Below are 57,671 nucleotides of genomic sequence, written 5' to 3' on the forward strand. Positions count from 1 at the left end.
CCTTATGATGGACTTAGAGAAGATCTTAAAACTTGTTCAGGCCGGCGATCTGGACATCGACGAAGCCAAGAAGCAAATCATCAAGGAAGGCGGCTCAGGTCCCGCCAACCTTGATCTAGGATTTGCGCAGCTCGACATCGATCGCGAGAAACGTACAGGCTTCCCTGAGGTTATTTTCGGGGAAGGCAAGACGCCCGAGCAGATCGAGGCCATATTCCGGCGGCTGATGGAGCACACCGACCGCGTGCTTGCCACGCGCGTCGACGCGGCCAAAGCCGCCTATGTCGTAGCCAACGTGGAAGGTGTCACCTACCACGAAACAGCACGGGCGCTCACTTGGTTCAAGCGCCCGCTGCTCAAAGTCCACGACGGCTATATCGCCGTCGTGTGTGCAGGCACCTCCGACCTCCCCGTGGCGGAGGAGGCAGCCCTTACGGCAGAATGCCTGGGAAGCCACGTTGAACGCGTGTTCGACGTGGGTGTCGCTGGCATTCATCGGCTTTTCCGCCGGCTTGAGCTCATTCGCGGTGCGAATGCGATTGTGGTTGTAGCCGGCATGGAGGGTGCACTCGCCAGTGTCATGGGCGGGCTTGTGTCTAAACCTATCGTCGCGGTGCCGACGAGTATTGGATACGGAGCGCACCTTGCCGGGATCGCCCCTTTGCTGTCCATGCTGAATAGCTGCTCGCCTGGTATCTCCGTCGTTAACATCGACAATGGCTTTGGCGCTGGTTATTATGCGGGACTTATTAACAAAAATATGTCGAAACGAGCGTGAATAACGACTATGCGCATTTTATATTTGGACTGCTTCTCTGGCATTAGCGGCGATATGACCCTTGGCGCTTTGGTGGATGCGGGAGCAGATCGTGCTTACATCGAGAATGAGCTTTCCAAAATCAAACTAGAGCCTTACACCCTGGAATGGAAGCGTGTTGTGAAACGGGGCATTTCTGCTCTTAAACTGGATGTCATACTCGATCCGGAACATCCTCCGAAGAAACACAGACATTATTCACAAATCGTCGATGCCATTCAAAAAGCAGCATTCAATGAACGTGTTACAGCGCTGAGTTTAGCTATTTTCGAGAAAATCGCGATTGCAGAAGCTAAGATTCACGGAACACCTATTGAAAAAGTACATTTTCATGAAGTTGGTGCCATTGATTCCATCGTCGACATCGTAGGTGTTGCCTTAGCCATCGATTCCTTGCAAATCGAGCGTATTTTCTCCTCTCCAGTACCTCTAGGATCAGGAACCATACATATCGATCATGGTATATATCCAGTTCCCGCTCCTGCCACATTGGAGATGATGAAAGGCATACCTATCGCTTCAACTCCTTATAGTTTAGAAATGACAACACCAACTGGGGCCGGTATTATTTCCGGTATTGTGGATGAGTTCTCCAAAAGCTTCCCTCCGATGGTCGTTAACCAAATCGGTTATGGTGCAGGCACAAGAGACTTACCTAAACAGCCTAATGTTCTACGTGTTGTCGTTGGCAAAATTGATCCGCTAATTGGGAAGTGGCAAGTTAGCCACGAACACCTAGCACATGATCATAGTCATGAACATACGCATACGCATGATGATCATCATCACCACCATGACCACAATCACGATCATTCACATAGCCATAATCATGACCATGACCATCACCACGATCACTCGCACAGCCATGATCACGCTCATACTCATCATGGCGCCGCACCTAGCTCACCTCAATAGTCGCTTACATGACAAACGCCCTTCCATCATTTTGGAAGAGCGTTTTTTTCTCTTTTCTGCTGCAGAAATAACATCCTTACTTCCTCATAAACCATCTTCAAAGGAACGTCATGTATCCGCGCAACTTGTTCACATTCCTTAAACTCAGGAGCAAATTGCACCAACTTCCCCTCATGGTAACCAACTTTTACCGTTAGAGGTCCCCAAGGTGTTTCCACATGCTCAAATTCTCTTGCCAATCGATGACATGATGCATGGAGATAGCGAATGCCCAGCGTTGTTGTTTCACTAAAAATAATCTCTTCAATTAATGACAGCCGCCCTTCATCCACTAATACATTCAGCATCACACCTGGGCGCCCTCGTTTCATAATAATGGGTACCATATAGACATCATTGGCTCCTGCGTCAAACAGCTTATCCATCACATACGTCATCCACTCCGGATTCATATCATCCAAATTAGCTTGTACTAACAACATATGATCGTCAACATGCTCTTCTCTATGGTTAAAAGACATTCATCTCACCTCTTACTGGCATCATAGCAAATATCTCGGGGCAACGAAAGATCGAAGGATAAACAACAAGACATCCGTACATCCTAAGAACTAACATTTCAGGAAGGATGATAGAGATGCAAAGCAGAGCATTTTGGTCAAAGGTTCTCGTCCTTAGCCTCCTCCTATCAACAAGTGCAATACCACATTTTTCAAATATTGACGGAACACTAGCTATGGCTCATAACCAAATTACACCAAGCCCAAGCGCCCAACCGACCAAACCTTCACAAGCGGAGCGCAAAGAGCTATTTGAGAAAATAAGCTTACTCTCTGGCATTCCTTGGACGTACCTAGCAGCTGTGGACCAATATGAGAAAACCATCAACATTGCAAAAAAAAGAACTGTTCAACAGAGCTTGACGAATATTTATTTCTCAGAACTTGTATGGGCGGGCGTATTGAATCCAGATCCACAAGACACCAATTTGAAAAGTGTTTCCTTTTTCCATGGCTTAGGCCGTGATGGCTCAGGGGACGGCATTGCTGACCGAAACAACGATTTAGATGTACTCGCGGCTATGGCAGCGATCTTAAGCAACAATGGAACCAAAGTTGATAACTTACAAACGAACCTTTGGAACTATTACCACAATGCACGCAGCGTAGAACGTATTCGTCAATTCACTGCGATCTATGAGTCCTTGGGCACATTAGAGGCAAATGCTCATGCATTCCCATTACCTGTTTCATCCAACTACTCTTACCGCAGCACATGGGGAGATAGTCGCGGCTGGGGTGGTCATCGTACCCATGAAGGTACTGATCTTTTCGCTGGCTACGGCGTTCCAGTTAGAAGCACTTGCTATGGTATCGTTGAAATCAAAGGATGGAACCCCTACGGTGGCTGGCGAATTGGTATTCGTGACCTCAATAACATTTATCACTACTACGCCCACCTTTCTGGCTTTCAAAAATCTATCAAGATAAACGACATCGTCAAACCCGGACAAACTCTCGGCTGGGTTGGCAGCTCCGGGTATGGAAAACCAGGTACATCCGGCAAATTCCCGCCGCATCTTCATTTCGGACTATATCGCGATAACGGCACTACAGAGTGGAGTTACGATCCCTATCCATCCTTACGAAGATGGGAGCGCGAAGAACGAGGCCAAAAGAAATAAACCCGCCATCTTATGGTGGGTTTATTTCTTTAATACTTTTTATTTAGTTGTACCTTCCTTAGGTGTAGCATTAGTTGCCCCTGTGTGCGGAATAGTAGGTAGTGTTATGCTCGGTGGACTGCCCTCCTTCGAACTTCCCACCGGATTCCCTTTATTGTCATAATAATAAGTAGGAACATCCCCCACTACAAGCGAATAAGAAATAGGAATTTCTGTTTCTACAATTTCTGTTTCTGAATCGAAAGGAATAATAACAGAAACCTCTGCAACAATGTGCACATAGACTTCAAACATCACCATATTAATACCAACATTTTGAGTTCGTGTATTTAAATCCACCTTCACACTTCCAACAGGCAGCAATCTAATCGGGATATCTGGTCCAAAAGAGGCAAGAATCGCACTATCCATAGCCTGCCCCAGGGGAATATGGTCTGCAATACTTTCCAGATTGTTCAACTCACCTTGGACCGTTTTAATAGCTTCCGAAGTAATCCTCATATGCTCATTATAATTCAACATAAAGCCTGTAATCTTATTGTTTTTATCCATTTTCCAATCAATTAATTGCTCCGCATTCGTTCCACCTGCCACATGATCAGCAATTGCACTATTTATCGCTTGAGTTGCAATCTGCTTAACCCTAACCTTCGCTAGGTTCATCAAAGGCGGTCTTAAATTTCGTTCTATAAAAATAAAAAACTGAATACAAAACAAGACTAAGATGAGCAAACCAATCCACAGTACCTTTTTACGGCTTGTTTTCACAGTTGGCCTGCTTTTCCATCGTCGCCTCTGCAGCATGCTTCTCCCCCTTCCTCTGTGACCATAACCGACTTATTCGCCATAATTCATTAGTACTACCTTATGCGGACATGTTTTGAAAAAGACGATCCAATCCTATACCATCCCTCATTTCATTAAAACTAACCAATGCCCCCAATTGCGCTTCTCTCTATCACACCCGGGTACCCTTCTCCAGTACACTACTTTCTATCTCACTCGATCCCTTCACCAACTGTACTATTTCCTATTAACCCGTTCCCCCTCGCCAACGCACTACCCACTTTCACACACACCCTCTACCAGCTTTTCAGTTTTTCGCCCCCCCAGTACTTTCTTCCCCCAAACTTTATCTCTACTATCCCCTTCACTCAGAAAAAAGAGTACACAAATTTATCCAAATTATTGAAAATAGATCATATGTTTGGTACAATAAAAAAAGGGAACAAACGTTCCAATTGTTTTTAGGGGAGAACTTTTATGGATATTTCAAATTTGTCATATGAGCAGTTTCATAATTATTTTTCCTCTGAAGATACCTGCATTGACTTTCTCTTTCAAATAAAATGGCCCAATGGCTTTCAATGCCCACATTGTGAGAATCGTCATGCCTATGTAACTGCAACTCGACGTTTACCCTTGTATGAGTGTTCTCGTTGTCGTTTCCAAGTCTCCTTACTTTCAGGAACGATTATGGAAGGCACCAGAACTGAACTTCACAAGTGGTTATTGGCAATCTTGCTAATTTCGCGTACTCATGTTGGAACTACTGCCATGGAGCTTTCAAAACTTATTAGCGTCACTCCACCGTCCATAAACATCCTCAAGAACATCTCCTGCTCGTAGGTTCCTCGCTTAATGAATTAGGTGAGCCTAATCATATCAAAATTAAACATGTTATCCCTTCACATCCTAGAAATAAGCATATTACTAAAAGCGATATTTCATCCTTCCATGAACAACATATCGAAGCAACTGTAAAGGGAATTCAAACGACAACTGGTTTTTATACCCCTAAACGGCAGCGTCCCTTACTTGAAGTTGCAAAACAAGCAAGCACTTGGATGAATACTACCTTCCACGGCATAGGCGCTCGCCATCTTCAAATCTATTTAGCCGAGTTCTGCTACCGAATTAATCTAACTTCATTGAACATACCTATCTTCGAAAACTTAATTAAACGCTGCATATTTCATTTCGCTGCATCTCCACCAACACCAACTACTACATCTTAAACAAATCACTTAAAGACGTAATGGTCTGTTAAGTTTTTACTAGTTAAATTTATTCATTCATTGTTGCCTTTTTGGACTTATTCGGTTGTCGGGTTTGTTTACTCCTTCTTACTCCTTTGACTTGATAGTTCATGATTTGATTGTCTAATTCGGTCTAGTTCAAAGTGTTATTCTTTTCCTGAGCCAAGGGGATAGTGCACATAGGTAGCTGTAAAAGATACAGTGCGCTAGAAAAGAGCTGCTGAGCTTTTAGTCTATGTTCTATGGTTTGTAGTTGCGTGTGATCGGGGAGTGCTCGCGGGTACCTGGTGTATAGTTTTTCGTAATGGTTAGCGGGTAGATAGAACAAGAGCTGTGCCGCCAAGTCCGCTTGGGGTGCTGCTTGTTTTGGTTAGTGCGATTTTGTCGACATTAGCGCCATCTTCTCTTACTTTGATGTAAAGTGTGTCTGTGCCTGTTGAGAGTGAGATTGAGCTGCTAGGCTTTTTCCACGCCCAGTGGTTTAGTAGCATGGAACATTGATTTCGTCATCTCCATTCGTTAATTAGTAACGATCCATAATTAATTGTGTCTTTAAGGAATCTTGGGCCAAGAACCAACCTTTGCCTTGTAGATAGGTAATTAACTCATCATGTTTGGTAGATGCTGTCGTCTGGCTTGTTGTTTTGAAAGATGCTTCCCCTACGCTTCGCGTGTGTTGGGGACGTAGCGGCCATATGCTCGGCTCCATCTGGCTCTTGATTGAGATGGATGGCAAACGACTTTTCTACTCCGGAGATTATAGCTACAAAATTCATCAAGGACTCCCCGACGTCCGTCGGATGATCCGGTCTATGCGCAGCAACTTCAAGCTGCTCGTCCATGCCCCCAAACGGGATACGGATGCCCTGCTCCAACAGCTCACCAAAGAGGGAGAGCAAGATCTGCTCTCCCTTCAACCAGGTGCTCGCATCGTTTTGTAACGATGCGAGCATCTTTACTTTTTTAACCCTTCATAAGCTCGTCCAGCTCATCCCAAGATGAAATCCGCGGCAAGGTCAGATGTCGATTATACGATCTGTCCTTCACACAAATGCGCACAGGCAGATGGGCAAGTGTCTCCAGCACAGTCGGTTTATCGTCAAAGTAATAATCGAGCCCTAGCGCCTCTATGATATGTACTTTCTCCGAATCACTCATCCCACAGTAGAAATGCCCCTCTGCAACAGGGAATCCATGGTCGAGCAACCATTGTCGCGTGCGCTCCGTATGCTCTTTGTCTCGAGCTGTAATATAGTACACCTCATGACCTTGCTCAACCAGTTTGTTCAGTACCTCACGCGCATGGGGGAATATCGCACAGTCCGAATAATAAATCTCATCGCGCAAGCTAAACCACAACTTCCCGCCCTCTTCTTTGCTCAATCCAAAAGCACTGTGAATTTCCATAGATGGCAAGGCGTGAAACACATCCAGCCCAATGTTCTGCCCTAGCTTCTGATTATAAATATGAAACGCATGCTCTCTTAAATTAATGAGGGTATCATCAATATCAAATCCTAGTTTCACCGTCTAACCCTCCTTTTCAACTTGCCGCTATTCCTTTAATCTGATCCCAAAAAGACTGACAAATACCGACGCCTGTTCTCTAGAAATAATGCATCCACGCAAATCCTCAATACTCACACCTAAGCTGGTAAACTCACACGTACTGAGGTCTATCCCTTCTAGTTTCGTGCCTGTAAATTGCGCTTGCTCCAATTGACAACCCTCAAATTGTAGCTTTTGCAAAGTTGCTTCATAAAAATCAGAGCTGTTTAAAGAACACGTCTGAAATGCGATTTGTTTAAGGTTTGCCATGCGGAATGTCACGAAATCCCCTAAGCAATCTTGAAAAAGGATGTTTCTCAAAGTGGATTCAGTCAGATCCATACCGATAATTTTGCAATTCCGGAATTCCGTTCTATGTATGGTTGCTTCGGTAAAGTCGACATTCGATAAGTCACATCGATCAAAAATAACATCCGTTAGCTCAATTTCTTTCATCGCAATGCGTGTAAACGTCACGTTACGAAAAATAACTTTATCAAACGCAACTTTATAGGCAGACTGATTATCAATTGTGCAATCACTTATAAGACCAGTATGAAAGCTATCTTCAGGCTCAAATTTCCCTTCCTGTAAGGTAATAACTGGTAATTCTTTAGGTATTTTGGGTGCATCTAGTTTAAGAATACTCATGAGAAGCTCCTTATCATAAGGTAATGGGCAAAAAAATAAGCCTTACGGCTTACCTTATAGAATAATCATTGTGGATAAGCTATGCAGCATGAAGAATAAGGATCCCCATTTTCTTTTGATATAATTCCGGCCACGGAAAAGCCTAGTCTTAATCGTAGAAACAGGTAGATTCACTTCACGGCTAATGTCTTCTAACGACATATCCAAATAATATTTGTAAACAATGAGGTCTTTATATTTATCGGGCAGATCTTGAATCATTTGTTCCACCTGGCTATATGTTTCCTGTTCAATCAGCTGCAGCTCGGGTGTCTTCTCATGACTCACCAACTTCTCAATGAGGGGGCGTTCATCTCGGGAAGGAAACCCACTTGTATCCATGGAGAGTTCCTTTTTCTTCTTCCTCATCAGATCAATCGTGACATTCTTGCCAATGCTAAAGATCCAGCTGGAGAAGTTCTTGGTAGCATCAAATCGATGTGAATTCAAATGTGCACGCAAAAAAGTCTCCTGAACAACATCTTCGGAATCTGACTTATTTCGAAGCATACGAAAAGCTAATCGATAAATTCTGTCCTTGTACAGCTCCAGAAGTCGATTAAACGCTTTCGCATCTCCTTGACTCCACATTGTTGCAAGTTGACTATCGCTTAATTGCAGCATGTTAAATCTCCTTCACCTAGTAAACTACCTATCTTCTATTCTACCAAATCAAAGCAAAAAAAAGAAACCTTTTCAGGCTTCAAAGATGACTATTTATCGATAAAATTGGACACATATTCCGCTTTCTCTGCACTTGCTATGACGATTAACGTGACAATAATGCCGAATAGGATAATTCCGCCTACGATCATACCGCGCACCCTCTTTGCTGATTGATACGAGTGATCATCTCTTAACAAAGATATGATGCGCAGTACTGATTATTCACCGATATTCATAATAACATATTGTTCAATATGGCTTGCCAGTAAGCCGAAGGTCGGTTTCTGGACCTCGACATGTTTGCCGAGGAGCGATTTCACAGCTAAATACGGGAAGTTAATACCCGATAAACAAGTGACGTGTAAACCGCCTGACATCCGAGGATTGATCTCTAACAGCTTCGGTACATCCTGATTGTATTTAACTTGAATATTATAATTAAAAGGAATGCGGTAGGTAGCCGCTACGCGATTAGCAAGTTCAATCAGCTCTGGTACTTCCTCCAACAACCTCAGTCGTCCATCCGCTTTTCGACGCGGGACGGCCGCTAAAAGCTCGCCGGATGCGGACGCTAAACAATCGATACTGTATTCATGACCACCCAGTACTTCCATGACCATGACATCTTCAAAACGTTCTACGGTTGAGAAGTTCTGATACGCTTGCTCTTTCGTAAGGTACGGCAAGACGGGGCCAAACATATCATTCAGCGCATTCCGCTTGTTGCTGATAATCCGAAAGCCATTGCCGCCCTCACCATTCGTTGGCTTCATGCATACGCCATGACCAGCCGCTGTAAGCGCATCGTGAGCTTTAAGAAACTGCTCAGCCGTATTTACCACATGATAATCAGGAATCGCTACGATTCCCTTAGGCCGAATGGATTCGTAGAATTTCTGCTTTTCCATGAGATTTTCTAAGAGCTCCAAATCACGACAAACCGTTACACGCGTACCGATTTTCTCAAACTCATCAATATGCTTAGCGATCGCGTACATATGCAGCCTAGGAATAAACACATCAATCCCATGCTCTCTACAAAAGCTTAGTGCATATTCCACGTAGTCGTCGTCGCCAAGAACAGGCTCTGTATCAGCAAAGTCCGCTGCTTGCAGCGCCATGTGAGTACGATCGGGATGTGTCGCATACATCTTAAATTGAACGCCATCCTCATTGTTGCGAATGCTGTTCATGTAATGATAAGCAACAGAAAACCAGCGGTTAAACCATACTTTTTTCATGATGGCTCCTTTATGAGCAACTTGCGATGCTCGCTATGTGTGGAATGGACAAAGGACGTAATATCGTCTGCAGCAAAAATACCAGATTCCTCCGTGAATCTATATATCCCTGACGGTGTCAACTGCTCTTGGCGGAATAACTCTCCGTGCCCTGGAGCAATGGCGTAATCAGCGATATCCAGCAAGCTCTGATCCAGCAGGGAATCACCGGAAGCAATGACTTTCCGGCCATCCAGTAATTGCTTCAGATGTGTAACCGCAGCTCCCTTGCTCACAGCTTCTGGGACGATATAGACCTTCCTGCCTTGAACAGAAGTTCGCCAGCCCATCCCCTTCAGCTGTTTGCTCAAATCGGCTATTTCCTGCACAGGCATGCGGTCGCGCTCGACAATATGAGAGTAAAAGAGATCATCACACCAACTTGAGCTGATCACCCAGTCCTGATTGAATACGGCGTTCGTGACTTGGCGAATATCTTCGACTGGCGCGCTTGAATCACGAACGCGCATTCTCACAAGATCTTGCCATTCCGTATCCACTTTGCCATTAATCAGCATATTCCCCCCGTTGCTTGTGACGGCGTATTGGGGTTTCAAAATTTGACTGATAAGATGAATTCGCTCATATTGGGCAATTGTCCGCGTTGTCACAGGGATGAAAATAAGCTCATTCATCAACGCTTGTAGACGTTGATATGTACTAGAAGACATATAAGATCTCACTTTGCCATCGATGAGCTCGGCAACCATGATACGCTCTCCCAGAAGCTCCGCTCGCTCTGCAGGTTGCGAATAAATTAAGGTCTGATCTAAATCACTAGCGTAGATCATTCGGCATCCCCTTTCACAGATTGAATCAAACCGCAGCATGAATAGGTAAGGCCTGGATACACCTCAACAGGTGCACCACGTGCCTCAGCTAGCAGCAAAATATGCCGAATATGCGGATTATCCATGCGATCTACTAAGATCCGCCACGGCACTCGCCTAAGGAGGACACGCGTCGTTTCTCCCACGCCAGGCTTGATCAGATTGATATCAGCCATGGAATAAACCGTCTGAATCGCTTGAATATCCCGTAAGCCATGCCATGATATGGCGGGTGGATGCAGCAACATTTTCTGGGCAATCCTCTGGGCCGCCTCTGTCACCCCGCTGAAATTAGGCACGATCGCTTCAATAAAATGGGTAGACTGATCGTGTTCGAGCCATTCCTTGTAATATTTGGAGCCATGGAAATCATTCGGTCCAATCAAATCGTCGCGCAGCACTGTACGACTCATTAAACCGGAGACCGTGGAGTTCAGGCATGCGCTCGGAATAAGGAAGTCCTCGCGGGTTCCGAACATATCGGTGCAATGCCCAGGATCGGCGAGAACTGCTAGATCATCATCTAGGATGATCCCGTGATCCCTTGCCATTTTGCCACAAGCTTGGGTAAGTACCTTACGAATGGCCCCCTTGCCTGTCCATCCATCAATGAATTGCAGCCTTGTTCCTGGATGTTTCTGCAACATATATAAGAGAGCGTTCTCATCAATTCCCTTACCACGAATAATCGAAATACTGTAATGGGGCAGATCGAGTCCATGAATGTCCCTAAGGTATCGCTTGATCAAAATACCCACAGGTGTACCCGCTCTAGCCAAGGAAACGAGGACCGTGTTCGGCCCCTTCTTGGTTCGTATAAGCTCCGCTACTACACCTACCGATAAGGCTACTTTCTCCGCAGACAGCTCGAGGGTTTCTTGATATAAGTTCAAATAATCAGAGGAAGGCAGATGCTCTTGCGGGAGCATTTCGGAGTAGTGTGTACCGGATTGGATAGCACGCTCTCTGGCATCTAAAGCGACTTCCAACCTAATATTGCTAATATCCTTCAGTAGAAATGTCACATCACCAGAGGGATAACTCCCCATTGGTTGAGGATCATCTATGCGTCTGGAACGCCAAGCTTCCATACCGTAGCCTCCTTCCAATCAACCGTTTGAGGTGAGAAGTAGACGATATGCAGGGTGTGCAGACCTTTCGCTTGGAGAATTCGCAGAATCGGGTCCATCGATGAAGGGGACGCTTCTCTTTCCAAAAAAAGAAAGAGCTCCTGATACTTGCCGTACGGGATATTGTAGAAGAAATGGACAACTTGTTCATCCTCTGGGGAAGGGAAAGCATGGCCATATTTTACCGCATAGTCGTCGTGTTCAATGACATGGATCGGGCTGCGTGTCGTCGATTGATAAGACACCCCATCTCCCATCTCGGCCGCAATCCGCATCGGGATATACATAAATTCCCCTGTACCCACACATAGCGTGTGTTTCCCCGTACGTTTGCGCTTGAGCAACTCAGCCGTTTGTGTGATGGAACGATCCAACTGTTCCGTATTGGCGGGGGTAAGTCCGAATCTTCCGCTATGCTGCAAATAAGGGCGGTTGCCCGCATAAGAAGCATGCGAGAATAGTTGATTGGCATAACCTATTTGCAGTTCTGTGTGCTCCTCAATCAAAGGCTTAGGCGCTTGCACAGGCAAGCTTTCGCTAGATCCAACTACTCTCGTGTTCCCACGAATCAAAGAGATGACTACAATCGTAATCTGTAGTTCTTGCTCCAATTGGTCAAACTGAAGGATATCTTCCTCTGTACGCCAATCCAGCAGTGCTAACACATAGTAAATCTTCTTCGGAAATTTCTCTTGCAAATCGCGAATAATATTAAGGGACGTTCGCCCTGTTGTAATTTCATCATCGACAAGAACAAGAATGTCAGGCAGCGTCAGAATTGCCGGATCATCCGAATACCCATAATGAGCCGTAGCATGCGAATGCTCTTCTTCAAACTGAAGAATGGTTGGTGATTCCTCGATCACCTCACGAGTTGTATGCAGGTAATGGCTTCCTCGCCCAAAAGCTTCGTATACCGCATGACCAATGGCTGTAGCCGTCTCCGCAAATCCAATAAAAGCAATAGGCTGCTTTAGGGGTAACCGTTCTGACATGATTGCATGATAGGCAGTTTCTGCTTTCTCAGGGCATACAAGCCCCTCAATAGCCCTTTGAACTTTCTCGTCTGATTGGTTTCCTTGTAAAGCTTGCTGCAGTAATAGCGCTAATGTAGTTCCGCTTAATAGGGACGTATACGGATTCACAGGGATATGCTTGCCTAGCACCTTACTTACAAACAAAAAAGATCGCTTCTTATTAATTCTTGCCGCCATGGAGAATAAAGCGTCCAGCGGTATGTTGTAGGGATTCGAAGTCACGGTGACGTGCAGCTCCAAATCACCTGCTATTTTATACGTACGCTCGGTTAGGTCCCGTGAGTAATCCATCAAAGGTTTGTTGTTCATGCAGCACCCCATATACTTGTGATCGTAGAAGAATACGTTTCGCCCAATTATAATGGGGTTTGAATTCATTCATTTTATTACCGTATGCACTCTTCATAACGCCAAGGTCGCCATGATTGTTCTTCAGAATACTTATAGCATCTGTATATTCCTCATGGGTGATCGCATAGCGGGTTTGGACTGGCTTAATGTGTGTAGGATGAATGATCGTTTTGCCGACTAAACCATTTTCTTTATCCAGCATCACTTCCTGTAAGAGACCTTTCACGCCGAAGTATTCATACACAGGTCCAGAAATGACGTTGGTGGCCTCCATCCGACCAAAAAGGTTAATAATATCAGCAACACAATCCCGTATCGGGGCAATGTCATAAATCGTTCTGTCCGGACTTCTTCTCAGCCCAAATAAGCTTGAAAAGTCAGTAGCACCAATCCGAATATTCAAAACTAAATCTTTAAAATTCGTTATGATTTCATTAATCGCCAGTAACGTATAAGTGCGGCTTTCTTTATAAATAATCGAGGCCGATTCCAGAATCGGTAGTCCATAAAGAATAGGTGCTGATGCCGATTTCTCATCATTATAATTTTCCAGAACTTGGAAATAATCCTCGCCATTTTCCACAGTGAATTTCGGGAACACAATACCAGTTAGAAGAGCTACATTCTCTTCCAATCTCTCAAGCACATAGTTCAATTGATTCACACTTCTTACACGGATGAATATCAGCGGCAGGTTATCCCCGCTTACGATACCAACTTCCATCCAATGCGCGATCTGATTCATTTGCCCAATAAGCGATTCTTCAGCAGCATGCACTTCGTTATCACCTACAGCATCCTCGAGATCAAGGACTACGGATACTAAGCCTTCAATTTTACCAAAAGCAATATCTTCTGCGAACGTACGCCGGGTCGCTGGCATATAGAGCGCAGCACCGACTGAATGAGCTAAAATGTCTTTGTGCGAATGATTATGGAAGGAATTCGGCGGTATGTAAAATAAAGCTTTCTCTTCATCCGCGGTTAAATAATTAAAATATCGCATGCCGATTCCTCCCTCTTTAGTTCAAAACAATCCCTCCTTAACGGAGGGATTGCCCATGATTACACCTATGATGTGATTTAAGATCCTTTGACAGATCCAGATTTTCTCTTACGAAGTGAGCTCAAAATAATAGTTCCTCCGAACAAAGCAATAATGACGGAGAAGAAGATAACATGTGAAATGTGGAAACCGAAAGCTCCAGCAATCATTTTGAGACCGATGACGATAATCAAAATAAATGCTGTTTTCTCCAATTCTGGAATCTTGTCAATGAGCTTCAAGAACACTTGCGCCACGCCTCTCATCATGAGGACGCCCAAGATTCCACCTAAGAACAATACCCACACCTTGTCGCTCACACCAAATGCGGCAAGAACACTATCGACACTGAATGCAATATCCATGATTTCTACTGCAAGAACGGTACGCCAGAAGGAAAGACCTTTATTCTTAACTTCCCCTCCATCATCGCCATGCTTCTTCATGAAGAGGTTACTATAAGCAATCCACAGGAGATACAATCCACCGGCTACCTTAATCCAGGTAATCTGCACTAAGAACGTACCCACACCAATGGCGATAAATCTAAATATGTAAGCTCCTAATAAACCATAGAATAAAGCTCGCTTCTGCTGTTCCTTCGGTAAATGCTTAACCATGACAGCAAGCACGAGCGCATTGTCTGCCGAAAGCAAGCCTTCGAGAAGAACAAGTGTACCGATAATCCCCCAGTTTACGGGATCCGTTAATGTTGCTGAGAGCACGTCCCAACTAAAGAAATTCATGAAATTGTCTACAAAACTACTGAAAAAGTCTGACATGTAGATGGACCCCCTGTTTAAATACGATTCTTCTTTGTGCGATCTATCCTCATCTATCTCATTCACCGATTACACGATTCGTCTACTCGGATCATTGAATTCCAATCCATAACGCAACAAAGCTGGTCAAGTGAACACCATTTCATGAGTTGAATTGATTAAGTAGAGTAGGAAGGGTGATGCACCTGAATGCATCCAGAAAGCATCACCCTATTATGCTAGACTTCCATCTTAGGAAGTTTGTAAACCATAATCACGTGCCAAACCTGCTAGTCCGTCTCTATAACCACTGCCAATCGCACTGAATTTCCACTCACCGTTATTGCGGTAAAGTTCACCGATCACAACACCTGTTTCAATGGAGAAATCCTCGCCAAGATCAAAACGAATTAATTCTGCGCCAGATCCTTCATTTATTACACGTACATAAGCATTGGAAACTTGTCCAAAGTTTTGCGCTCTTGCTTCCGCATCATGAATGGTAATGCAGAATGCGATTTTCTCTGTTTCTGCTGGAACTGCACTTAGATCAATGGAGATAACTTCATCGTCGCCATCGCCTGCACCTGTACGGTTGTCACCTTTGTGCTCGATAGAACCATTTGCATTTTTGGTGTTGTTGTAGAAAATAAAATCGGATTCGTTGCCCACTTTACCAGCTGCATTTGCTGCGAAAATGGACGCATCCAAATCGAAATCCTTACCGCCATCGTACTTGTTCGTGTCCCATCCTAGGCCAACAAGAACTTTCGTCAAACCTGGGTTTGTTTTCGTTAAATCGACTTTCTGACCTTTAGATAATGAAATAGACATGGTAAATACCTCTCTCTTATATAGGATTTGGCTGTGCCATTATTGATATCTTTTGACCAATTGTCCAATCGTTGTATCTGTACTTCCTTCACCAATTGCGCTGAATTTCCATTCGCTGCCGTGTCGGTAAATTTCACCAACAATAAGCGATGATTTGCCTGAATAGTCATCCGTTAAGTTAAACTTAACCAACTCTTGTTGATTAGAACCATTCAATACACGGATATAAGCGGATTGAATGAGACCGAAATCTTGCTTTCTATTCACACAGTCATAAATGTTCACGACGAATGCGATTTTACTCACATCAGCGGGAACTTGTCCTAAATTAATAGAAATCGTCTCATCGTCACCATCGCCATCTCCGGTACGGTTGTCACCAGAGTGAACGACTGAACCATCAGGGCTTTGCAGATTAGCAAAGTAGATCACATGTTTCTGATTCGTTACTTTTCCTCTTTCATCCAAAAGAATGACGGAAGCGTCACAATCAATCTCAACTGCTGATTTCTTGGAGCCGAAGAACCCCTTCTTCTCAACAACAGCAGGATCCCAACCCAATCCAACCACAACTTTAGATAGACCTGCGTTACCTTTGGTTAAATCAATCTTCTGACCTTTGACTAAATTGATTGTCAACGAGGCCACCTCCCTTCGCTTACCTGTTTTAGTGAACTCCCTTATCTGATACGCATAAAATTCAAACACGTTTCACTTTCCTGGGTAAATTATTTGTGAATTCGACTTTAGTAGTCAAAATCCCCGGAATTCCAAAGAAAAACAGCCACAGGACGATCCTAGGCTGCGTTTCATCTTATTATAACATCTTATAAGTAGTCGTATTCAAAAAATTTCCAATGGGGCATTTCTTTCATCCAATGATGAGCTTTTCTTCTGGATATCGGATTAGAGGCTTCTTCTTCCCGTTCCCGTTCGTAAATAAGGAGTAGAACAGAAATAAACCGATTCTTCCGATAAACATGAGCAAGATAAGCGAGATTTTGCTAACGGTACCCAAGTCTGCGGTGATTCCCGTGGATAAACCACATGTTCCGAAGGCTGACGCCACCTCGAATAGGATAGCGGACACTCCCCAACGATCGGGCTCAGCGAGTAACAGAACGAAGACCCCTCCGAGTAGCAGGGCAATACCCGTTAAGAAAAACACAAAGCTCTTGAGCGAGTCCTCTTGGCTGATCGTACGGCCGAAAACTTTCGGTTCTTTCTCCCCGCGCGAATACGCGATAAGGGCCAGCACAATAACGGCTACGGTCGTCGTTCGAACCCCGCCCCCCATGCTGGATGGACTTGCCCCAATAAACATTAGAATAGAAACAAGCAGCAAGCTTGCCTCTGTAATCGTAGATATATCAATGGTTGTAAGTCCCGCGCTGCGCGATGTGACGGATGTGAAGAGTGAGGCAAGTATTTTCCCATGCCAGCTCATTCCTGCCAAAGCATGCGTTCGCTCCATCAGCCAAAAGCCGATGGCTCCAAACAATAACAATACAGATGTTGTAACGAGTGTCAGCTTGGTATAAAGGGAGAACCGGAAATTCTTATGCCCGCCCCACCAATACTCTCGCAACTCCGCTAGAACAGGGAAGCCAATCCCGCCTAAGATGATTAAAAACATGGTAAGTGCTTGTACGAAATAGTCATTTGAATAATTAAGCAATGAGTTGCCGAAAAGATCAAAACCGGCGTTCGTAAACGCCGATATGGTGTGAAACATCCCGTGGTATAGGGCACTCCAAATCGACCCATACTCTCCTCTGAAGTAGAAATACAACCCAAATGCCAATGTACTCATTGCCTCTAGCATCAGTGTAAAGGCCAATACGAGCTGCATTAACTGAACCAAACCAGATAAATTGTTGCGATTCTGGTCAATCATAATCATTTTACGCTGCAGCAAGCCGATTTCCTGACCGAACAACAGCCAATAGAAGCTCCCCAATGTCATGACGCCGATCCCGCCGAATTGAAAAGCAACGATGAGCACGCCAATGCCGAAATTGCTAAGCGTATCCGTGATACTAACCGTTGTCAGCCCTGTTACACTGACAGCACTAGCAGATGTAAAGAGGGCGTCCACAAAGGAAATTGTGGCGCCCGCTTTTAAACTGATCGGTAATTTAAGAAGAATGGCGATAAGAAAGATGCCAATGAAATAAGCAATAACGATAAGTCTTGATGCTGGCATTTTCTGAAGTTTATTGAGCATGGATTATACCTTTAACTAAGAGTAATAGGGTTAGATACTCTTATAGTGTCCTTTGAAATGTTTTCCCATCCAAAGGCATACATCCCATAAATCTGCAACAGGCTGGTTCGTGAACGGCAACGTGTGCAAATACCCTGGAGGTCCGAACTCTGGTGTATAAGTGATAGTCGTTACGCCTGCCTCTTGCTTCGCTTGGACGATGCTGTCCCACCAGCTCATGTGCCTCTGCAGTTCGTTTGCATACTCTGGCGCTCTTGGATCTGGCACTTGTGGTCCTTGTGCATAGCCTACTCGGCCATGAATATGCTGAACACGTGAGAACGATTTGCGCAGGTTGTCTTCTTGACTCTCTAGGGTCGTTTCGGTAACACAACACCAATGGCTGTAATCAGCTGTTAACTTGATTACAGGAACAGCATCTAGCAGCTTGCCCGTTTCCCATGGATTAAACAAGGCTCTACCGCGGTGTGTTTCATGGCCGATGGCAATCCCGTATTTCCCCTCAATTTCAACCGCCTCACGGAAGAATTCAATTTGCTCTTCAAAAGGCATCGAATCCTTCGCACTATGTGACGTAATGCTTACTGGTCGGAATGAAACCGCACGTGCCACTTGCTCAGCAAAAGAAGCTATATGATCAGGACCTTGCGTAAATACCATCGGAATATAGTCCAGTTGGTGCGTTTCCAACAGCTTCCGGAAGAGATCTTCTTCCTCAAGTGCAGGCATAGGGGATTCAACTCCGACATATCCCGCTCCAGCAATACGCTCAAATTGGGACTCGAGTGAACCTTCCATGCCCCACAATGCTTTAAATAGTTTAATTTCCAAAACAAAAGCCCTCCTCATCACATTACACCATAACAATGAGTCAAGCTTAAATCATCCTAGATTATTTGACTAGTACAAATTTCGGACCTAATCCACCTTTACTTCAGCTGATTCGACTGACTCTGCCGACTCATAAACCACAACGTCAACCAGATGAGTATAAATCCGAACAACTGCCCTAGCGTTAATGTTTGACCAAATACAAGCCAATTCACACAGACGCCTACCGCAGGGAAGGCAAGTTCAGCTAGCGTTGCAAAGAGTGCTTTGGTGGAGGACAAACCTTTATAATATAGCAGCATGCTAATTAGACCTGGGAAAAAGGCTTGGAACAGCAAATTAATCGCGATAATCGCCAGTTCAGTGCTTGAACCGTTCAATCGCCAATTGTCGCCGCTTGCCAATAATACGATCGTTAATAGTGGAAGTGCCAACAAGAACCGAAGTGAGGTCACGACAGGGAATTCCAACTTTTTCTGAAGCAAGTATTTCCCCATCACGGTGGAACCACCCCATAGAACAGCTGCCAATATGGAAAATAAACAGCTAATCGTTCCCAAATCCTTCATGCCCATGCCCGGCCAACCAAAGCCAAAGGTCAATAGGTACGTACCTAACAGCGCTATCCCGATATAGTTGAAAAACTTCGACGGCAATGTCTCTTTAAGCAACACACGAGCTAAAATGATAGCGAATAATGGCTGTAATTTCTGTAGAAGCAAGATGGCATTGGCATTCCCATGAGAGAAAGCCGCGGTGAACAGAATCGTTGCAATGGCCGATCCGCCCCAGGAGATGAAGAGCAGCGCACCAATGACGCCAAGTGTTAGCTTACCTATTAATGTTCGGCGATACTTCAACAACACTGGCACAGCATAAATAGCCAGAAGCACATGTTCAATAAATACGATTTGAGCCGAGGTAAAACTTTTCAATAACAAGATGCGAAACAGCGGATCCAGTCCCCACAGGGTTGCGCCAAGCGCGACATACCAGATCCCACTCATCCCTTTCGTACGAGAGCTTAAGCCCTGAGACGCCGCTCCCTTACTACTAAACTTCACTACATTTTCCAATTCAAAAACCTCCTAGAGAACGTTCTGAATTGAACCTTCTCGAAGAACAATGCCCCCGTTCAAGTGAATGACGGGGGCATTGACAAACAGACCTATGGAATTGTCGCAATTCAACAGGCTGTTCTTCACCTTCTCTCATCCGGACTATACCGTCGGCCTTGGAATCACACCAAGTCAGTCCCAACCATTGCTGGCCGGGAGTCGCGGGCTTAGATACACACGGGTATCCTCACCGCCGGTAGGGAATTGCACCCTGCCCCGAAGGTTCATATTCGATTAAGTGTATACTAACAGGTTACAGTTTAATTGGCAACCTTTTTATAACTTATTGAATCTGCCCTAATCTCACAATTCGCATATCAACATGTACATCATACGTTGCAGTTTTATACATCTCATGCCATGCATCGCTCGTTAGGTTCGAGTGGTACACGCGACTGCGAAATATTTCTCCAAATCCGATCGGGTCCGAACCCAAATCAGTTAATTTTTGGAGCAAAGATTGAATGTGATCTTCCGATTCTTTATTCACTTGCACTTGCAGAGCTTGAATAACCTCAGCTTGACCGAGATCGAACGGCGCAGACGTTTCCGTCAGCATCCCTTTCAATTTAATATTAATTTGAAATTTAAGCGGATCTTGGCTAATGAGCTTTTTCGTGCTATCACTAGCAATATTCTCGATAACTACTCGTGCGGTCTTATCTTTGACATTCTTCGCGATATCCCCCAATTGATTCGTGTCCAACGACAGTTCGATATTCCCTGCTTTATAGCGATCCCTTATCGTCTTGAGGAAGAAAGCCTCTTTGGGGTCGATTGTGCCGACCATTTTATCCCCTCGGAAAACAGCCACATCTTTCAGTTCCACAGTATCACCTTTTCTTTGTAGAAGCGGTACCATGGGATCTGCCATCGAATATAAAGCTGAAAGGAATTCATGAAGTGTGCCTGAAACCATCTGTTCATCCATAATATTCTGCTGAATGCTGTCTACGATAAAGGTACCTACATCAGGGAACTGGGGATACTTATGTTTTAAGAGATCTTCTGTACTGTCTTTACTGACAGCCATATACACGGTACTTGCGATAGATGCGTCTCGAAATAAGGTATCTACCAAGGGTAGAAGTCCTGTCTGAGCAAGCTTAGTATCATAGACAGCGACCCGCAGTTGACCTGAGACGATCTTCTTATTCGATTTGCGGTTCGCAGCGACACGAGCACCTTTGCTTGTCATCCCTTCAGCGGAGATCGTCATAACGGAAGATTGGGAAACCGGATCGATCTGATGCAGCACATAGGTAGAATTGATATGATCACCTTCCCCATGGTCGTACCCCACGGCAATGGCCATGCCTAGCTTCTCTACCACATTTTTCTCTAAACGCAAACCGGCTGCTGTAACGAAGATAAGTATTACAAAGAAAATGACATTGATTCTTTTCACGTAATCACCTCGGGTTGTCTCCTATTCTTCCGATTCTTTTGTCTCCATACATAGAGTTGGACCACTCCAAACAAGATCACAGGATATACATAAACGATATAGACCGCCCATTTTGAAAAAAACGCATTCATCGCTTCCACCTGAGTCCGAGAGTCAATGAAAGAACAAGCCATCCAAACCACGCCAATGAAGACATACAACCAGTATTTCTGCTTCCAGGCAAATGTACGTTTGAGGCCTTTCGTCGCCGCCCAGCTATACATGAGCAGATTCGGAAGAATCACTAAGAGCCACAGACTAACTCCGATATATTCAAATCGTTCGAGAAACGGAAATTTAATAATTTTCAACATGGTAAACGTCGCCCAATCCGTCTTCAGAAGCTCACCACCACTGAAGAACACCGTAGAAACAAACATGACGGTTGTATACACAAAAGTGACACTCATAATACCAAATTGACAATACCGTTGGACTTTGGACTTATCTTTGGCATAGGCATAAATAAAATAAAGGAATTCAAACCCAGCCATCGTTAAAGACATGGAAAGCACCCCTTTAGACAAATGTTTCACATCTGTTTCGAGTAGGGGCAATACACCGGTCCACTCTGCATATCTCAAAGGAAAATAAAGAAGAAAGAGCAGCCAAACCGTTAAAAATACAAACATGACACATGCGCCAACAATCGTTCTTAAGCCCCCATTTACGCCATAAAATACGACACTTGCAATCAATAAAGAAAGCAGCCATTGGGGAGCGCTCGGGAATAACCAGACTTGAATCATTTCGACGTAATTGCGCAATACAATGATCGTTGCAACTAAGAAATAAACCAAATAGATCATATTAGCGACATGACCGATCATTTTCCCATAGATCAACAAATGAATATCATAGAGATCTTTATTTTCGAACTTTTCTAAAGTTTTAATCATCAACCAAACAACGAGCTGCGTTAGAAGACCAGCAATCAGGGACGCTATCCAGGCATCATGTCCTGCCAGTCCGAACACAACTCTCTGGTAACTAGGGAGCCCTACGCCCACCTGAGCGTCATGGATGATAAACATGAGTAAAAAGGAGCTATACATATAGGATGGTTGTATTTTACTCATCGATATCCTTGTTTCCCTTCAGGGTGCTCTGCCCCGTATTAGCAAATACGGATCGTTTCGGGGCTAGCTGATAGGGGACCCTTATAAGGCCATCTCGTTTATTGGTATTTGCAACTGTGTAGGGAGGGTAGAAATACGGTTGGCCCAGGCTTGATTGCCTCAGCAAATGTAAGATTAATAAAGCTACGCTGACAGCAATCCCTAAGCCGCCCATGATGCCCGCGGATAGGATGATGGGGAACCGAATAATTCGAATCGCATTCGCCATGGCAAACACTGGTGTTGTGAACGATGACAGCGCGCTTAATGCCACAATGATGATTAAAATATTACTCGTGAAACCAGCTTGTACCGCTGCCTGTCCAATGACGATACCGCCGACGATCCCCATCGTTTGACCTACTTTGGAAGGCAGCCTTGCACCTGCCTCACTTAAAAGCTGAATGATCATTTCCAGCATTAGCGCTTCTACGAGCGGAGGAAAGGGTACTCTTGCACGGGATTGCGCTAAGGGAACAAGCAATGCCTGTGGAATAATCTCGTAATGGTACGTAAGTGCAGCCACATACGTTGCCGTAGCAAATAGGGAGATCGCAATACCGACAATGCGCAAGCTTCGGAAAAACATTCCCGTAACCCATCTAAAATAGTAATCTTCAATGGATTTGAAAAAATCAAAGAAAGTGTTGGGGCAAATAATGACATGTGGACTACCGCTAACGGTAATTACAACCTTCCCCTCCAATAGAGGGAATATAGCCCGATCTACTCTTTCTGTGGTAATCATTTGCGGGAAAATCGAGCTTGGATTATCTTCCAGCCACTGTGCTAAAACCGTTGCATCTAGTATCGCTTCAAGCTGTAACGCATCAATACTGTTATAAATATGGGCAACCATTTCTAAATCAGCTCGATTGCTTAAATAAAGTATGCGAACGTCAGTTTGCGTATTCTCACCTTTATTCATGGCGATATCGCATAAATCAGGGTTAGGTAAATATTGCCCAATTAGCGCTATATTCGTCTCTATATTTTCCGTAAAAGCAATTTGCGGACCTAGAATCTGACTCTCATTTTCCGGCCTAGCCAAAGCTCGTTCTCTGCGTTTCGCGGTATTCGCCAGAATGCCAAGTGGATGCCCATGGATATGGATATACGTCCAACCTCGCAAAATATGCTGCTGCATGTGGTACCAATTATCGTCAGGCAACAGCTGCCCTATGGGAACTATATGAATCAAATCCTCCGATGAAGGCCTATCTTCGATCTCCGTTAGTCGATTCAGAATTTCTTCGATAAGAAGCTCGGAATCCACCAAATGGCTGAGATAATATACCCCATACGAAACTTTATTCGTCGATACTTTGCTCACGAAATCCGGAAACATGCGAAACGCTTCTTGAAATTGTGTATTCATTTGCGCCAATTCAGCCACGAAGTGAAAAGATGAAATCTTCTCCTTCATGTTGGGCTGTTTCATTGGGGGGTTGGATCCCCATCGTTTATTCTTCAAAGAAAACATGGCCGGGCTCACCATAATCCTGACATATCAATTGTATGTCTATTCTGTGCTAGATCCTTGTCGATTATGTAAATGTATGGATACTTGCTCAACGAAAAAAAGACTGAACTCACCTCATCTTGCTTAGTGATTTCAGCCTCTTCCTATTCACATGACAAATTCAATAAATTCCGGTGAGCGCAGTCTCCCGCTTAGCGTCCAACTCCTCGTCTTAATTCTGGCCATAATGCGAGGTTCCATATAAACAAAGTTCTTGTCTTCTTTGAAGACTAAGCGCCTCTTCACACCTTCTATGGCCTTCATATGAAGAAGGGATACGCCTGATTCAATAATGCCTACTGGCACCTTGGAACCATCTGCCCGATCTATAGAGGCTAATAGGGCAAAATTATTTTTCCTATACCCAGAAATGTACACATCGGCATACGTCCAGTTTATAACCTTTTGCCAGCGAATGGAGCGCTTGTTTATTTCATAAATCGAATTATCTCTTATGGATTTTATTATAATTCCCTCAAGCCCTCTGCCGCGAACTTGCTCATAGTAATCGATTGTGTTTCCTTCAAACATTTCTATCTTCTTATAATTTTCCGTTTCCTTAAAAGCCAAATCCAGTAGCTCCTTGCGCTTAAGTAAGCTTAAACCCGTGACGTCAATGCCCTTGTATCGCATAATGTCAAAAGCACAAAAAACCACAGGTTTCTTATTTCTGGGAGATAAAAATCTCGCAGACATCGCTTCATAATCGGGCTTTCCTTGATCATCCAGCACAACTAACTCACCATCAAGTATGGTTCCTTCCGGGACAGGGCATTGTAATAACTCAGGAAATTTGTACGTAATTAAGTCATTGTGTCTCGTGTACACGTATAGTTTATCCATATTAGAAAGAATACATCGTAAACCATCTAATTTGAGTTCCGAAATATGATTCTTGCTGTTGAATGGTTGATTATTCTTGGCATTGTACAGCATCATAGGAGAAATGAACATATGATTATCACCCTGTATTAAATGATACTTCACTAGACACCTTCTGCCTATTGGTAACTGTTTCCCACGGGAAACATCCGAATGGATGTCACACATACATGCCCTCAGTTGTCTTATAAGTGTCAAAACAAATAGGAGGTAATCACTTATGACACAACGCTTAAATTATATGCAGCAATCACCTGAGCTTTTCAAAAAAATGCTGGAATTTAGCACCGCGGAACAGGATAGTGCGATTGAAGAGAAGATTCTCGATTTGGTTCACATCCGAGCTTCGCAGATGAATGGCTGCGGATTCTGTCTCGACATGCACGTGAAGCAAGCGAAGATCCATGGAGAAAACGAGCTTCGCCTCTACCACATCGCAATATGGCGTGAATCCACGCTATTTGCACCCCGTGAGCGAGCTGCGTTGGCTTGGACAGAAATTTTGACTAAACTTCCTGAACATGGTGTACCTGACGAATTGTACGATCGCGTGCGCGGTCAGTTCTCCGAAAAAGAAATCTCAGATCTGACTTTCTCCGTCATGGCTATCAATGCCTGGAATCGCATCAACGTCGCTTTCAAGAACGTACCAGGTTCGGCAGATGTTGCATTTGGACTAACGAAAGCTGGTTTGAGCTAATTTCATAGAAAGCTAATAAGAACCCTGCGAAGGGTTCTTTTTCTATTTCCCGATGTCCCCCTCCGCATTCATGCCAAATTCTGCATAAGCACTTTCGGCTCTGTTCATACTATCTCTGAGATCGGCAACACGGGAGGGGATCGTCTTTGGACACCATTAGCACAAGCATGAAAGTGAATAAAGACTATCTCAGCGAACAATTCCAGGATTGCTCCGATATTGTGTTACGATCCTTTACCTTAATGGATGAAACCCAACTTTTACTCGTTTACTTGGATGGCATGACTCGCCTGCAAAGCATAGAAGATAACGTGCTGAAGCCCTTAATCTTCAGCGGCTTGCCGCAAGGCATTGATCGCGTACAGTCGCTTGCTGAACTGCTCCGACGCGAGTGGCTGCCGTTAACAGACATCAAGACTGACCAATTGATCCCGGATGTGGTCAACCATATTCTGCACGGCAGCTTAGCTATATTCGTAGACGGTGAAGCTTCTGCCCTCATCGCTCAAGTCCAAGGATATGAGACGAGAGGGATACAAGAGCCGATGAAGGAAGCAACCTTGCGTGGGTCCAAGGAAGGCTTCGTGGAACATATCCGCACGAATACCACGTTAATTAGACGCAGGATTATTCACCCGCTTCTCAAAATGGAATCTTTTACAATAGGCAAATACACGCAAACTGATGTGATCCTTGCTTATATGAAGGGGCTTGCAGATGAGAATGTTTTAACAGAAGTCAGAGATAAACTCGGTAAAATCGAAATGGACGGTATCATTGATTCTGCGTATATCGAAGAATGGCTTGAGAATAGTTCTTTCTCCATCTTCTCGCAAATCCAGAACACGGAGAGGCCCGATATCGCTGCGGCAAGCTTAATTGAGGGAAAGGTCGCTCTTATCACGAATGGAACCCCTTTTGTCCTCATTCTTCCTGTTACACTATGGTCAGGTCTTCAATCCGCAGACGACTACTTTGAGCGGTTCATATATGTCATCATCACCCGAGTGATCCGATACATCATGACGTTCATTTCATTCGCCTTGCCTGCAATTTACGTGGCACTCTCCACATTCCATCCCGAAATGGTCCCGAGTTATCTCATGATAGGTATCGCAACGGCCAGAGAAAATACACCCTTCCCTACCGTCATTGAGGTGTTCCTCATGATGTTTATATTCGATGGCTTGCAAGAGGCTGGCGTTCATCTCCCTAACCAACTTGGGCCAGTTGTCAGCATTATCGGTGCCTTGGTCATCGGACAAGCGGCTGTCGAAGCCGGTATCATCTCCACGCCGATCATCATCGTCATATCATTGACAGGGGTCGCGGCATATACAATTCCCAGATACAGCGCCACACTCCCTTTTCGCTTAATCCGGTATCTGATGCTGCTCATCTCAGGGTTCTTAGGCTTTGTCGGCTTTGCTTTCGGCATTATTTTCTTGTTGATCCATTTGGTATCACTTGAGTCTTTCGGAACACCGTATTTAAGTCCTGTAGCTCCATTCGACGGGAAACGGATTAGAGATCTACTTATTCGCTATCCCTTCTGGATCAAGAATGGCCGCAACAAGAAAGGACGTTCAACATGATTCGCGTTGCCCTTCACTTATGCGTGTCATTGTCCCTCCTTATACTATTGACTAGCTGCACAGATTTCGTAGAACCGAATCAATTGGCTTTCGTCATGGGGACAGCGATTGATCATGCGGAAAACGGGAATATGGAAGTTAGTTACCAGATCGCAATCCCTTCTAAAATGAATTCATTTAAAAACGGATCTAGTGATTCCGATAGCTTTATCGTTATGTCGGCCAAAGGGAAAGATGTTTATGAAGCCACGCAAAAAGTACAGAAGGAGATGTCTCGTCGATTAATGACGAGTCATCGCATCCTGATTGCGATTAGCGAGGAGTTTATGAACAAAAATGACGTTAGCCAATTATTTGATAAACTGGGGCGAGATCCTGCTAACAATCAACGTGATGTTACCTTCATGATCAAAGGAAACAATGCCAAAGAGTTCCTTATGATTAAGCATCCTATGGAAAATCTATCGAGCATCGCGGCTGGCAAGGAACTGCATATTAACGGCTTGAAGAATTTCTCTACTAGGCAATTTATTATTGATAGCGTAACACAGGAAACCTCCTCGCTTGTACCGGTTCTCCAGATCAAAAACATGAAGGTGAACACCCAGAAAGCGGATCCGTTAGCTGCCTTATCCGGGTACGCTGTTGTCAACAATAAGCTGAAAGTCGCTGGCTTGCTGGATAATTTTGAAGGGGAAGATGTTGTTTGGTTGTCTGGGAAAGGCAGCTCAATAGGCATGACTATTCCATGGAAGAACGGCAATGGCGTCCTCTCGTTTCGACTAACCCATATTAGGCGTCATATTCAATCTGTCCCTAATCAGGATCCGCGACAGGTGGTCATAAAGGTCAAAGCACAAGCCTATCTATTGGAAAACACAACCTCCCTAGATATGTCCGAAGTAACTAACATGGAAGAGGTTAAGAAGTACCTTAATGAACAGATCCAGAACAGATTACAACTTGCATTTGACAAAGTTCAGCAATGGGGATCCGATGTTTTTGGTATCGGCGCCTATCTTCATCGCAAATATCCATACTGGTGGAGATCGCAAAAGGACGACTGGGACGGGAATTTCAAGAAAGTCGAAGCCAATGTCCAAGCGAATATACAACTCAGATCAGTCGGAGTGCTTGGTGTCCAATTGGAATAAGATGGAAAGGGGACACGAGGGGTATGAAAGTAAGCGGTTATCAAATGTTCTGGTTGGTAAGTATCTCTTCCATCATCGTAGTTTCCTACCTCCCCATCCAATTAGCCGCGGAGCAGTCACGTCAGGACTGTTGGATTTCTATCCTACTCGGCGGCATTATCATGATGGCTACGACGTGGATGATGCTCCGAGTTTGCCTGCAGAACAAGAATAAAACATTGGTCAATTTCATGAAAGACCTGCTTGGCACTATCCTTGGGAAAATCATCGTCACGGTGTATTTCCTACTATGGTTTATGCAGATGGCAACCATCTTGAGAGGCACAGCCGAGTTCGTCAATTTAGTACTCGTACATAACACACCGATGACCGTCATCGTTATGTGTATGATATTGCTACTTGCCTTCGCGATTTATAAAGGTGGGATTACGACAATTAGCCGTTGTGCCGAAATGATTGGGCCCTTCTTCGTTAGTATGTTGTTCGTCCAACTATTCTTGAATCCTCAGGATATGGAGGTAAATCGCATTCTGCCCATTTATGCAGATTCAGGGTGGGCCGCCATTCTGGAGGGCACGTTTCGTTCTTACAATTATATGATGGATCCTTCGATCATTCTCATGCTGTTCTTTTTCGCTGAAAATAAGCGCACTGCTGCAAGAGCTATCCTATGGGGAACAGGCGTTGCAATGGTATGGGGTGTACTAGCCACGCTAGTTCTTCTATTTGTAACCGGACCTAACGTGGCTGCTAAATTAAATGTCCCTGTTTATTCGCTAACCAAGTTCATATCCATTCTTAATTTTGTTCAAAATATCGATGCTTTTTTCATCCCGCTCTGGCTGCTAGGTGCTTTCATAAAATTGTCCGTCTGCTTATTTATCCTTAGTTATGGTTTGTCGGAGTGGTCAGGAATACACAATTGGAAGGTGATTTCGTATGTTATGGCTTTCGTCTTGTTGGTATACGTCATCTATAGCACACACCATTTACAGCTTTCGTTTACACTTAAAAATAGGTTTCTAATTAGCATCTTTTACCCTGCTGTTTACATTGTTATTCCCTTGATTTTATGGGCAATTGGGGGTATACGACTGCGCCTTAAACCCTCAAATAGCTAGATGCTGTAGTTTATCTGGATTCAAAATAATATAAATTCGTTCAATCGCCATGGTCTGCTCTTCCCATGCAAAACAAATGACGCCTGTTGACACACCATTTTGCGATAACAATACGCCAGGCTGTTGATTGACCTTAACAAGCTGTGCTTTCGATGCAGGGAATCGGCTGTCGGAGATTGCGCGCAACAACTTAAGCACGCGTTCTTTCCTATATATAGGATGAATCGCTGCGGATACTTTGCCTCCACCATCTGCAATCAGCGTGACCTCCTCCGTTAACATATCCACCAAGGACTCAATGTTGCCATTCGTAATGGCTGAAATGAAACGGGCCACAAGTTCCTTTTCTTCCACCAGACGGGTGGATGGATTAGCCTGCTTTTCTAAAGATAAGTCTACCTTTTTCTTGACTCGACTGAATATTTTGCGGCAATTCACTTCCGTTTTATTAAACATGTCACCAATTTCACTATGTTCATAAGCAAACACTTCGCGAAGAATAAACACGGCTCTCTCCAAAGGAGTCAGTTTCTCCATCAGAATAAGAAAAGCATAAGAAATCGTATCATGACGCTCTGCGCTCTCCAACGGACCATCCGCATTGAGCTGCACCATCGGTTCTGGCAGCCAATTCCCCACATAGCTAATTCTTTTTCTCCGTGCTGACTTTAGCTCATTCAAGCATCGGTTCATCATCATTTTGCTTAAGTAGGACTTGATATTATGGATATTCTCATGGATATGACCATGAATACTGAGGAACAAATCTTGTACCATATCCTCTGCATCCGACCTTGAACCAAGCATCCGATATGCAATGGAAAATAAATAAGGTTGGTAGGATGTATACAAATCCTCCATATTCATTATAGGTTGATCCATCGTGAAACTTTGCATCATAACTCCCCTTCTTTCCTAAGAGAAACCTCGGCCATTCTGAGACAAGCAAGTCTTCTTTGATAAGACAAATGAGGATGCTCATCTGTGACATGTAACTTGTAAAAAGAACAATTCACAACTTGTATTAATTGTAAAATTCATCTATTTGCTTGGCGCACAGGAGAAGTGCGAAACTTGCACTAGCAGGACATTCACCAGCAGGACATGAACCAGCAGGAAATAAGAAAAAACAGCCAACTTGGCTGCTTTTCTTATTTCGTATATACAACATCTTCAGTGCGGCAACTCCACCGATACCTCACGACGGGATGCGGCAGAACGCAGCACACCATCAATAATCGCCTGCTGGATAAGAATCTGCTCACCAGGTATTGGCGCTGGTCGACCATCCCGCACCGCTTCAGCGAAATCGTGTACCTTCTGATCGAATAGATTCAATTTATGCTCCACAACTGGAATGGACGTCGAGGTATGTCCACCGAATTCATCATGGAATAGCGTGATGGAACCTACGGAGCCATCCCATACGCCTGACCACGGCCCAACACCGGCCGGCGTCACTTTAAGTCCCGCATCTGTACCGAGAAACATCGTTGCTCCAAGAGTATCCATGTGCATGGCCCACGATATTTTGAATTGCAGCACAAGATCATTCTCGAAACGCACCATCGCAACACCGAAATCTTCCACATCAAACTTGCTTGCTTCTGGATGGTACAGGGAGTTAACTCCGAAATGGTTAGACGTAAAGGCAGACACCGTTACCGGGCGCGGATATCCCAGTGTATTAAGCGCCATGTCTAACGAATAACAACCAATATCCGCCATCGCTCCTGCTCCAGCAAGCTGTTTACTGATGAATGTCCCGCCTGGCATCCCCCGACGGCGCCCGCCTCCCGTCTCGACATAGTAGACGTTGCCAAGTCGCCCAGATTGCACAATCGTTTGCAGCAGCTTCATATTCGGATCATAGCGAGGCTGGAAACCTAAGGTTAGCATTCTCCCGCTCTCGCTCGCCGCTTGTGTCATATCAATACCTTCTTGAAGTGTCACTGACATCGGTTTCTCAAGTAGAACATGCTTGCCTGCGCGCAAGGCATCCACAGTCGTTACGTGATGAGAAATGTTCGGCGTACAAATGCTTACCCCATCCAATTCCAATCGCAATAACTCCGTATGGCTATCAAATGAAGCCGTGTCCGTTAATCCTTCCGTGTGCGCGAATGCTGATGCCTTGCCTGAGATTACATCTGCCACACCTACAATCTCCACATAGTCAAGCTTTTTATAAGCAGCTATATGAGATTTAGCAATGCCTCCAGTTCCAATGATCCCGATACGCAGCTTTTTGCTCATCGTCGTCAATCCTTCCCTCTATCTAAAGTGTATGAAGTCCGAACTTCCGCTTCATTTCAATATAGATTGACAATAGCATATAGAAGGAGGAATTTTTAGTTCATATTGATGCCATCCCATGTGTAAGATTGCGACATTCACTACCTTACCGCTCTATCGACTCCGCAATCTCTTTTATACAATCAAGTGCTGAAGCTGCACGAGGCCATCCTGCATAGAAAGCCATATGCGTAATCGCTTCCACTAATTCTTCTGTGCATAAGCCATTCTCTTGAGCCAAACGCAAGTGATATGGAAGTTGCCCTGTCGCCCCTCCCGCTACCAGCACCGCAATCGTAACTAAACTTCGATCTCGCAGCGAAAGCTGCTCCCTTCGCCACAGATCTCCGAAAAGCACGTCTTCCGAGTAGTCCACGAATGCGGGTGCCAATTCACCGTAGGCTTTCCTTGCGGTAGAAACGATTGCCCGATGCTTCATACGTCACAACCAATCTTGAGCATTTGAGCTTCTCCGTCGCCAAACGACCAATCCTCAAATTCGTTATCAACCAGGACCACGAACACATCTTCTTGCCGCATGGGAAGCTCAGTGGATAGTTGTTTAGCCAATGCTCTGTAGAAATCGCGCTTCTGCGTAGTTGTCCTCCCCGATTTAAGAGTAATTTGAATATAAAGCAGCCCATCACTTCTTTTGACCCCTAAATAACCTGGACTGTAATAAAACTCACCCTCCTTATGAGAATGAAACACTTGAAACCTATCATCCTCTGGTACGTTGAAGTACTCCACTAGCGCACTCCCGATTATTCGGCTGATCTGACCTAACTTATGACTATCATACTGGTGCTCGGAATAGCTGACTCTTATGAATGGCATACCCTGCATCACTCCCTCAATGAGATAGCTACATTGTACTCCGTATGTCTTGATCTATATAATGGAATAAATGAATGATCTTAATCGATTTTATGGATGGAGGTTGGGGAGATTGGATTTAAAAGAACTAATTACGTTCCAAACCATCCTTCAAGAGGGAACCTTCTCACGAGCTGCGGAGAAATTGAATTATGCGCAATCCACGATATCGAACCAAATGCAAAGATTAGAGAAGGAAATCGGGGTGCAGCTTTTCAACAGAGGATGGGACGTCGAACTGACGAGCGCAGGGGAACGATTCGCGTTGGAGATTGATAAACTCATTCAACATTGGAACGATGTAACCCAACTGGCCAAAGCATTGCAGGATGATGAGATCGGCAACTTGCACATTGGTGGAATTGAATCTGCTATGCAGACACTACTCCCAGCTACGATGCGGCTATTCAACGAACGCAAGCCACGAATCTCCTGCCAATTGACGCTAGGAAATACGGATGGGCTATCACAATTGATTATCCAAAAAAATCTCGATTTCGCTATTTGCGGTGAACCTTCCGATTCGTCGCCATTCTTGTTCGAGACACTGTATCAAGAGACAATAACGGTTATCGTCGATCGAAGTCATCCACTACTGGAATGCGATCAGGTTACTTTCCGTGAGCTTCTTCAGTATCCCCTTATCTCTGGCGGACCCACATGTCTCTATTACTCGCAAATAGCTAAGCTGCTCTCGCATTACGAGGCGCCCCCTCCCAATCTACATACTATAAGCCAAATTTCAGCCATCCCTTACTTTGCAAAAGAAACGCTTGCCGTGGGTCTCGTTTTGAACTCGACTCCTATGATTCCAGAAGTGGTGCGGGTGGATGTTGCATGGGATGAACCTGTCATCCCCATTGGGATTTTACAGTTGCGTGGACTACATGCAGTCCCCTTCTCGCATAAGCAACTGTTCTTAGAACTGTTGAGAAAGGGCATTGGCGATTGAAAGATTGGCGATCAAAAAAATAGTGCGATATATGCTTGACTCTCCTCTTAGGTCAGACCTTAAGCTACGTAAAGAAAGGAGGAATACCTATGCTGTACACGGTAAAAGAAGTCTCGGAGTTATCGCATGTCACCGTCAAAACGCTTCATCATTATCACAAGATCGGTCTCCTTCTACCCAACCAAATAAGCGAAGCAGGCTATCGTTTGTATGGACCCAGAGAGCTGGAACGCTTGCAAGAGATTTTATTTTACAGAGAATTGGATTTCTCCCTAGACGTTATCAAAGACATGATGGATCATCATGCAGAGCGGCTATCCATTCTTTCACAGCAGGAGGAGCTGCTCCTTAGTCGCAAGGACTCACTAGACACCATCATTCAAACATTACGCAACTCAATCTACTGTATAAAGGAAGGGAAAACGATGGATACGATGGAACTGTTCAAAGGATTTGATAATGAGGATGCATGGAACCAAGCATTGACTGAGCAAAATCAATATTTAAAGACATCCTATGGAATGGATTCGCTCGAAGTCGTCTCAGAGAATGTCCAAGAAATGAATGAACAAGCTCTTGAAGCTATGACGTTCATGACGAACATGGCGAGTTCCTTGCGAAGCGGCATGAAACATTCGGATGAGCATATTCGAAATCTGATTCTAAACCATCTTGATTTTATGAATAAACATGGTCATGAGCTATCCGTGCAGGATTTCGCAGCGCAGACGCAATTTTTCCTAAGTGATGACTTTCATCTTAAAATGTTGGAAGATCAGCAAACGGGGTTGGCTTATTATTTGTCTGTCGCTGCTGCGTCATTATGTGGATGACGGGGACCTTGTGGGAGCAAAAGTGCAAAAGTGCAACCTTTTCCCGCGTTTTCACCTCTCTGATCAGAAATGCGTGCATAAAGGCAACTATTTCGGCCCTCATACCCTCCATTTGGCCCATAAGACCTCAAAAGGATGCTTATCTGCACTTATTTTCGCTGAGCCGTCGTTTCATGTGAAAATAAGTGCTCTTTCGCATCTTTGACCTCACCAGACTGCATGCGTCAGGCGATTCAACAACAAAGGAGCTAAGCGCAAACGCGCTACAGCTCCTTCACAAACTTCCTATAGATACGCGTGCAACTCAGCCTTCAGCCTCGCCGCCACTTCGACGATCAGCTGTGTATGAAGCATTTACTCGCTATGCACAGCTAGATCCGATAAGGCTTAAACTTTAAACTGCTGGATAACCGATTGTAATTGTTCAGCCATTTCAGATAGGGAAGAGGCTGAATCCTTAATTTCCTCCATAGAAGCTAATTGTTCTTCCGTGCAGGCAGACGCCTCTTGTGTGTAATCAGCTACAACTTCTGTTAATTCTGTAACCGTGTGGACGGATTGCACAATTTGTTCTGTCCCCGCGGTGATATCACGAACTGCAACGGATACCTCCTGGATATGATGTTTCACTTCTGCTACAGCATTATGAATTTCTTCAAATAATTCGCCTGAGGAGCTAACGACATCTATGCCTGAGACGACTTCCTTCACAGTCTTTTCCATGGAAAGCAGCGTTTGCGTTGTCTCCTCATGATTCATAGAAATGAGTTCCGAAATCTTCTGTGCAGACAGGCTTGATTGCTCTGCCAACTTTCTTACTTCATGGGCAACGACAGCAAAGCCTCGACCATGCTCTCCTGCCTTTGCTGCCTCAATAGCTGCATTAAGCGCTAACAAATTCGTTTGTGATGCGATCCCCGTGATATCTGCTACCATGTGTTCAATTTCGAAGGATCGCTCGCCTAATACTTTCAGATTGCCTGATAATTGATCGACCGTTCGATAAATCATATTCATCTGCCGAATGGCTGTTTGCACCGCATCTCCTCCAAGCGCTGCTCTATCAACAGCTCCACTAGCCATAGTTGATACATACTCCGCCTTAGTGGAAATCTCATTTACGTTACTATGCATGGCCGTCACTGTGCGTAACGTTTCTTCCACGCTCTGTACCTCTTTATCTGTACTTGCTGATATCTCTTGAATGGTTACAGCAATTTGGCCTGTTGCCCTGCTTGTTTCCACTGCACTTGCCGTCAGTTCTTCCGCCGCAGCTGCTACTTGATCTGAACTCAAACCAACATGTCGAATCATGTTGCGCAAACTATCTACCATCTCATTAACCGCATGCGTTAATTGACCGATTTCATCTTTCGAATTGGCTGCCAATTTCCCCAAAGATAGCTCTCCATTAGACACCAGCTTCATTCTTTGCACAACGCGAACGATCGGATTTACAATTTGATTAGCGAGTAGAATAGCTAGAAGAATCCCTGCAATAATAGCAATGGCAGTGATTGCTAAGATAGATAACAAGAGTTTGTCACCCTCTGCCGTCAACTTGTTTCCCACTTCGTGGATACCCTTTTCCCTTTGTAGCGCAAATCGACTAAACCCATCATCTATTTCTCGACCCATCACCGTTACTTCATTTTTTAAAATATCTTTCGCTGCATCGATATTCCCCTTCTCGTATGCCGGAAAGAGTGTTTGCTCAATTAATTCGCGCCACTGAGCGCTCTTCTTAATAAGCTCCTTGGCTTCCTCAGAGGTGCTTAACTTTAGAACTTCATCTTGATACACCTTATCGTCGGCCATTGTTTCCAGAAAACGTTGTTTATAATTCGGATCCCCGAACAAGATATAACCTCGAATCAACGCGATTGCTTGCTGCGTATTTCCGCTAAGGTTCTCATCAGCAATGAGTAACGTTAAATCATGAGACATCATCCCTTTGACCTTGTGATTGAACGTAGTTATTTCGGCATAGCTGTAAACGGATACAATTGCTAGTAATGTTAAAATTATTGAGAAACTAAACAACACTTTCACACGAAGATTCTTCATTCTTATGCCTCCAGATAATAGTAGATAAAAATATTAAATCATAAAACGACTAGTTTGTAATCTGCATACGACAAAATTTTCTTTTTCTACATAATCTGATAGCGGCCCACTTGAGTGATCAATCCTGTACTAAAAACGCTAATCCTTATAGGATCAGCGTCGATTTCGGATATTATTTTAGAGGTAAACCACTTGGTACATAATACGGGGGAATTTTAATCCAGCCGCGTTGCAGCATCAGTGTCTTTAGTGTAGCTCCATACTTTAATTTCTCTATAAGAAAATGTGTAAACATGAGGCTAAAATCCGTTCTTATCGACTCGGATATTGCACTTGAACATGCAGTTATCGCTGCTACTGTTTTAATACTGATCCCATTCGCTATTTCATCATCGGTTAGTTTAACACCAAGCGGGATATCCTCAGGTCGAGACTTCGGCTTCTGTTCAGAAGTTGGTGGAAGAGGGATGCCTTCCTGAATCATAAACTCTGACAATCGTTTTGCTTGAACATCACACTGTTCCTTACTATCGGTGAGCGTTTGCCTCAACTCATTATCCATGGTTGTATTCAACCCACCTTGTAGAAATAGCGACGCTTCTTGTATCAAGGCAAGGTACGTCCAACAAGCCATAACTTCCCCTACATGCAGTGGAGACTTGGGCTCATCATTAGAAATTGTTTTCATTACATCAACAACTGCTTCAAGAATATTTGTCATTTTCCCCACCTCGTTTGTTTTTGATTATTATGTAAATGTGTTCCATAATCTATGCACTAATACAACGAACCCGGCTCATTTATTTCCAATTGTCCCCGATTTCCAATTTTCGGATAGCGTTATGGCACAGTGTTATTTCTACGAGTCATCCTTCTTTGCAATACCTCCAAGCAAGTAATGCGAAATATTACCACCTTATTCCACAGTATTACTTACAACTTGAGACGCTTGATTGATTTGGGTAATCATGGTTATAAATTGATATTATTTCCTTTATTTTAAATTAGGTTCATGATACTTTAGACTTATGTTTAGTAATTTACTTATCAGTTATTTGATTATTCGGAGGAGAGAAAGTGGGAAACTTTATCAAACGTTTTACATCTCTACTGCTTGTTTGCGCTTTAATTTTTAGTTTCACTGGAGTCGTTCAGGGAGAAGAACTGCAATCAAATGCTCTATCTGACATCAATCAATCTTATGCAAAGACTGAAATTGAAGCATTAGTTCGTTCTGGTGTCATCGCAGGTTATGAAGATGGTACTTTTCAACCAACAAAGTCGGTGACAAGAGCAGAATTGTCTAAAATTCTCGTACTGTCCCTTGGTTTGAAAATAGACATTTCGTTAGAGACTTCTCCATCGTTTCAAGATGTAGCCTCATCAAGCTGGTACGCAGATTACGTTAAAACATTAGTAGCAGCGGGAATTACAGAGGGTACTTCAACAGAAACATTCTCGCCTAATGCCAATGTTACACGTGAAGAGCTGATTGTCTTTATTATTCGCGCTCTCCACTTGGACAAACTTGCAGCAAATCGAGCTGTAAATAAAGTATTCTCGGATCAGGAGAATATTGCCACTTGGGCGCAGAGTGCTGTTTCTTTAGCAACAGAGATTCAGTTGGTTCAAGGCATCGAAACGCCAGATCAGGGGCTTGTATTTTCGCCCAAAGGGATAGCAGACCGCCAAGCTATTGCTAGATTAGCGTTTGAATTGCAGACTCACCAAGAAGTATACAAGGATAAAGCTAACAAACTTTCTATTAGTGAAGCCCACCCAGCGATTACTAAAATAGAAGCAATTAGTAATACGAGTATTACAGTCACATTTGATCAAAATGTTACTACTTTGAATAAAAATGATTTTGCTTTTGATAAATCATTGTTGGTCGTTGAAGCTACTTATCAAACTGGCAGTAAATCTGTCGTTATATTAACGACATCTGCTCAAATTCTGGGGACAGACTATCATTTGTCATTCCGAGGAAAAGCCATTGATCTCGTCGTAACAGGAGTTGCCGGATTATTTGGCGGTGGTGGCGGCGGTGGTGGTGGCGGCGGTGGTACATCGATCGCACAACAATTAGCTAGCGGTAAGGAGATTGACTCTGTAATCGTTAGTCAATCAGGCATTTACGGGCCTACGTCTGGAACCACAACAGTGAAGAATTTGGTACTTGATCCAGGTCCGCAAGGTGAAATTACATTAAATAACATTAAAGCAGACCATCTTGAGGTGAAGTCAGGTGCTGTGAATTCTGTTAAACTAACGAATTCAACGATTAATTTGCTTATCGTTAATGCTATTAATAACAATGGTCAAATGGTTCGAATTGTCGTGTTAGACGGAGCCGTAATTACCAACACCGATGTACATTCACAAGTTATTCTTGAATCTGCTACCACGAATGGAACATTAGGCAACATTACAATCAAACCCGCAGCAGACGGGAAGAACATTGCTTTTAGAGGGAATTTAAATGGTGAGATCTTGAATGAAGCGTCAAATTCACATCTTCAAATTGAACCACCGACTACTGGCAATAAACAGCCTACCGTCATCCATTCTATTCATTATGCTGATGGTATCGCTAACGGCGTATTGACCATTGGGAAAGATGTAGAAATACAATCGATCGTTTCGGTTACACCAATTACATTTCAAGGCGATATTGGTACCGTGTTGAAACTACTAGATCAGTATCCGATTGGACAAGTGGACAATACGCTGAAGGCGAAAGCCATTGAAGAAGCACAGAATTCTATGGAAACAGCAATAAAAGGTGCCATGCAAGGTAGTACAGATCAGAGCACATTGTTTGATCAAGCAGATAAAGCGATAACGAACGCCAAGGCGCTAGGAGCTACTGATTCTGAGTTAAACCAATCTTATTATAAAACTGTAAAAGATTCTTATAATGCAATTCAATCACTGTTAAACAGTGTCGAAATTCAATACAAGCCTGGTGACAATGCGTTATCTGTTACTCAAATGCCTAACTTTCCTGCTTCTGCGGATTCGAGTGTAGTTTACATATGGAATTCTGATCGAACCGATCTCATCTCGCCATGGAGTTTTAATCGCCCCGCAGCAGGTGAAGGAGATGCCGAAGTCCATTTAACACTTACGTTATTCAAAGGTCCAACCTCCGCTACCAAGACTGTTACAATTCGAATAAAAGAATATAACTCAAAGTTAGAGGTAGTTCAGAGTGTTCGATCGGATCTAATTCTTATCAAATTTGATCATCCTGTTGTCAATTCGAAAGTATCTGACTTTTCATTTGATAAAGGGGTACAAGTGACGAACGTTACGCAATACCCGTACCTGAAGGAATTTGCACTTTTAACGATTAACGGACAAGTTAGTGGCGAGACTTATCAATTACAATATTTAAATAGAAACAATATTACACTTACTGGAAACACGGATAACAAGTGCTCTGAAACGGATTGCAAAATTACTTTCTATCCATTCTCTTATCTTATACCGTTACCTGGAGTAATGATTCCTGGTAGGATCAGCGGAGACACTAAAGAATATACTTCCAACGGATATACGGGTATTCAGAAGGCCCTAGTAAAATTAGTGGGAACTAATCGAACTACACATACAGATCTTGATGGTCATTTTCAATTTGATCAAGTTGATCCGGGTATTCCTTATAAGGTAGAGGTTACAAAAGAAGGATATTCTTCTGCATCTACAGCACAATTCACATTAGCTTCTGGAGAGCCTTATTTTACAGGTATGTTGATAATGCATACAAAGCCAAAGCAAGTAACTGAATTTAAAGCACAGATTGTTACAAGCAATTCTGTATTCTTACTATGGTTACCGCAGTCATATGACGGCAGTGCCATTGAGTATGTTATTTACAATAAAGGGGTAGAAATTCAAAGAACCAAAGGCATTGGCTCAACCTTAAGTAACTTGCAACCAGGAACTAGCTATACATTTAGTATTAAAGCGTGTAATGATGTGGGCTGCTCCGAACCTGTTGAAATTGACGTACGGACATCGTTTACTCTGAAAATAAGTGAGATCGTGCCAATCGATACGGATACAGTAACGCATACGGTGTATGAAACCTTAGTTCAACAGAATGATAGCGGCGCTTATGTATTACCGACTAAAGCGGCTTCAGCGGACATTTTGCGCATAGCGTTGGCTGATGCTGAGTATATACCGAATCAAGGTGCCGCTAGACTCAAAGGACAATTAGATGCCACGATGCTAAATGTCAACATTCTAGGCGTGGTGGATAAAGTAATAGGGAAACTTGTCGTAGATAACGGAGTTACTTATTTGGAAGTACCTCTTATTACGAACCAAACTCCTACACTTTACTCCAATCACTACGACTTTTCTGGTTTAACTTATTCACTAAATGGTCAGGTAAACCAAGTTGATTATTGGGGTTTCGTCATCTTAAACGAATAAATCACAAGCCGACTACCTTCCATCACCTCACGGTGAAAATGAGAACAACCCCCATAACCTTTATGGGGGTTTCTTCCTTATGAGAGGAAATCTACCGTGCTGTATGTAAGGATTTCACACTGGACAATCGCCAATTTCCTCTAGATTAGGTAGTTGCATAGCAATAGATTGTTTACGGATCATAGTATATGCATAAAAGAAGTACTGAAAGAAGTGAAGGTAGCATGCAGATAATCTCAATCTTTACTCCCATTCGGAAAAGAAAAAAATATCGTAAGCGATTCAGAAAGCTAACCATTGTCAAATCAAGAAAACGCTCTCTTCGTAAGGCCAAACCGAGAAAAACGAGTGCTCCAAACAAAAAAGGTCCGTTCAAAAAGCGTCCACTCATCAAGAAAAATAGAAAAAGACCTCAAAAATTTATTCACGCACGGCCCCAGCTCCAGCTCCAGCTCCAGCCCCTCCACTCTGCTGAACCGATTAATACTGAACTGCAGGAGGAGAGAGCTCTCGTCGAACCACATGCGGAATTACCTCCCCCACATTTGGAGCCCGGTGTTAATCTGATTGGATATACCCGAACAGAAATCGGCTTAGGTGAAGCTTCTAGATTACTAGCTGCATCATTTGAAGCGGTTCAGCTGCCTTTTGGCATCCTAAATTACAACGATCCTGGTACCCTAAGCGCGAGAAATAATGATACGACTTGGGTCCATAAAGAAATGAATCACGCCCCCTATAACGTTAATCTATTTCATTTGAATGCGCCTAACTTACGCTGGGCTTATGACCTCAATGCGCTGCCATTGGGAAGAGAGCTTTTACATTATCGATATAATATTGGATATTGGGCTTGGGAATTGCCCGATTTTCCCGACGAATGGCGCAACAGTTTTGACCTTGTACACGAGGTTTGGGCACCTTCCACATTCATTGTAGAATCTTTACAACAAAAATCCACCGTACCAGTCATTCGAATTCCACATGCGATTGAAGTTCGAGGTCAGGAAAGAAACAGGTCTATTTTCGGTTTGCCAGAGAAACAATTCCTGTTCCTAACGATGTATGATACGCACAGCCTTAAGGAAAGGAAAAATCCACAAGGCGCTATCGAAGCGTTCAAAAAAGCGTTCCCTTCTACTAACACCTCTGTCGGCCTAGTCGTTAAGGTTAACAATTCCCATACGAACCCCGCAGAGTTGGAAATTCTGAAAGATCTTATCCATGGCTACTCGAACATATACTTGATTCAGGAAATTTTGGATCGGCAAAAAGTTGATCTATTACTAAACTCTATTGATTGTTTCATGTCCCTTCACAGATCCGAAGGCTTCGGCCTCGTACTGGCGGAAGCTATGTATCTCGGAAAACCGGTGATCGGCACCAATTGGTCAGGAAACACTGATTTTATGAAATCAGACAATTCCTGTTTGGTGAATTATTCATTGACCCACGTGGGACGGGATATTGGGCCTTACAAAGCGTATCAATTATGGGCGGAACCCGATCTCGATCACGCGGCACATGGTATGCGCAAATTGGTGAAGGATACCAACTATCGACAATCCATAGCGCAGAGAGGACAAATGACCATTCGAAATAGTTATTCGCCTAAGGTCATTGGTGAGATGATCCACAAACGTCTAATTGAAATAGGAATTAATTTAAAATAGGACCGGCTAACAGGATGCTTGTAGTTAAAATTCGATCGCTATTTAAAAGAGCCCTTTGTATCTTTTGCATTGCAGGGAGCAAAGGGCATTTTTCTATTCATTTTATACACGCGAAATCCGATAAATTTAGTATAGTTACAAGAGTTACGCAGGGCGGAGGAATGATAGTGAAACGCGAAAATAGAAATAAGCTGCGATGGATTGGCGCAGTTCTTTTGGTTGCCCTCTTGGTTAACTCCTATCTGCCGGCAGCTTATGCACTTACGACTGTTGGACAAGTAATTACAGGGCTGACCTCGTCCACTTATGGCGAGTCGGTGCAACTTACTACTGTTGTGACAGATGGTACCTTAGGCGGGGCAACACCAACTGGGAGCATCACGTTCTATGATGGGGACACAGTGATAGGAGAACCGCAGGTGCTCGTTGCTTCGGAACCAGCGGTTGTTTTTAAGAGCTCAGGGCTTGCTCCGATGCCTGCTGGGAAAAAACTCACTTGCTCAGACTGTCCTGTCATTCAGTGGGGCGGAATCAGTTATTGGGCATACAGCGATACGGATAATAATACAATTACTTATTTGTATGGGTATGATGCCAGTAACACGTTGGTAAAATCTTGGGAATTTCCGGGGAATCGTTACGTTACGGATATCACTGTAAATAACATCGCCAAGACTGTTACGCTTATAGGACAGAGCAATGCGCAAACGATACGTACTTGGGAGCAGCTTGAAAATTACAATGCTCACGCCTCTATGTCCTTCCCTAGCCTAGCTGTCGGTACACATACGATAACAGCTAGTTATACAAGCGGGGATGGTATTCATAGTCCACAGTCGTCTACCTTTGTACATACGGTTAATGCCATTCAAACCAGTACCACGCTTACCTCAAATGCTGGGCTCATATATGTTGGCGAGCCAATTACATTCACAGCAACAGTAGCCAATACGGATGGCAGTCAGGTCATGCCGGGGGGAACAGTCACCTTCTGGGAAGGCAACAATGTATTGGACGCTACAAGTGTTAACGGAAGCGGAGTCGCAACTTTCACGACGTCATCGCTGCCAGTAAGTGGTTACTCCGTCACTGCGACTTATGATGGCGATGCTCAGCATCTAGCTAGTACGTCTAGTAGTCTATCGCAATCCGTTCTAGGCATTCCGACTGTCGTGGCGGTCAGCGCTAGTCCCGAAAGCACGACAGTTGGGAGCTCGGTGACGTTGACAGCAACTGTGACCAACGGCATGACAAGTATCCTGGAACCAGTAGGAACCGTGACGTTCAAGGAAGGCTCAATTGTACTTGGTACAGGAACATTGAGTTCAGGGACAGCAACTTGGACGGCGCCTACTCTCGAATTGGGAACCCATTCGATCACAGCACATTACGGTGGAAGTCTTACTCATGTTGCCAATAGCTCTAGCTCTATTCCCGTGGTCGTCAATCTGATCCCTACGTCATCAACTTTGATGGTTAAAGGAGCGACAGACGCAGCTTCTACCTACGGAACTTCATTGACGTTACGTGCATCTGTAGCAAATACGATTGGCAACTCAATTCCACCAGATGGTATCGTAACTTTCAAAGACGGTTCAACCACACTAGGGACTGCCCCTCTTATTTCAGGCAGTGCTGAATGGTCGATGCCCGATAGTTTATCAGCCGGAGCCTACTCTTTTAAAGCGGAGTACAGCGGAGACAGCAACCATGCGGCAAGTCCATCAACTGCAGTCGGGCATACCGTAAACAAAGCAAGTACATCAACAACCCTGTCATCATCGGGTGGGGTTACAGTCGGTGAAACGACGACTTTAACAGCACAGGTAACACATACATTGAATTCTAGCATCAAGCCTACGGGTACAGTTACTTTCAAAAATAACGGTGTCGCCTTGCAATCGCCAATCTCACTAGATAACAGTGGCACTGCGGTGCTTGCCACTCACGATCTTCCGGTCGGCGATCTCGTCATTACGGCGGAATATAGCGGTGATGGCAATCATAACACGAGTGCTTCGCAGCCAATTACACAGCCTGTATCAAAGGCACCGGTTAATGTTCATCTGTCTGTGACACCACAATCTGGGGAAAGCATATACGGACACACAGTAAGCGTCATGGTGCAGGTAGTTAACACAGGCAGTGGTGGGTCCGTTCCAACGGGGACAGTAGCCCTTTCAGGTACAGGCAGCTTCCAGAATTGGCCTGATGCTTTGACGCTGACGAACGGGACAGCGATTTGGGAGACCGAGCAGCTTGCTGTTGGCACGCAAACGATCGTCGCAAGTTACTTAGGGGACAACGAACACCTGAATGGGGTGTCAACCAGCAGCAGTCTGCAAATCAAACCAATCCCTGTTACTGTCGTGGTTACCGCATCAGTAACGGAAGCAGTTTATTATGGGACTTCCCTTACCTTTACCGCACATGTGACCAATACGAATGGAGAGTCGCAGATTCCTGCTGGCCATATTGTCTTTAGTGGCGGCAACTTACTGAACACGCCCATACTTCTTGACTCGGCAGGAACTGCTTCTATTACTTCAGCAGCACTGCTACCTGGAACTTACCCCATTCGGGTTGCGTACGTTCCTGACCAGCTGCATGAAGCACAGACATCAGCCCCGATCACTCAAGTCATCAAACCGAATACCCAGGGAACTGTACTTATTCTGAATCATCCGAATGGAACTTTCCAGCTTGGAGAACCTATTCAATTCTCCGTGTCCGTAGGGAACTTAATCGGTGACCTTACACAGCCCGGCTACATTTCGTTGAAAGAGAATGGTGTTGAACGGGCAAGGGTAACGACGGATGTGTATGGGAATGCGGAAATCAGCTTAACAGACGTTAGCTCTGGCACGCACCACTATACAGCGCTGTACGAGAGAAGCGGCCTCACAGATGGCACGGAGTCCCCATCGGTGACAGTTGTTGTGAAGCCTGCTTTGGCGCAACTAGTGATCACAGGTGATGCCGCTGACATAGTATTGCCAACATCCACACCGTGGATCTCGGCCATTGTTCATGGCGCCAACTCATTTATTTTGCGAGCAGCTTCTATGGAAGCCGGAACTAGCATCGAGTTGAAGCGGATGGATCCGCAGACCGGCCAGCTAGGCACAGCCATCGAGGTGACCAACGGACAGAGTGAAGCTGTTTCGTTCGTGGAAGGCTTGAACCGATTCCAAGTAAAAGTAGTGAGCCTGGACGGGACAGCTTCGACCACACATATCGTATCTCTCTTTTATCAACAAGGGGAAGGGCTGTGGGACATGACCCATGTTCTCGCGGTAACGCCATTGGGTTACGATATGGATGGAAACGGAACATTCGATAAAGCGGACATCATTGAATTATTGAAGTTAATTGAGCCGGTTTTCGTGGAATCCCAGCGACCTTAAACAAATTAGGCGGATATGTAAAAAGGCATTTCCTTTGTAGTTAACTACGACAGGGAATGCCTTTTTCTTGTATTTTCAATAGGGAAGGAACCTCAATCATCCCAATCGCGGCAGTTACAGTAAGAATACCCGTTATAGTCCACATCTGATCTACTCCTTTATAGGCGTCCCAATTGTTCCATTATTTCCACAATAACCATTAGTAAACTCGCTCTAGTCATGGCCATAACGAAGAAAAAACTGGAGATTGATCCGGTTAATTTCCTGATTAATCCCAGTCTTTGCAGTATAAAGTTTCTTAGTAAAATAGTTACAAAACTCAATACTAATGAAAGTACTTCCACGATCACAACGTATTGTGTACCCATCCCTGAAATGAATAACCCGCCAACAGCTGCACCCAATGTAGTTCCTACGTTGCAGGAAGATATAAATATTCCATTGGCAAAATCGGGTGCTTCAGGAGCTGCAGATGCAATTAAATATTGATTAATATTTGCCATTATTCCCCCAGCCAGTATTCCCCAAATGAAAGTGACCATGGCCATTGGCAGGGTAAACTGCCCTACGAAGAAAAAAACGATGTAAACAGCACCCATTAACATAGGAAAAACAACTATAGACTTCCTGGCATTATGAGTAAGCAGCTTACCTACGACAATGTTTCCGATAATATTGGCTCCACCGAAAATGAATAACGTTAAACTTAAGGTATTCGGAGACAAATGTGTTACTGTTTTCAGATAGTCAGCAAAATAACTATAAACCCCAAAAACAGCTGAGTTTAATAAAATGACAGTCACAATGGAAAGCCATACAATCGATTTTTTAATATGGAAAGCTGTGTACCATACGAAAGTCTTTCTCCAATTGGCATAGATGGTACGAAAATCAATGTAGCAATAAACACAATAGCATTAATAATTGCAAAGAATGCCATTGCCATCTCATACGAAACGGTACTATCGATAAAACTGGCAATCGGTACACCGGGTTAAATATCGTTTGGAAAAAACATCAGGTTTTTTCATGTCTAAGATTCGACCACCCCTACATAAGCCGTCCCCATAAACCGCAACTAATTTGGAGGAATAAACATAAAAAATCCCGATGTATCAAGGCTTTGAGCCACATCGGGACTAGTCTATATAGTGACAAATCTATGGCCCAAACGGTAACAAAGTGCATTATCACTCACATTTGCAGCAAGCAACACATTTACTCTCGAACCATCCGCTGCCTAGCCGCTTCAAAAAGCAACACCGTCGCCGCCATCGCGACATTCAGCGATTCCGCTTTGCCCTGCATCGGAATAATCACCCTCACGTCCGAATGCGCAGCAACTTCCGGCGACACGCCCTTGGCCTCGTTGCCGAAAATCAGCCACGTCGGCTGCCGCAGGTCCGTGTCGTAGCACGAGCCCTGCGCCTGCAGGCTCGTCGTCACGAGCCGCACGCCGCGCTCACGCGCGCGCGGCAACAACGCACCCAGATCTGCCTCCACGATCGGCAGATGATACATCGATCCCATCGTCGAACGGATCGTCTTGGGATTGAACAGATCGACCGTGCCGCGGCCGAGCACGACCGCTTTGGCACCGACGGCATCCGCACTGCGGATGATCGTGCCCAGGTTCCCCGGGTCCTGTACGCCGTCCAGGACCACAACCAAATCATGCTCGCCGGCAAGCAGCTCGTCCATGCCAACCTGTGGCCGTTTCACGATGGCCACAACCCCTTGCGGCGTCTGTGCGTCCGAGCACTTCGCCAGCACCGCGGCGCTCACGCCGACCCATTCGACGGCGCGATCACTAGCAAGCGCGGCAAGCTCGGAAGGGCTCCCTTTTTCCGCTAGAAAAAGGATTGCCTCCAGCTCAGCCCCCGCCTTCAAAGCTTCCTCAATCACATGGTAACCCTCAATGATATATTTGCCTTGCTTATCTCTGCCGCGCCGCTCCAGGAGCTGAGCCCAGTCTTTGACTCTCGTATTTTGAACAGACATGATTTCCAAATATGCATGTGCCATGAATTAACCTACTCCGCAAAAGTGACTTCAAAGTTTTGAAGACTCGAATTTTTACCCACAATAACCAAAATATCCTCTTGTTTAATCGGTGCCTCCGCACTCGGCGGAATGATCATCTGATCGTTATGTTTAAGCGCAATCACGTTACAGCCATATTTGGCACGTACGTCAAGTTCGCGCAGACTTTTGCCAATCATCTCTTTGGATACTTTCATTTCTACAATACTATAATCGGCGGAAAGCTCTATATAATCGATAATGTTAGATGAAATCATATGATGCGCGACACGCTGCCCCATATCACGTTCGGGATAGACGATTTTATCTGCGCCAATTTTTTTGAGCACCTTGCCGTGAAGATCATTCACAGCTTTTACGATCGTCGTAGCTATACCCATTTCCTTCAGAATTAATGTAGTTAGAATACTTGCTTGAATATCTTCCCCGATAGCCACAACCACAACGTCAAAATTCCGAATGCCAAGCGCCCGCATAGCTTCTTCATCCGTAGAATCGGCTTGAACAGCATGGGTCACATAAGCGGATACGTCTTGAACTGTTTCTTCATCCTGATCAATGGCAAGAACCTCGAAGCCTAGTTGGGATAGCGTCTTAGCGACAGCTGAACCAAATCTTCCCATTCCAATAATCGCAAATTGTTTTCTCACCGCTCACGTTCCTCCATATTCCCAAGAATATTTCCCATTCATTATAGCATACTCAGCCCCATGAGCCACTTTACAACAATTACGTTACTGCCTGCATTGGCGAAGAGTGGGAAGGATGAAGCCATCCTAATCTGCACATAGTAATAGCGAGAATGAAAAGGAAGCGAGGTCCTTGAATGAATATAACCCTTAGACAAGCCATCCACCAGCGAGTTAATGACAAAACACCCGAAGAACTCAAAGAAGTAATTGAAGACTCGATTGGTGGCGAAGAGAAGGTTTTACCTGGGCTGGGCGTTCTTTTTGAAATTATATGGCAGCATTCCGAAACAAGTACCCAAGACACACTCGTCGAGACGCTGAAGGCGCATCTTACGTAAATTTCTCTCTACTTGCTAGGGGATGCTTCCGCATTCCTTAGCTATTATTGTATCCATTTGTACAAGTCGCCTTATTGCAAAATAAAATCCCCCTCATCAGTCACAGACCAACGAGGAGGATCACGCTAAGCTCTTATAGTACGGTCAAAGGATTCATAGCTGCCGGCTTCTCGCAGCTGCTCTCCATGACATAATGCTGACCAGAGTCAGACGCATCATGGAAACCATGCATGGCTTCCAGCACGTGATAGGCAAGCTCGCCGTTCGCACGATGTGCTGAGCTATCTCCAGTTAACAGCGCTTGCGCCATGGCTGCTACGCCTAGTCCGCGGTTATTGTCTATATACCCGTGTATAAGTGGAATCGGCTCATACACCGCAGAACTAGGTTTGCGAATAAGCACTTCCCCTCCGAAATTATTCGGGTTAGGCACACTCAACGAACCATGGCTGCCGTAGATTTCAATGTGTGGCAACCCAGTACCCGCCATGATATCAAAACTTGTCACAAGTGTTGCAATCGCACCACTATGGAAATCCAATACCCCTGCCACATGCGTTGGCGTTTCTACTTGTATTTTCTGTCCGCGCTTCTTCTCGCTCGAAATGGTACGCTCTGGGAAGCTGACAGCCGTTGAACCTGTTACGCGCCGTATGGGCCCGAGCAATGCCACAAGCGCCGTTAAGTAATAAGGACCCATGTCGAACATCGGGCCGCCACCTTTGGCATAATAAAACTCAGGATCTGGGTGCCAATGCTCATGCCCTTTCCCCATCATGAAAGCCGTAGCAGCAATCGGTGTACCAATCCATCCGTCCTGAATCAATTTCACGCAGGTTTGAATGCCTCCACCAAGGAACGTGTCTGGCGCGCTGCCAATTAGCAGTCCTTTCCGTTTCGCTACCTCTAGAATTTGCTGCCCTTCTTCACGCGTAACCGCTAGCGGCTTCTCGACATAAGCATGTTTGCCTGCTTCGAGAATTTGAATACAGACCGCCGCGTGTACAGCCGGAATCGTCAAATTAATCACGATATCTACTTGCGGATCAGCTAGTAATTGTTCTACCGTGTAGGCATGTGCAATTCCGAACTCTTCGGCACGCGCTTCTGCTTTACTGACATCAATATCTGCACAAGCAACCAACTCCAGATGTGCATAGTTAGGAATATTTTTCATATAAGCCGCGCTTATATTCCCACATCCAATGATACCAACCTTCATCTTACTCATCGCTTCATGTCCCCCTATAGTCAGCGTGTTGCCCAAAGCATACCGCGTCGCATCAATTCAAGCGTTTCTGGCATCCGAACAATATTAGCCTGATGGCCTAGTGAGTTGTAATATACTTTGCCTGCACCGTACGTTTTGGTCCATACGACTGGCATTTCTACCTCATCGAAGTCCGTCACCGCATGCACCTTGATCGCAGGGTCGACATGCATATAGTATTTTTCAGAAACAACGACAAAATCGCTGATCCCCGCAGTCAATGGCTGCTCATTATCCTTAATCCGAACCGTATACGTAACGCCATCATTACCAGGATGCGCCACCCATTGGCCGCCTACCATGTACTGATACTCAACTTCATTCCGGAACGAATCCGCCATCCCACCATGACAGCCAGCAATCCCCGTACCGCCAACCTTCACCGCGTTAATGAGAGGTGTCAACTGCTCCTTCTCAATTTTCCCCATAGTCCACACAGGGACGATCAGATCTACACCCGCCAAGCGTTCCTCATCCCGGAAGCTGTCCAATGTGTCCGAAACCTCTACCCCATAGCCCTCTTCACGCAGTACACCTGCCAAAATACCCGCAACCTCCTCGGGTTGATGACCATCCCAGCCACCCCATACAAGCAATGCTTGTTTCTGACTCATGCTATTCCTGCTCCTCTCTCCATGCCGCTTTATACTTCACTTATCCGAACCCAGCGACGCTCTGCGATCGATTGATCCACAGCCTCTAGTACTTCTTGACACTTCACGCCATCTACAAAATTCGGAACTGGTTGCCGATCCTCGGAAAGCGCTGACATCAACTCCACAACTTCATGTACGAACGTATGCTCATACCCGATTGTATGTCCAGCTGGCCACCAAGCATCCATATACGCATGGGAGGCATCTGTTGCAAGCACACGTCTGAAGCCCTGAACATCCTCATCATCACTTGTAAAATACACCTGCAACTCATTCAATCGCTCGAAATCGAATTTCACGCTGCCTTTACTGCCATTAATTTCAAAAGAGTTCGTACACCGGTGCCCGGGAGCAAATCTCGTTGCCTCGAAGCTGCCTAGCGCGCCGTTTGCGAATCGCGCCATAAACAACGTAGCATCGTCAACCGTAACCGGACCATGCGGTGCATCTTTGCTGCCTTTGGCGCTAAGCCCCGTCATCGATGTCGGAAGCGGACGCTCCTTCACGAACGTCTCACTCATCCCGATGACCTCGGTCATCTCGCCTACGAGGAAGTGCGCCAGATCGATGAGATGCGCGCCTAGATCGCCATGCGATCCTGACCCTGCAATCTCCTTTTGTAACCGCCACACCAGCGGGAACGTCGGATCGACGATCCAATCCTGCAAGAACCAAGCACGGAAGTGGTAGATTTGGCCGAGACGGCCGCTCTCCACGAGCTTCTTTGCCAGCTGCACCGCTGGAGCAAAACGATAGTTGAAGCCCACCATGTGCTTCACGCCAGCTTCTTCCGCCGCTGTTAGCATTTCCCTTGCATCCGCAAGGGTCAGCGCCAGCGGCTTCTCGCAGAACAGATGCTTCCCGGCCTTAGCCGCGGCCAACGCTATCTCCTTGTGCGCATCACTCGGTGCATTGATATCGACGACGTCGATATCTGGATCTGTCACCAGCTCGCGCCAATCCGTGACATACCCGTCCCAGCCGAATTGTTCCGTTGCCTGACGAACACCGTTCTCGTCACGACCACAGATGAGCTTCATCTTAGGAATCGCCGACTGTGGAAAGAACATAGGTAAATCTTTATATGCATGGCTATGGGCTTTTCCCATAAATTTGTAGCCAATCATGCCGATATTGAACGTCTTCTTCATCGTATACACGCCTCCCCAAGTGTGTTTACTATCCCGTCATTCGCACTCGCATTACGCATTACTCTTTACTCTTCACTCTTTAGCCTACACTCTGCGCTCCACACCAACCCAGCGCCCCCATCGGCAAGCAAATAACGGGAAAATATCCATCTATTTCTGCTATATCCAGCTAATTTTTCGATTTAACTGGAAAATATACAGTTAATAAAGCACTTACTTCCTCTTTTTATGTAATTCCGCCAAATTACCTGTAGAAAATCCATCTAAACCTCCAAACAAGCCAATTCCAGTGAAATTACCTACAGAAAATCCAGTTATTCCTACAACCACCAAGCTACTCTCACATCACACTCGCAATCAGACAGCAAGCAATATTCGGTGATCGGTAATCAGATTTGGTGTTCGGTGTTCGGTGTTCGGTGTTCGGTGTTCGACATTCGGTATTCGGTATTCGGTATTCGGTATTCGGTATTCGGTATTCGGTATTCAGCCTCCAGCACTTGCCACTCCCACCTTGCACTCTACCTCATCCATCAACACTCGCTACTCCCATTCAGCACCAATCCCGCAGCTCTCCACTCTCACTACCCTGACTTCGAAGACTGCCTAATCTTCACTTCCGTCGGCAGCTTCACTTGCAGCTGAGTTTTATAGTTGCTTTGCCCAACGCTAGCTAGAACAGCACGAGCGGCTCCTTTGCCCATTTCAAAGAAAGGAACCTTAATAGAGCTGAGAGGTGGATCACTTAGCTTCGCAGCATCCGAGTCATCGCATCCGATGACCGCATAATCTCGCCCAGCGATCCAGCCCCGTTCGCGAAGTCCTTGCATGAGTCCAATAGCCATGCGATCATTGGCCGCAAATACCGCCTCTACCTGATCCCGAATCTCCCACACCTTGGCGGCAATCTCATAGCCACTCGTACGGCTATAATTCCCCTCGAATTGCAGGGAAGGATCTATCGCTATACCCGCTTCTAACATTGCCTTCTGATACCCCTGAAGTCGATCCAAGGAATTCGTATACTGTGGAGAGCCGTTAAGAAAGGCAATTTTCCGATACCCCTCATCCAACAAATGACGTACAGCTTGATAGCTCCCCGCCACATGATCCGCATCAACTTCCAGGAAGGATAGCCCCTCGAATCGTTGATTAACCAAGCAGAAGGGCATGCCCTGTTCCTGCAGTTCCAGCAACGATCTTCGCTGAGATTCCGTATCTCTCGCCCCGAGAATGACGCAGGCATCTACCTTTTGCGAGCGGTATAACCGGCCATAATCCAAATCGTCATCTGGTGTTAGAAGAGACAACAGTAGGTCATAGCCTTGTTCCCTCACTTGCTCGCCAATCCCACTAAGAATCTCTGCAAAATAATACGCCGAAAACAAATGCACCTTCGGCATATAAGGAAGCACAACGCCCAGATTCCCGCTTCGTCTTCGAGCGAAGCTTTGCGCAATCGCGTTCGGATGATAGCCAAGTATCTTCGCTGCTTCGAGAACTCTTTCTTTCGTTGCAGGCTTCATCGGACCAAGTCCATTGAATACACGAGATACAGTCGCTTCAGATACCTTGGCTAGCTCAGCAACCTCTTTTCTCGTCACCATGTCGATTGGCTCCTTTCCACCTTATTTTACGTAAAATGTACACGCGTACATTCTCTCATTCAGAAGCTTCTTCTGTCAAGATAAATTCAGAATTTTGTACGCCAACTTATTTCCGTCATGTTTCGACATTTACATCAAGTTTTCATAAAGAAACCCCAAAAAAAAGTCCATTTTTTGTCATAAAAGCAAACTCTTAATATTGTCTATCTCCTCTTTGAGCTTTATGATAAAGGGTATTGGGACAACTATGAGATGGGAATGAGTGATAGCAAATGAAAGCAATCTGGCGCCATCTTCTGCTCACTGCGTCAACTTCGATCGAAGCTCTCACGAGCCGATCACAGATCACTCGACTTCACTCTCGCGGGCAGCTTTTGGCCCAGTTAGAACATGCTGTTCGGAAACACGATGACACTTCATCTTCTCCCATCCGTGCATGTCTAGTTTTCGATATTGATCGTTATCGTCAAGTGAATTTCGCCCTCGGATATGCATGTGGAGATCATTTACTTCTAGAATTAAACCGCAGATTGAAAGGACTAGATCACACCGATCTTGTTGTTCGGTCTGGCGATGATGAATATACCCTTCTGCTTCGAACACATACGCAAGAACAACTTCAATCTGTGCTGCACCGTGTTAGGCAAATATTTGATACCCCTTTTACTTACCAGAATCAAGAGTGTTTCCTTCGTGCAAGCTTCGGCCTGAGTGACCTTGTGATAACACCTGAGAATGTTACTCAAGCTTTCCACCAAGCTGAACAAGCGCTTCTTCTGGCTAAACAAACAGGCAAGAATAAACTCATTACCTTCCGCGGTATGCCAACACAACAACGGTTCGCTAATCAAATTCAAATAGAAACGGACCTTCGGAAGGCGATTGCAGAGAATCAACTCCTGTTATTTTATCAACCTCGACTTGATCTATCTACCGGTCAAATTAGTTGCCTTGAAGCCTTGGTACGTTGGAATCACCCTCTACATGGCATGATTGCACCATCCGATTTCATTCCACTAGCTGAAGAATCGGGCCTGATCCTGCCGCTTGGTGAGTGGGTATTACGCGAAGCTTGTCTACAGAAAGCACGATGGCTCGCTGAAAACAAACTTGATTTTCCCATTGCCGTCAATATTTCACCTTGCCAGTTTCAAGATGATAACTTTGCGGATAAAGCCATTCACATCATTAGGCAAACCGGCATTAACCCCGCTTATTTGGAGTTCGAAATTACCGAAAGCTCGATTATGCAAAACATGGAGAAAACCATCGCGGTCTTGGATAAGCTGTGTTCCCAAGGAATATCTATCTCCATCGATGATTTTGGGATTGGTTACTCGTCCCTTAATTACTTGAAGGAATTTCCTATCCATTGCCTCAAAATCGATCGTTCCTTCGTCAAAAACATTCAAAGCAACTCCAATGATTGGGCGATTACGAACGCTATAATTCACCTCGGCCATGCCCTTAATATCCAAGTTGTCGCCGAAGGGGTCGAAGACGTAGGGCAGCTTCACATCCTCAAAGAAACAACATGCACGACCATTCAAGGTTTTTTGCTAAGCCCTCCAATTTCTGCGTATGATATTGAACAAACCTTTCATAAGAATGACAACAGACCGGTTATGATTTCATAACCGGCCATATGCTTTGGCGTATCTTCTTATTTTCGCAAAAATGCGCTTATCCTTTAATCTCCGAAAAATATAAGGATCAGGACTTGTATTCACTTCAAGAATCCATGGCTGCAGGTCTCTATCTATCGCTACGTCGACGCCGATCTCTTTTACCCCTCTGTACCGCGTGTTAATCGCCTTAGCCACCTCGATGCCCATCACTTGCAGCCGTTGCACAAACCCTTTTCTCTCCGCAGGAGGCAAATACTTCTTTAATAACGTATCCACCGATTTCAACGTCCCGCCATTATGAAAGTTCGTTACAATCTTCGCAGGGTGTGCTACGCGGCCGATAACGCCTGTTGTCTCCCATTTGCGAACGAGCGATTGCTGCACCATAACCCGAAGATCGAAGCGGTTCCCCTTGTAGGTTAACAGGTGAATCCCTTTTTGTACTAAATACGGCCTTTTTCTCGTCACTTTGAGGAGTGAGATATACAGGTCTGCGAAGGTTTTGAACCTTCTGATGGTGACACCTGATTGGTAGGAATAGGGCTTCTCTGCTTCTTCCCCCGCTAACTCAATACGAATGACACCGTTCCCGAACATGCCTATATTGGGTTTCACGTAAACCATTTTATATTGTTCGAGCATCTCTTGTAAGGTTACTGCCGTCATGCGTTTGGTGCTTGGCACATACTTTCGAAGTGATTCGACAGACTCGACGGCCTTCGTTTTGCCAATTTTACTGCTTACGTATCTTGCCTTATTCAAGGGTAGCGGTTTCTTTGAGCTTTTCTTCCTTATTGTCTTCATAGCTAGCCTCCAGCATCGAATTCACCCTTCCTAGTGTATGTATGTGAAGAGGCATTGGCGACAACATGCAAGAAGAGACTTTCCCTGAAATTTTCAGGAAAAGCCTCTTTGTGTATGTTAGCTATTAAGGCGCACTTGTTAAGAACTGTGCGGTTGGATTTTTGTCTATAGAAGAGCGCAGCGCGTATTCACTTTCGAACAAACCTACGAAATTCCCTTTCTTATCTTTCACCAATTGGGAGTTAATGCGGAATTTAGCTGGATCGATTTTATCATCGATAATCCAACGAGCGAATTGATAATTCTGACGTTGCAAAAGAATATCCACACCATACTCCGATTTCATCCGATGCTCCAGTACTTCGAATTGAAGTTGGCCTACGACGCCAAGAATCATATCTTCGAAGCCAATCGTCGTGAAGACTTGGATCATCCCTTCTTCCGTCAACTGATCGATCCCTTTCAGGAACTGCTTTTGTTTCAACGCATTTTTGATGGAAACCTTGCTGAATAGCTCTGGCGAGAACGTCGGCAGTTCGTCGAAAACAACCTCTTCTCCTTCGCTTAAGGAGTCCCCAATGCGGAAAATACCTGGATCAAATAGACCAATGATATCCCCTGGGAAAGCCTCTTCCACGATATCACGATCTTGTGCTAGGAACTGCTGAGGTTGGGCCAGCTTAATATCCTTGCCAAGCCTTACATGCTTCACGGACATGCCTCGTTCGAACTTGCCGGAGACGATACGCAGGAAAGCTACACGGTCGCGGTGAGCTGGGTTCATATTCGCTTGAATTTTGAACACATAACCAGAGAATTTCTCTCTTGTCGGCTCGATCACACCTGCAGTGCTAGTCCGCGGCTCTGGCTTAGGTGCTAATTGCAGGAAGTTCTCGAGGAACGTCTGAACCCCGAAGTTGTTCACCGCACTCCCGAAGAAAACAGGCGTCAATTCACCTTTCATCACCTTTTCCATATCAAAAGGATCTCCCGCGACATCGAGCAGCTCGATATCTCCACACAATTGCTTGTGCAGGAAATCACCTGCGATTTGCTTCACCAATGGATCTTCTACGCCATCCACCTTACGAACTTCAATCTCTCTGTGATCATCCCCTTGATACAGCTCCAATTGGGACTTCCCACGGTCATACACGCCACAGAATTGCTTGCCTGAACCAATCGGCCAGTTCATCGGATAAGAACGAATACCAAGCACTTCTTCAAGCTCTTCTAACAACTCGAAAGGATCACGGCCTTCACGGTCTAGTTTGTTTACAAATGTGAAAATAGGAATCCCACGCATACGACATACTTGGAATAGTTTCTTCGTCTGAGTCTCGACCCCTTTGGCAACGTCGATCAACATCACCGCGCTATCCGCGGCTGTCAACGTACGGTAGGTGTCCTCGCTGAAGTCTTGGTGACCTGGCGTATCCAGAATATTGACGCGGTGACCTTCGTAGTCGAACTGCATAACACTTGACGTTACGGAGATCCCCCGTTGCTTCTCGATTTCCATCCAGTCTGATGTAGCATGTTTGCTTGCTTTACGACCTTTAACCGTTCCGGCTAAGCGAATCGCGCCCCC

The 57,671-nt window shown here is 44.9% G+C and carries 52 protein-coding genes, 1 pseudogene and 1 riboswitch (2 of these 54 only partly in view); of the genes and pseudogenes, 16 read left to right on the forward strand and 37 right to left on the reverse strand.

Features of this window, described 5'->3' with window-relative positions; all coding sequences use genetic code 11:
• The 3 genes in view from larE to larC are tightly spaced (at most 9 nt apart) and all read left to right on the forward strand, a layout consistent with a single transcriptional unit that may run on beyond the window.
• Positions 1–8 carry the end of an ATP-dependent sacrificial sulfur transferase LarE gene (gene larE, locus AC58PV_RS22395; protein WP_497434664.1) on the forward strand. 841 nt of this gene lie to the left of the window's left edge, so the window shows 8 of its 849 coding nt (coding positions 842–849); its start codon lies off the left edge, out of view; the stop codon is at positions 6–8.
• Positions 5–778 carry a nickel pincer cofactor biosynthesis protein LarB gene (gene larB / locus AC58PV_RS22400; protein ID WP_068668200.1) on the forward strand — a complete coding sequence of 258 codons (774 nt, stop codon included), beginning with the start codon at positions 5–7 and terminating at the stop codon, positions 776–778. The genes larE and larB overlap by 4 nt, the downstream gene beginning before the upstream one ends.
• 9 nt (positions 779–787) lie before the next feature.
• A complete protein-coding gene (larC, locus tag AC58PV_RS22405) occupies positions 788–1,732 on the forward strand; it encodes a nickel pincer cofactor biosynthesis protein LarC (protein ID WP_497434665.1) in 945 nt (314 codons plus the stop codon).
• Positions 1,733–1,758: 26 nt separating this feature from the next.
• On the opposite strand, the gene larC2 is transcribed toward larC, so the two are convergent.
• Positions 1,759–2,253: a nickel pincer cofactor biosynthesis protein LarC2 gene (larC2, locus tag AC58PV_RS22410; RefSeq protein WP_497434666.1), complete on the reverse strand. Its 495-nt coding sequence runs from the start codon at positions 2,251–2,253 to the stop codon at positions 1,759–1,761.
• A gap of 215 nt (positions 2,254–2,468) precedes the next feature.
• Between larC2 and AC58PV_RS22415 the strand changes: the two genes are divergently transcribed.
• A complete protein-coding gene (locus tag AC58PV_RS22415) occupies positions 2,469–3,416 on the forward strand; it encodes a M23 family metallopeptidase (protein WP_497434668.1) in 948 nt (315 codons plus the stop codon).
• Between the two features lie 39 nt (positions 3,417–3,455).
• Here the strand turns inward: AC58PV_RS22415 and yunB are convergent, their stop codons facing one another.
• Entirely contained in the window at positions 3,456–4,184 is a 729-nt protein-coding gene (yunB, locus tag AC58PV_RS22420) for a sporulation protein YunB (protein ID WP_497434669.1), read from the reverse strand.
• Positions 4,185–4,679: 495 nt separating this feature from the next.
• Here yunB and AC58PV_RS22425 point away from each other — a divergent pair, with 495 nt between their 5' ends.
• Positions 4,680–5,045, forward strand: a complete 366-nt coding sequence (locus AC58PV_RS22425; protein WP_497434670.1) for a transposase — start codon at positions 4,680–4,682, stop codon at positions 5,043–5,045.
• A gap of 718 nt (positions 5,046–5,763) precedes the next feature.
• Here the strand turns inward: AC58PV_RS22425 and AC58PV_RS22430 are convergent.
• From AC58PV_RS22430 to AC58PV_RS22525, 20 genes are all read right to left on the reverse strand, one after another.
• Positions 5,764–5,946, reverse strand: coding sequence for a hypothetical protein (locus AC58PV_RS22430; RefSeq protein WP_497434672.1), 183 nt, complete (start codon positions 5,944–5,946; stop codon positions 5,764–5,766).
• Between the two features lie 117 nt (positions 5,947–6,063).
• Positions 6,064–6,408, reverse strand: coding sequence for a hypothetical protein (locus tag AC58PV_RS22435; protein WP_497434673.1), 345 nt, complete (start codon positions 6,406–6,408; stop codon positions 6,064–6,066).
• Positions 6,409–6,418: 10 nt separating this feature from the next.
• Positions 6,419–6,982, reverse strand: coding sequence for a 5' nucleotidase, NT5C type (locus tag AC58PV_RS22440; RefSeq protein ID WP_497434674.1), 564 nt, complete (start codon positions 6,980–6,982; stop codon positions 6,419–6,421).
• Positions 6,983–7,009: 27 nt separating this feature from the next.
• Positions 7,010–7,654, reverse strand: coding sequence for a pentapeptide repeat-containing protein (locus AC58PV_RS22445; protein ID WP_497434675.1), 645 nt, complete (start codon positions 7,652–7,654; stop codon positions 7,010–7,012).
• A gap of 54 nt (positions 7,655–7,708) precedes the next feature.
• Positions 7,709–8,317: a sigma-70 family RNA polymerase sigma factor gene (locus AC58PV_RS22450; protein ID WP_497434676.1), complete on the reverse strand. Its 609-nt coding sequence runs from the start codon at positions 8,315–8,317 to the stop codon at positions 7,709–7,711.
• A 260-nt stretch (positions 8,318–8,577) separates the two neighbouring features.
• Positions 8,578–9,600, reverse strand: a complete 1,023-nt coding sequence (locus tag AC58PV_RS22455) for an ATP-grasp domain-containing protein (RefSeq protein WP_497434678.1) — start codon at positions 9,598–9,600, stop codon at positions 8,578–8,580.
• Complete coding sequence (locus tag AC58PV_RS22460; protein ID WP_497434679.1) at positions 9,597–10,430, reverse strand: HAD family hydrolase; 834 nt, start codon at positions 10,428–10,430, stop codon at positions 9,597–9,599. The genes AC58PV_RS22455 and AC58PV_RS22460 overlap by 4 nt, the downstream gene beginning before the upstream one ends.
• Complete coding sequence (locus AC58PV_RS22465; RefSeq protein WP_497434680.1) at positions 10,427–11,560, reverse strand: cysteine protease StiP family protein; 1,134 nt, start codon at positions 11,558–11,560, stop codon at positions 10,427–10,429. The genes AC58PV_RS22460 and AC58PV_RS22465 overlap by 4 nt, the downstream gene beginning before the upstream one ends.
• Complete coding sequence (locus AC58PV_RS22470; RefSeq protein ID WP_497434681.1) at positions 11,533–12,945, reverse strand: phosphoribosyltransferase family protein; 1,413 nt, start codon at positions 12,943–12,945, stop codon at positions 11,533–11,535. Before AC58PV_RS22470 ends, AC58PV_RS22465 begins: the two co-directional genes overlap by 28 nt.
• The gene (locus AC58PV_RS22475) at positions 12,890–13,993 is read right to left on the reverse strand and encodes an HpcH/HpaI aldolase/citrate lyase family protein (RefSeq protein WP_497434683.1); all 1,104 of its coding nucleotides are present in this window, start codon (positions 13,991–13,993) and stop codon (positions 12,890–12,892) included. Before AC58PV_RS22475 ends, AC58PV_RS22470 begins: the two co-directional genes overlap by 56 nt.
• Before the next feature lie 77 nt (positions 13,994–14,070).
• Positions 14,071–14,814, reverse strand: coding sequence for a TerC family protein (locus AC58PV_RS22480; RefSeq protein ID WP_068668238.1), 744 nt, complete (start codon positions 14,812–14,814; stop codon positions 14,071–14,073).
• A 231-nt stretch (positions 14,815–15,045) separates the two neighbouring features.
• The gene (locus AC58PV_RS22485) at positions 15,046–15,627 is read right to left on the reverse strand and encodes a TerD family protein (RefSeq protein WP_068668240.1); all 582 of its coding nucleotides are present in this window, start codon (positions 15,625–15,627) and stop codon (positions 15,046–15,048) included.
• Between the two features lie 39 nt (positions 15,628–15,666).
• Positions 15,667–16,266: a TerD family protein gene (locus AC58PV_RS22490; RefSeq protein ID WP_497434684.1), complete on the reverse strand. Its 600-nt coding sequence runs from the start codon at positions 16,264–16,266 to the stop codon at positions 15,667–15,669.
• 232 nt (positions 16,267–16,498) lie between these two features.
• On the reverse strand, positions 16,499–17,854 hold the full coding sequence (locus AC58PV_RS22495; protein WP_497434686.1) for a TrkH family potassium uptake protein: 1,356 nt from the start codon (positions 17,852–17,854) through the stop codon (positions 16,499–16,501).
• A gap of 30 nt (positions 17,855–17,884) precedes the next feature.
• Positions 17,885–18,685: a sugar phosphate isomerase/epimerase family protein gene (locus AC58PV_RS22500; RefSeq protein WP_497434687.1), complete on the reverse strand. Its 801-nt coding sequence runs from the start codon at positions 18,683–18,685 to the stop codon at positions 17,885–17,887.
• Between the two features lie 98 nt (positions 18,686–18,783).
• On the reverse strand, positions 18,784–19,692 hold the full coding sequence (locus AC58PV_RS22505; RefSeq protein WP_497434761.1) for a DMT family transporter: 909 nt from the start codon (positions 19,690–19,692) through the stop codon (positions 18,784–18,786).
• 192 nt (positions 19,693–19,884) lie between these two features.
• Positions 19,885–20,031, reverse strand: a riboswitch (FMN riboswitch).
• A 55-nt stretch (positions 20,032–20,086) separates the two neighbouring features.
• Positions 20,087–21,211, reverse strand: a complete 1,125-nt coding sequence (locus AC58PV_RS22510; RefSeq protein WP_497434688.1) for a Ger(x)C family spore germination protein — start codon at positions 21,209–21,211, stop codon at positions 20,087–20,089.
• Positions 21,208–22,329, reverse strand: a complete 1,122-nt coding sequence (locus AC58PV_RS22515; protein WP_497434689.1) for a GerAB/ArcD/ProY family transporter — start codon at positions 22,327–22,329, stop codon at positions 21,208–21,210. The genes AC58PV_RS22510 and AC58PV_RS22515 overlap by 4 nt, the downstream gene beginning before the upstream one ends.
• Positions 22,322–23,809 (reverse strand): spore germination protein, encoded by a 1,488-nt coding sequence (locus AC58PV_RS22520; protein WP_497434690.1) that lies wholly within the window; start codon positions 23,807–23,809, stop codon positions 22,322–22,324. Before AC58PV_RS22520 ends, AC58PV_RS22515 begins: the two co-directional genes overlap by 8 nt.
• A 189-nt stretch (positions 23,810–23,998) precedes the next feature.
• On the reverse strand, positions 23,999–24,844 hold the full coding sequence (locus tag AC58PV_RS22525) for an ATP-dependent DNA ligase (protein WP_497434692.1): 846 nt from the start codon (positions 24,842–24,844) through the stop codon (positions 23,999–24,001).
• Positions 24,845–24,992: 148 nt separating this feature from the next.
• Between AC58PV_RS22525 and AC58PV_RS22530 the strand changes: the two genes are divergently transcribed.
• The 4 genes from AC58PV_RS22530 to AC58PV_RS22545 all read left to right on the forward strand — a co-directional run bounded on the left by AC58PV_RS22530 (position 24,993) and on the right by AC58PV_RS22545 (position 29,342).
• Positions 24,993–25,472 (forward strand): carboxymuconolactone decarboxylase family protein, encoded by a 480-nt coding sequence (locus AC58PV_RS22530; protein WP_497434693.1) that lies wholly within the window; start codon positions 24,993–24,995, stop codon positions 25,470–25,472.
• Positions 25,473–25,618: 146 nt separating this feature from the next.
• Complete coding sequence (locus AC58PV_RS22535) at positions 25,619–27,067, forward strand: spore germination protein (protein ID WP_497434694.1); 1,449 nt, start codon at positions 25,619–25,621, stop codon at positions 27,065–27,067.
• On the forward strand, positions 27,064–28,221 hold the full coding sequence (locus AC58PV_RS22540; RefSeq protein WP_497434695.1) for a Ger(x)C family spore germination protein: 1,158 nt from the start codon (positions 27,064–27,066) through the stop codon (positions 28,219–28,221). Before AC58PV_RS22535 ends, AC58PV_RS22540 begins: the two co-directional genes overlap by 4 nt.
• Positions 28,222–28,244: 23 nt before the next feature.
• Positions 28,245–29,342, forward strand: a complete 1,098-nt coding sequence (locus tag AC58PV_RS22545) for a GerAB/ArcD/ProY family transporter (protein ID WP_497434697.1) — start codon at positions 28,245–28,247, stop codon at positions 29,340–29,342.
• Here the strand turns inward: AC58PV_RS22545 and AC58PV_RS22550 are convergent.
• The 4 genes from AC58PV_RS22550 to AC58PV_RS22565 form a co-directional block, all read right to left on the reverse strand.
• Positions 29,331–30,242, reverse strand: a complete 912-nt coding sequence (locus AC58PV_RS22550; protein WP_497434698.1) for an RNA polymerase sigma-70 factor — start codon at positions 30,240–30,242, stop codon at positions 29,331–29,333. The two genes, AC58PV_RS22545 and AC58PV_RS22550, sit on opposite strands and share 12 nt — an antisense overlap.
• Before the next feature lie 273 nt (positions 30,243–30,515).
• Positions 30,516–31,598 (reverse strand): Gfo/Idh/MocA family protein, encoded by a 1,083-nt coding sequence (locus AC58PV_RS22555; protein ID WP_497434699.1) that lies wholly within the window; start codon positions 31,596–31,598, stop codon positions 30,516–30,518.
• A 145-nt stretch (positions 31,599–31,743) separates the two neighbouring features.
• Positions 31,744–32,076, reverse strand: a complete 333-nt coding sequence (locus AC58PV_RS22560; protein WP_497434701.1) for a carboxymuconolactone decarboxylase family protein — start codon at positions 32,074–32,076, stop codon at positions 31,744–31,746.
• The gene (locus tag AC58PV_RS22565; RefSeq protein ID WP_497434702.1) at positions 32,073–32,474 is read right to left on the reverse strand and encodes a tautomerase family protein; all 402 of its coding nucleotides are present in this window, start codon (positions 32,472–32,474) and stop codon (positions 32,073–32,075) included. The genes AC58PV_RS22560 and AC58PV_RS22565 overlap by 4 nt, the downstream gene beginning before the upstream one ends.
• 112 nt (positions 32,475–32,586) lie before the next feature.
• On the opposite strand from AC58PV_RS22565, the gene AC58PV_RS22570 reads away from it, so the two are divergent.
• On the forward strand, positions 32,587–33,465 hold the full coding sequence (locus AC58PV_RS22570) for a LysR family transcriptional regulator (protein ID WP_497434703.1): 879 nt from the start codon (positions 32,587–32,589) through the stop codon (positions 33,463–33,465).
• A gap of 89 nt (positions 33,466–33,554) precedes the next feature.
• The gene (locus tag AC58PV_RS22575; protein WP_497434704.1) at positions 33,555–34,298 is read left to right on the forward strand and encodes a MerR family transcriptional regulator; all 744 of its coding nucleotides are present in this window, start codon (positions 33,555–33,557) and stop codon (positions 34,296–34,298) included.
• A 387-nt stretch (positions 34,299–34,685) separates the two neighbouring features.
• On the opposite strand, the gene AC58PV_RS22580 is transcribed toward AC58PV_RS22575, so the two are convergent.
• Together AC58PV_RS22580 and AC58PV_RS22585 are read right to left on the reverse strand one after the other, a co-directional pair.
• Positions 34,686–36,365 (reverse strand): methyl-accepting chemotaxis protein, encoded by a 1,680-nt coding sequence (locus AC58PV_RS22580; RefSeq protein ID WP_497434706.1) that lies wholly within the window; start codon positions 36,363–36,365, stop codon positions 34,686–34,688.
• Between the two features lie 172 nt (positions 36,366–36,537).
• Entirely contained in the window at positions 36,538–37,086 is a 549-nt protein-coding gene (locus tag AC58PV_RS22585) for a DUF3231 family protein (RefSeq protein WP_497434707.1), read from the reverse strand.
• Between the two features lie 356 nt (positions 37,087–37,442).
• Here AC58PV_RS22585 and AC58PV_RS22590 point away from each other — a divergent pair, with 356 nt between their 5' ends.
• The 3 genes from AC58PV_RS22590 to AC58PV_RS22600 all read left to right on the forward strand — a co-directional run bounded on the left by AC58PV_RS22590 (position 37,443) and on the right by AC58PV_RS22600 (position 45,891).
• Complete coding sequence (locus tag AC58PV_RS22590) at positions 37,443–40,811, forward strand: S-layer homology domain-containing protein (protein WP_497434708.1); 3,369 nt, start codon at positions 37,443–37,445, stop codon at positions 40,809–40,811.
• A 224-nt stretch (positions 40,812–41,035) separates the two neighbouring features.
• A complete protein-coding gene (locus tag AC58PV_RS22595; RefSeq protein WP_497434709.1) occupies positions 41,036–42,484 on the forward strand; it encodes a glycosyltransferase family 4 protein in 1,449 nt (482 codons plus the stop codon).
• Positions 42,485–42,651: 167 nt separating this feature from the next.
• Positions 42,652–45,891 (forward strand): Ig-like domain-containing protein, encoded by a 3,240-nt coding sequence (locus AC58PV_RS22600; RefSeq protein WP_497434711.1) that lies wholly within the window; start codon positions 42,652–42,654, stop codon positions 45,889–45,891.
• A gap of 287 nt (positions 45,892–46,178) precedes the next feature.
• On the opposite strand, the pseudogene AC58PV_RS22605 reads toward AC58PV_RS22600, so the two are convergent.
• The 3 genes and pseudogenes from AC58PV_RS22605 to AC58PV_RS22615 form a co-directional block, all read right to left on the reverse strand.
• Positions 46,179–46,882, reverse strand: a pseudogene (locus AC58PV_RS22605) (MFS transporter); the annotation flags it as partial.
• Between the two features lie 227 nt (positions 46,883–47,109).
• Complete coding sequence (locus tag AC58PV_RS22610; protein ID WP_497434712.1) at positions 47,110–47,916, reverse strand: TrmH family RNA methyltransferase; 807 nt, start codon at positions 47,914–47,916, stop codon at positions 47,110–47,112.
• Positions 47,917–47,924: 8 nt separating this feature from the next.
• Positions 47,925–48,584, reverse strand: a complete 660-nt coding sequence (locus tag AC58PV_RS22615) for a potassium channel family protein (RefSeq protein WP_497434713.1) — start codon at positions 48,582–48,584, stop codon at positions 47,925–47,927.
• Between the two features lie 176 nt (positions 48,585–48,760).
• Between AC58PV_RS22615 and sspI the strand changes: the two genes are divergently transcribed.
• Positions 48,761–48,964 (forward strand): small acid-soluble spore protein SspI, encoded by a 204-nt coding sequence (sspI, locus tag AC58PV_RS22620; RefSeq protein ID WP_497434714.1) that lies wholly within the window; start codon positions 48,761–48,763, stop codon positions 48,962–48,964.
• Positions 48,965–49,097: 133 nt separating this feature from the next.
• Here the strand turns inward: sspI and AC58PV_RS22625 are convergent, their stop codons facing one another.
• The 4 genes from AC58PV_RS22625 to AC58PV_RS22640 all read right to left on the reverse strand — a co-directional run bounded on the left by AC58PV_RS22625 (position 49,098) and on the right by AC58PV_RS22640 (position 53,648).
• Positions 49,098–50,195 carry a Gfo/Idh/MocA family protein gene (locus tag AC58PV_RS22625; RefSeq protein ID WP_497434715.1) on the reverse strand — a complete coding sequence of 366 codons (1,098 nt, stop codon included), beginning with the start codon at positions 50,193–50,195 and terminating at the stop codon, positions 49,098–49,100.
• Positions 50,196–50,215: 20 nt separating this feature from the next.
• Complete coding sequence (locus AC58PV_RS22630; protein ID WP_497434717.1) at positions 50,216–50,848, reverse strand: ThuA domain-containing protein; 633 nt, start codon at positions 50,846–50,848, stop codon at positions 50,216–50,218.
• A gap of 29 nt (positions 50,849–50,877) precedes the next feature.
• On the reverse strand, positions 50,878–52,041 hold the full coding sequence (locus tag AC58PV_RS22635) for a Gfo/Idh/MocA family protein (protein WP_497434718.1): 1,164 nt from the start codon (positions 52,039–52,041) through the stop codon (positions 50,878–50,880).
• A gap of 584 nt (positions 52,042–52,625) precedes the next feature.
• The gene (locus AC58PV_RS22640) at positions 52,626–53,648 is read right to left on the reverse strand and encodes a LacI family DNA-binding transcriptional regulator (protein ID WP_497434719.1); all 1,023 of its coding nucleotides are present in this window, start codon (positions 53,646–53,648) and stop codon (positions 52,626–52,628) included.
• Positions 53,649–53,920: 272 nt separating this feature from the next.
• Between AC58PV_RS22640 and AC58PV_RS22645 the strand changes: the two genes are divergently transcribed.
• On the forward strand, positions 53,921–55,285 hold the full coding sequence (locus AC58PV_RS22645; protein ID WP_497434720.1) for a putative bifunctional diguanylate cyclase/phosphodiesterase: 1,365 nt from the start codon (positions 53,921–53,923) through the stop codon (positions 55,283–55,285).
• Here the strand turns inward: AC58PV_RS22645 and AC58PV_RS22650 are convergent.
• A complete protein-coding gene (locus AC58PV_RS22650) occupies positions 55,280–56,080 on the reverse strand; it encodes a YheC/YheD family protein (RefSeq protein WP_497434721.1) in 801 nt (266 codons plus the stop codon). The two genes, AC58PV_RS22645 and AC58PV_RS22650, sit on opposite strands and share 6 nt — an antisense overlap.
• Positions 56,081–56,204: 124 nt before the next feature.
• On the reverse strand, positions 56,205–57,671 hold the 3' portion of the coding sequence (locus AC58PV_RS22655; RefSeq protein WP_497434723.1) for a peptide chain release factor 3. It continues 117 nt past the right edge of the window; 1,467 of the gene's 1,584 nt are visible here — the last part of the coding sequence; its start codon lies beyond the right edge, outside the window — the gene reads right to left on this strand; it ends in the stop codon at positions 56,205–56,207.

Source organism: Paenibacillus sp. J22FR83 (assembly GCF_059691955.1).

Coding starts and splice junctions, on each gene's coding strand:
- AC58PV_RS22465 (WP_497434680.1), bottom strand. CDS start 11,560: ATGGAAGCTTGGCGTTCCAGACGCATAGATGATCCTCAACCAATGGGG.
- larB (WP_068668200.1), top strand. CDS start 5: ATGATGGACTTAGAGAAGATCTTAAAACTTGTTCAGGCCGGCGATCTG.
- AC58PV_RS22470 (WP_497434681.1), bottom strand. CDS start 12,945: ATGAACAACAAACCTTTGATGGATTACTCACGGGACCTAACCGAGCGT.
- AC58PV_RS22475 (WP_497434683.1), bottom strand. CDS start 13,993: ATGCGATATTTTAATTATTTAACCGCGGATGAAGAGAAAGCTTTATTT.
- larC (WP_497434665.1), top strand. CDS start 788: ATGCGCATTTTATATTTGGACTGCTTCTCTGGCATTAGCGGCGATATG.
- AC58PV_RS22520 (WP_497434690.1), bottom strand. CDS start 23,809: ATGAAACAGCCCAACATGAAGGAGAAGATTTCATCTTTTCACTTCGTG.
- AC58PV_RS22610 (WP_497434712.1), bottom strand. CDS start 47,916: ATGGCACATGCATATTTGGAAATCATGTCTGTTCAAAATACGAGAGTC.
- AC58PV_RS22430 (WP_497434672.1), bottom strand. CDS start 5,946: ATGCTACTAAACCACTGGGCGTGGAAAAAGCCTAGCAGCTCAATCTCA.
- sspI (WP_497434714.1), top strand. CDS start 48,761: ATGAATATAACCCTTAGACAAGCCATCCACCAGCGAGTTAATGACAAA.
- AC58PV_RS22450 (WP_497434676.1), bottom strand. CDS start 8,317: ATGCTGCAATTAAGCGATAGTCAACTTGCAACAATGTGGAGTCAAGGA.
- AC58PV_RS22555 (WP_497434699.1), bottom strand. CDS start 31,598: ATGAGCAAAAAGCTGCGTATCGGGATCATTGGAACTGGAGGCATTGCT.
- AC58PV_RS22575 (WP_497434704.1), top strand. CDS start 33,555: ATGCTGTACACGGTAAAAGAAGTCTCGGAGTTATCGCATGTCACCGTC.
- AC58PV_RS22560 (WP_497434701.1), bottom strand. CDS start 32,076: ATGAAGCATCGGGCAATCGTTTCTACCGCAAGGAAAGCCTACGGTGAA.
- AC58PV_RS22505 (WP_497434761.1), bottom strand. CDS start 19,692: ATGAGTGGGATCTGGTATGTCGCGCTTGGCGCAACCCTGTGGGGACTG.
- AC58PV_RS22565 (WP_497434702.1), bottom strand. CDS start 32,474: ATGCCATTCATAAGAGTCAGCTATTCCGAGCACCAGTATGATAGTCAT.
- AC58PV_RS22415 (WP_497434668.1), top strand. CDS start 2,469: ATGGCTCATAACCAAATTACACCAAGCCCAAGCGCCCAACCGACCAAA.
- AC58PV_RS22550 (WP_497434698.1), bottom strand. CDS start 30,242: ATGATGCAAAGTTTCACGATGGATCAACCTATAATGAATATGGAGGAT.
- AC58PV_RS22485 (WP_068668240.1), bottom strand. CDS start 15,627: ATGTCTATTTCATTATCTAAAGGTCAGAAAGTCGATTTAACGAAAACA.
- AC58PV_RS22630 (WP_497434717.1), bottom strand. CDS start 50,848: ATGAGTCAGAAACAAGCATTGCTTGTATGGGGTGGCTGGGATGGTCAT.
- AC58PV_RS22530 (WP_497434693.1), top strand. CDS start 24,993: ATGACACAACGCTTAAATTATATGCAGCAATCACCTGAGCTTTTCAAA.
- AC58PV_RS22625 (WP_497434715.1), bottom strand. CDS start 50,195: ATGAGTAAGATGAAGGTTGGTATCATTGGATGTGGGAATATAAGCGCG.
- AC58PV_RS22460 (WP_497434679.1), bottom strand. CDS start 10,430: ATGATCTACGCTAGTGATTTAGATCAGACCTTAATTTATTCGCAACCT.
- AC58PV_RS22515 (WP_497434689.1), bottom strand. CDS start 22,329: ATGAGTAAAATACAACCATCCTATATGTATAGCTCCTTTTTACTCATG.
- AC58PV_RS22595 (WP_497434709.1), top strand. CDS start 41,036: ATGCAGATAATCTCAATCTTTACTCCCATTCGGAAAAGAAAAAAATAT.
- AC58PV_RS22435 (WP_497434673.1), bottom strand. CDS start 6,408: ATGCTCGCATCGTTACAAAACGATGCGAGCACCTGGTTGAAGGGAGAG.
- AC58PV_RS22635 (WP_497434718.1), bottom strand. CDS start 52,041: ATGAAGAAGACGTTCAATATCGGCATGATTGGCTACAAATTTATGGGA.
- AC58PV_RS22645 (WP_497434720.1), top strand. CDS start 53,921: ATGAAAGCAATCTGGCGCCATCTTCTGCTCACTGCGTCAACTTCGATC.
- AC58PV_RS22640 (WP_497434719.1), bottom strand. CDS start 53,648: ATGGTGACGAGAAAAGAGGTTGCTGAGCTAGCCAAGGTATCTGAAGCG.
- AC58PV_RS22545 (WP_497434697.1), top strand. CDS start 28,245: ATGAAAGTAAGCGGTTATCAAATGTTCTGGTTGGTAAGTATCTCTTCC.
- AC58PV_RS22650 (WP_497434721.1), bottom strand. CDS start 56,080: ATGAAGACAATAAGGAAGAAAAGCTCAAAGAAACCGCTACCCTTGAAT.
- larC2 (WP_497434666.1), bottom strand. CDS start 2,253: ATGTCTTTTAACCATAGAGAAGAGCATGTTGACGATCATATGTTGTTA.
- AC58PV_RS22540 (WP_497434695.1), top strand. CDS start 27,064: ATGATTCGCGTTGCCCTTCACTTATGCGTGTCATTGTCCCTCCTTATA.
- AC58PV_RS22425 (WP_497434670.1), top strand. CDS start 4,680: ATGGATATTTCAAATTTGTCATATGAGCAGTTTCATAATTATTTTTCC.
- AC58PV_RS22445 (WP_497434675.1), bottom strand. CDS start 7,654: ATGAGTATTCTTAAACTAGATGCACCCAAAATACCTAAAGAATTACCA.
- AC58PV_RS22455 (WP_497434678.1), bottom strand. CDS start 9,600: ATGAAAAAAGTATGGTTTAACCGCTGGTTTTCTGTTGCTTATCATTAC.
- AC58PV_RS22480 (WP_068668238.1), bottom strand. CDS start 14,814: ATGTCAGACTTTTTCAGTAGTTTTGTAGACAATTTCATGAATTTCTTT.
- AC58PV_RS22525 (WP_497434692.1), bottom strand. CDS start 24,844: ATGTTCATTTCTCCTATGATGCTGTACAATGCCAAGAATAATCAACCA.
- AC58PV_RS22580 (WP_497434706.1), bottom strand. CDS start 36,365: ATGAAGAATCTTCGTGTGAAAGTGTTGTTTAGTTTCTCAATAATTTTA.
- AC58PV_RS22585 (WP_497434707.1), bottom strand. CDS start 37,086: ATGACAAATATTCTTGAAGCAGTTGTTGATGTAATGAAAACAATTTCT.
- AC58PV_RS22495 (WP_497434686.1), bottom strand. CDS start 17,854: ATGCTCAATAAACTTCAGAAAATGCCAGCATCAAGACTTATCGTTATT.